At 53.4% G+C, this 57,671-nt stretch carries 47 protein-coding genes and 1 tRNA gene (2 of these 48 cut by a window edge); 23 read left to right on the forward strand and 25 right to left on the reverse strand.

The genetic code is table 11. From position 1 onward, the window contains the following. Positions 1-743: the 5' portion of a hypothetical protein gene (locus tag VGK23_12795; GenBank protein HEY3421422.1), read on the reverse strand. The gene continues 190 nt to the left of window position 1, outside the view; 743 of the gene's 933 nt are visible here — the first part of the coding sequence; its start codon is at positions 741-743; its stop codon lies beyond the left edge, outside the window. 604 nt (positions 744-1,347) lie between these two features. Here VGK23_12795 and VGK23_12800 point away from each other — a divergent pair. Genes VGK23_12800 through VGK23_12810 form a run of 3 tightly spaced genes read left to right on the forward strand, consistent with a single transcriptional unit; the run spans position 1,348 to position 3,774 of the window. Further along, complete coding sequence (locus tag VGK23_12800) at positions 1,348-1,842, forward strand: MarR family transcriptional regulator (protein HEY3421423.1); 495 nt, start codon at positions 1,348-1,350, stop codon at positions 1,840-1,842. Positions 1,843-1,846: 4 nt separating this feature from the next. After that, on the forward strand, positions 1,847-3,325 hold the full coding sequence (locus tag VGK23_12805) for an MFS transporter (GenBank protein ID HEY3421424.1): 1,479 nt from the start codon (positions 1,847-1,849) through the stop codon (positions 3,323-3,325). 11 nt (positions 3,326-3,336) lie between these two features. Next, positions 3,337-3,774, forward strand: coding sequence for a universal stress protein (locus VGK23_12810; GenBank protein ID HEY3421425.1), 438 nt, complete (start codon positions 3,337-3,339; stop codon positions 3,772-3,774). A 58-nt stretch (positions 3,775-3,832) separates the two neighbouring features. Here VGK23_12810 and VGK23_12815 read toward each other — a convergent pair whose 3' ends face one another. Then, entirely contained in the window at positions 3,833-4,477 is a 645-nt protein-coding gene (locus VGK23_12815) for a hypothetical protein (GenBank protein ID HEY3421426.1), read from the reverse strand. A 425-nt stretch (positions 4,478-4,902) separates the two neighbouring features. Between VGK23_12815 and VGK23_12820 the strand changes: the two genes are divergently transcribed. From VGK23_12820 to VGK23_12835, 4 genes are all read left to right on the forward strand, one after another. Continuing rightward, positions 4,903-6,027: a PQQ-binding-like beta-propeller repeat protein gene (locus VGK23_12820; protein ID HEY3421427.1), complete on the forward strand. Its 1,125-nt coding sequence runs from the start codon at positions 4,903-4,905 to the stop codon at positions 6,025-6,027. A 143-nt stretch (positions 6,028-6,170) separates the two neighbouring features. Next, positions 6,171-6,779 (forward strand): PadR family transcriptional regulator, encoded by a 609-nt coding sequence (locus VGK23_12825; GenBank protein ID HEY3421428.1) that lies wholly within the window; start codon positions 6,171-6,173, stop codon positions 6,777-6,779. 7 nt (positions 6,780-6,786) lie between these two features. Further along, a complete protein-coding gene (locus VGK23_12830) occupies positions 6,787-7,785 on the forward strand; it encodes an ATP-binding cassette domain-containing protein (GenBank protein ID HEY3421429.1) in 999 nt (332 codons plus the stop codon). Beyond that, complete coding sequence (locus tag VGK23_12835; protein HEY3421430.1) at positions 7,785-8,585, forward strand: ABC transporter permease; 801 nt, start codon at positions 7,785-7,787, stop codon at positions 8,583-8,585. The genes VGK23_12830 and VGK23_12835 overlap by 1 nt, the downstream gene beginning before the upstream one ends. 69 nt (positions 8,586-8,654) lie before the next feature. Here VGK23_12835 and VGK23_12840 read toward each other — a convergent pair whose 3' ends face one another. From VGK23_12840 to VGK23_12860, 5 genes are all read right to left on the reverse strand, one after another. Continuing rightward, on the reverse strand, positions 8,655-9,941 hold the full coding sequence (locus tag VGK23_12840; protein HEY3421431.1) for a Fic family protein: 1,287 nt from the start codon (positions 9,939-9,941) through the stop codon (positions 8,655-8,657). Positions 9,942-10,148: 207 nt separating this feature from the next. Continuing rightward, entirely contained in the window at positions 10,149-10,931 is a 783-nt protein-coding gene (locus tag VGK23_12845; GenBank protein HEY3421432.1) for an AAA family ATPase, read from the reverse strand. A 4-nt stretch (positions 10,932-10,935) separates the two neighbouring features. Then, positions 10,936-11,127, reverse strand: coding sequence for a CooT family nickel-binding protein (locus VGK23_12850; GenBank protein ID HEY3421433.1), 192 nt, complete (start codon positions 11,125-11,127; stop codon positions 10,936-10,938). 195 nt (positions 11,128-11,322) lie between these two features. Next, on the reverse strand, positions 11,323-11,778 hold the full coding sequence (locus VGK23_12855) for a hypothetical protein (GenBank protein ID HEY3421434.1): 456 nt from the start codon (positions 11,776-11,778) through the stop codon (positions 11,323-11,325). A 106-nt stretch (positions 11,779-11,884) separates the two neighbouring features. Further along, positions 11,885-12,754 carry a DMT family transporter gene (locus VGK23_12860; protein ID HEY3421435.1) on the reverse strand — a complete coding sequence of 290 codons (870 nt, stop codon included), beginning with the start codon at positions 12,752-12,754 and terminating at the stop codon, positions 11,885-11,887. A 211-nt stretch (positions 12,755-12,965) separates the two neighbouring features. Here VGK23_12860 and VGK23_12865 point away from each other — a divergent pair, with 211 nt between their 5' ends. After that, entirely contained in the window at positions 12,966-14,321 is a 1,356-nt protein-coding gene (locus tag VGK23_12865) for a cyclic 2,3-diphosphoglycerate synthase (GenBank protein ID HEY3421436.1), read from the forward strand. A 24-nt stretch (positions 14,322-14,345) separates the two neighbouring features. Here VGK23_12865 and VGK23_12870 read toward each other — a convergent pair whose 3' ends face one another. Beyond that, complete coding sequence (locus tag VGK23_12870; protein ID HEY3421437.1) at positions 14,346-14,588, reverse strand: hypothetical protein; 243 nt, start codon at positions 14,586-14,588, stop codon at positions 14,346-14,348. A 192-nt stretch (positions 14,589-14,780) separates the two neighbouring features. Between VGK23_12870 and VGK23_12875 the strand changes: the two genes are divergently transcribed. Together VGK23_12875 and VGK23_12880 are read left to right on the forward strand one after the other, a co-directional pair. Beyond that, a tRNA-Leu gene (locus VGK23_12875) sits at positions 14,781-14,864 on the forward strand. Between the two features lie 388 nt (positions 14,865-15,252). Next, complete coding sequence (locus VGK23_12880; protein ID HEY3421438.1) at positions 15,253-16,377, forward strand: hypothetical protein; 1,125 nt, start codon at positions 15,253-15,255, stop codon at positions 16,375-16,377. Positions 16,378-16,511: 134 nt separating this feature from the next. Here VGK23_12880 and VGK23_12885 read toward each other — a convergent pair whose 3' ends face one another. Both VGK23_12885 and VGK23_12890 read right to left on the reverse strand, forming a co-directional pair. Continuing rightward, positions 16,512-17,090 (reverse strand): toll/interleukin-1 receptor domain-containing protein, encoded by a 579-nt coding sequence (locus tag VGK23_12885; protein HEY3421439.1) that lies wholly within the window; start codon positions 17,088-17,090, stop codon positions 16,512-16,514. Positions 17,091-17,359: 269 nt separating this feature from the next. After that, a complete protein-coding gene (locus VGK23_12890; GenBank protein HEY3421440.1) occupies positions 17,360-22,894 on the reverse strand; it encodes a leucine-rich repeat protein in 5,535 nt (1,844 codons plus the stop codon). A 557-nt stretch (positions 22,895-23,451) separates the two neighbouring features. Here VGK23_12890 and VGK23_12895 point away from each other — a divergent pair. Together VGK23_12895 and VGK23_12900 are read left to right on the forward strand one after the other, a co-directional pair. Further along, positions 23,452-23,877, forward strand: coding sequence for a response regulator (locus VGK23_12895; GenBank protein ID HEY3421441.1), 426 nt, complete (start codon positions 23,452-23,454; stop codon positions 23,875-23,877). A gap of 198 nt (positions 23,878-24,075) precedes the next feature. Further along, on the forward strand, positions 24,076-25,074 hold the full coding sequence (locus tag VGK23_12900; GenBank protein HEY3421442.1) for an Ldh family oxidoreductase: 999 nt from the start codon (positions 24,076-24,078) through the stop codon (positions 25,072-25,074). Between the two features lie 335 nt (positions 25,075-25,409). On the opposite strand, the gene VGK23_12905 is transcribed toward VGK23_12900, so the two are convergent. The 3 genes from VGK23_12905 to VGK23_12915 form a co-directional block, all read right to left on the reverse strand. After that, positions 25,410-27,965, reverse strand: coding sequence for a hypothetical protein (locus VGK23_12905; GenBank protein ID HEY3421443.1), 2,556 nt, complete (start codon positions 27,963-27,965; stop codon positions 25,410-25,412). 451 nt (positions 27,966-28,416) lie between these two features. Then, positions 28,417-29,337, reverse strand: coding sequence for a DUF4352 domain-containing protein (locus VGK23_12910; GenBank protein ID HEY3421444.1), 921 nt, complete (start codon positions 29,335-29,337; stop codon positions 28,417-28,419). 378 nt (positions 29,338-29,715) lie between these two features. Then, a complete protein-coding gene (locus tag VGK23_12915; protein HEY3421445.1) occupies positions 29,716-31,143 on the reverse strand; it encodes a right-handed parallel beta-helix repeat-containing protein in 1,428 nt (475 codons plus the stop codon). A 51-nt stretch (positions 31,144-31,194) separates the two neighbouring features. On the opposite strand from VGK23_12915, the gene VGK23_12920 reads away from it, so the two are divergent. Then, positions 31,195-31,398: a hypothetical protein gene (locus VGK23_12920; GenBank protein ID HEY3421446.1), complete on the forward strand. Its 204-nt coding sequence runs from the start codon at positions 31,195-31,197 to the stop codon at positions 31,396-31,398. Positions 31,399-31,932: 534 nt separating this feature from the next. Beyond that, complete coding sequence (locus VGK23_12925; protein HEY3421447.1) at positions 31,933-32,796, forward strand: right-handed parallel beta-helix repeat-containing protein; 864 nt, start codon at positions 31,933-31,935, stop codon at positions 32,794-32,796. A gap of 150 nt (positions 32,797-32,946) precedes the next feature. On the opposite strand, the gene VGK23_12930 is transcribed toward VGK23_12925, so the two are convergent. The 4 genes from VGK23_12930 to VGK23_12945 form a co-directional block, all read right to left on the reverse strand. Continuing rightward, positions 32,947-33,654 carry a methyltransferase domain-containing protein gene (locus tag VGK23_12930; protein HEY3421448.1) on the reverse strand — a complete coding sequence of 236 codons (708 nt, stop codon included), beginning with the start codon at positions 33,652-33,654 and terminating at the stop codon, positions 32,947-32,949. A gap of 317 nt (positions 33,655-33,971) precedes the next feature. After that, entirely contained in the window at positions 33,972-34,811 is an 840-nt protein-coding gene (locus tag VGK23_12935) for a hypothetical protein (GenBank protein ID HEY3421449.1), read from the reverse strand. A gap of 203 nt (positions 34,812-35,014) precedes the next feature. Further along, positions 35,015-35,644 (reverse strand): hypothetical protein, encoded by a 630-nt coding sequence (locus tag VGK23_12940; GenBank protein HEY3421450.1) that lies wholly within the window; start codon positions 35,642-35,644, stop codon positions 35,015-35,017. Between the two features lie 110 nt (positions 35,645-35,754). Then, positions 35,755-36,687 (reverse strand): trypsin-like peptidase domain-containing protein, encoded by a 933-nt coding sequence (locus tag VGK23_12945; protein HEY3421451.1) that lies wholly within the window; start codon positions 36,685-36,687, stop codon positions 35,755-35,757. Positions 36,688-37,088: 401 nt separating this feature from the next. On the opposite strand from VGK23_12945, the gene VGK23_12950 reads away from it, so the two are divergent. Beyond that, positions 37,089-37,373, forward strand: a complete 285-nt coding sequence (locus VGK23_12950) for a hypothetical protein (protein ID HEY3421452.1) — start codon at positions 37,089-37,091, stop codon at positions 37,371-37,373. Positions 37,374-37,498: 125 nt separating this feature from the next. Here VGK23_12950 and VGK23_12955 read toward each other — a convergent pair whose 3' ends face one another. Continuing rightward, positions 37,499-37,897, reverse strand: coding sequence for a hypothetical protein (locus VGK23_12955; GenBank protein HEY3421453.1), 399 nt, complete (start codon positions 37,895-37,897; stop codon positions 37,499-37,501). 444 nt (positions 37,898-38,341) lie between these two features. Between VGK23_12955 and VGK23_12960 the strand changes: the two genes are divergently transcribed. Then, entirely contained in the window at positions 38,342-38,899 is a 558-nt protein-coding gene (locus VGK23_12960) for a hypothetical protein (GenBank protein ID HEY3421454.1), read from the forward strand. 124 nt (positions 38,900-39,023) lie between these two features. On the opposite strand, the gene VGK23_12965 is transcribed toward VGK23_12960, so the two are convergent. Next, positions 39,024-41,951, reverse strand: coding sequence for a NosD domain-containing protein (locus VGK23_12965; protein HEY3421455.1), 2,928 nt, complete (start codon positions 41,949-41,951; stop codon positions 39,024-39,026). Between the two features lie 1,155 nt (positions 41,952-43,106). On the opposite strand from VGK23_12965, the gene VGK23_12970 reads away from it, so the two are divergent. From VGK23_12970 to VGK23_12990, 5 genes are all read left to right on the forward strand, one after another. Further along, positions 43,107-44,774, forward strand: coding sequence for a leucine-rich repeat protein (locus VGK23_12970; GenBank protein ID HEY3421456.1), 1,668 nt, complete (start codon positions 43,107-43,109; stop codon positions 44,772-44,774). 556 nt (positions 44,775-45,330) lie between these two features. Beyond that, positions 45,331-45,543 carry a hypothetical protein gene (locus tag VGK23_12975; protein HEY3421457.1) on the forward strand — a complete coding sequence of 71 codons (213 nt, stop codon included), beginning with the start codon at positions 45,331-45,333 and terminating at the stop codon, positions 45,541-45,543. After that, positions 45,536-46,693 (forward strand): right-handed parallel beta-helix repeat-containing protein, encoded by a 1,158-nt coding sequence (locus VGK23_12980; GenBank protein HEY3421458.1) that lies wholly within the window; start codon positions 45,536-45,538, stop codon positions 46,691-46,693. The genes VGK23_12975 and VGK23_12980 overlap by 8 nt, the downstream gene beginning before the upstream one ends. A 617-nt stretch (positions 46,694-47,310) precedes the next feature. Beyond that, positions 47,311-47,520, forward strand: coding sequence for a hypothetical protein (locus tag VGK23_12985; GenBank protein HEY3421459.1), 210 nt, complete (start codon positions 47,311-47,313; stop codon positions 47,518-47,520). Beyond that, complete coding sequence (locus VGK23_12990; protein HEY3421460.1) at positions 47,520-48,665, forward strand: right-handed parallel beta-helix repeat-containing protein; 1,146 nt, start codon at positions 47,520-47,522, stop codon at positions 48,663-48,665. The genes VGK23_12985 and VGK23_12990 overlap by 1 nt, the downstream gene beginning before the upstream one ends. 129 nt (positions 48,666-48,794) lie before the next feature. On the opposite strand, the gene VGK23_12995 is transcribed toward VGK23_12990, so the two are convergent. Further along, positions 48,795-49,364 (reverse strand): hypothetical protein, encoded by a 570-nt coding sequence (locus VGK23_12995; protein HEY3421461.1) that lies wholly within the window; start codon positions 49,362-49,364, stop codon positions 48,795-48,797. A gap of 282 nt (positions 49,365-49,646) precedes the next feature. Here VGK23_12995 and VGK23_13000 point away from each other — a divergent pair, with 282 nt between their 5' ends. Together VGK23_13000 and VGK23_13005 are read left to right on the forward strand one after the other, a co-directional pair. Then, on the forward strand, positions 49,647-49,775 hold the full coding sequence (locus VGK23_13000; protein ID HEY3421462.1) for a hypothetical protein: 129 nt from the start codon (positions 49,647-49,649) through the stop codon (positions 49,773-49,775). Between the two features lie 274 nt (positions 49,776-50,049). Next, entirely contained in the window at positions 50,050-50,832 is a 783-nt protein-coding gene (locus VGK23_13005; GenBank protein HEY3421463.1) for a response regulator, read from the forward strand. 106 nt (positions 50,833-50,938) lie between these two features. Here VGK23_13005 and VGK23_13010 read toward each other — a convergent pair whose 3' ends face one another. The 5 genes from VGK23_13010 to VGK23_13030 all read right to left on the reverse strand — a co-directional run. Further along, a complete protein-coding gene (locus VGK23_13010; protein ID HEY3421464.1) occupies positions 50,939-52,081 on the reverse strand; it encodes a fibronectin type III domain-containing protein in 1,143 nt (380 codons plus the stop codon). A gap of 147 nt (positions 52,082-52,228) precedes the next feature. Continuing rightward, positions 52,229-53,512 carry an FAD-dependent oxidoreductase gene (locus VGK23_13015; protein ID HEY3421465.1) on the reverse strand — a complete coding sequence of 428 codons (1,284 nt, stop codon included), beginning with the start codon at positions 53,510-53,512 and terminating at the stop codon, positions 52,229-52,231. Then, positions 53,509-54,108: a hypothetical protein gene (locus VGK23_13020; GenBank protein ID HEY3421466.1), complete on the reverse strand. Its 600-nt coding sequence runs from the start codon at positions 54,106-54,108 to the stop codon at positions 53,509-53,511. Before VGK23_13020 ends, VGK23_13015 begins: the two co-directional genes overlap by 4 nt. Then, positions 54,105-56,834, reverse strand: a complete 2,730-nt coding sequence (locus VGK23_13025) for an AMP-binding protein (protein HEY3421467.1) — start codon at positions 56,832-56,834, stop codon at positions 54,105-54,107. Before VGK23_13025 ends, VGK23_13020 begins: the two co-directional genes overlap by 4 nt. After that, a protein-coding gene (locus VGK23_13030; protein HEY3421468.1) for a polysaccharide pyruvyl transferase family protein crosses the window boundary here: on the reverse strand, positions 56,831-57,671 show its 3' portion. It continues 386 nt past the right edge of the window; 841 of the gene's 1,227 nt are visible here — the last part of the coding sequence; its start codon lies beyond the right edge, outside the window; the stop codon is at positions 56,831-56,833. Before VGK23_13030 ends, VGK23_13025 begins: the two co-directional genes overlap by 4 nt.

Raw genomic sequence — 57,671 nt, forward strand, 5'->3', positions numbered from 1 at the left:
CCCGCCAGCTGTTTGGTCACCTCGAATATCGAGCCGGGCTTGTCCGGTATCTCGATGTCGATCTGGGCCAGCTTGATGCTCGGCCTCATGAACGTGAGGGAAAGGACCCAGGCGTCCGTATCTCCGACCATCATGACCGGGGCGCCGTCCTTGACCCCCTCGAGCATCTTCAGGTAGTCGGCGGGGATCTCGATCTCGCCGTTCTTGATCATCGAAGGGGCTTTGGACGCTTTCTTCAGCGCTTTGGCCTTGACCATCTGGCCTCGACCAGATGTGCCCTTGGTGTAGCGGTCACTGATGTGCGATTCCTTGATCTCCATGGCGTCTATGTTGGAGACGGCCGTGGACTTCTGCTTCTTCAGCATATCGAAGTCCTCCTGCAGCTGGGGCAATTCCCCGAAGTAGCTGAGGTCGACGAGCATCTTCCACACCATGGTGACATTGGAGATCATGCTGATCGAGACGGAGTTGAGAATGTCTATGTTCCTCTCGGAGAGGAACTTGGAGACCTGGGCGCATGAACCGGGAACGTCCAGCATATAGAACGTCGCCTCGCATATCTGACGATAGTTCTCCGGTCCAAAGGTGGAGAGCACGATCTCGTATCCGGTGTTGCCGTTGAAATCGTAGCGGAACATCGTGGAGTAGACCTGGCATCCGTCGACGAGACCCAGCGGACCGCCCAATTTCTCACCGATCTTGACCCTCGAATTGTTCATCCTTCCGAATTCCCATAGCCTCATTTTCGGACCCGGCACGCCAATGACATTTCGCTTGATAAACCTTGTCAATGGCGTTCAAATAGGGTAGCGTATGCTGGCTCGTACTTCTGAGATCACGGTCGTTCCCTTGTGGCCACTTGAGCGTTGGATGAACGCCCTGACCCTATATGGCTCGATCAGAGGCCGGTCTAGTTCGTCCTGCCGTTCCAAAGGGCGCCAAAATCCCGTCGGACAATATCATGAGGCGGCTTCCATCCTTAGGATCGAAAGGGTCATGATTCGAGATCGTGCAGGTGACCATGATCACATCGAGGGATCACATCCAGGACGTCCAGGTGACCACTTCGTGAATTAGTTTTGGGATTCTATTCATCAAGTGTAGGGTCTGACGGGTTTCTATTCTGACATTCGATCATGCTAGGAGGTGATTAACGGTTCGATCGAATCCCATTATGTTAATATTAATGATAGGTAAATAATAGTTGTCCAGCATGACGATCTGTTCTACAAGGACTAACACCGAGTCAACAATCTATATATACCATGTCCTACGTCGCCTCGAAAGTCCGAAATCTGTACTATCCGAAAGACGTACGGTTGTGCCCGGGCAGAGGATGATACACAGATGGATGCCATAAACAGATCGATCGAATCGATTGCCGAGGGCATGTTCCTTACCGCGACCATGTCGAACAAGCTGATCTTCGCGCAAAAGGCACGTGAAGGGATGCCCGGGCTGCCTGCATCAAGGATATTGGTCCTAACGATCCTGAACAAAAAGGGTCCCCAGACCATATCGAAAGTGGCGGACCACATATCCTATTCAAAGCAAAGCATGACCACGATAGTCGATCAGATGGAGAACGACGGAATGGTCGAAAGGGTACCGGACACAACGGACCGAAGGGTCACGCTGTTGAAGATCACCACGAAAGGCATCGAGGCTCTGAACCAGAACAGGGAATTGGCGAAGGAGAGGCTCAAGGAAGGGCTTTCTCAGCTCGAGGAAAAGGACATCGAGCGTCTGGAAGAGGCGTTCCAGACGGTCCTTCAGATACTGCCCTTCGCAAAGCTCACCGCTTCCATGCCGCAGAACAAAGATGAGAACACGGAGAATTGAAATCATGTCCAAGGAAAAGAAAGGTCTCGAGTACGGATGGGTCGTCCTTTCGGTGACCACGATCGGAATATTGATGGCGTCGATCCAGTCGTCGGCCCTGCTTATCTCTCTACCAGAAATGATGAGCAGTCTCCACATGGACTTCCTGACCGTCATGTGGGTGATCCTGGTCTACATGCTGGTGACCACCGTCGCGGTGCCGGTCTTCGGCCGGTTGGCGGACATGTTCGGGCGGAAGAGGCTATACGTTCTGGGCTTTGCCATCTTCTCCCTCGGCAGTCTGCTCTGTGCCCTCGCCAATGCACAGTACCAAGGCTACGACCTGGTCGGCTACCGCATCATCCAGGGCATAGGCGGCGCCTTGATGATGGCGAACGGTGCGGCCATGGTGGTGGACGCCTTCGACGCCCGGAAACTGGGCTTCGGCCTGGGCGTCAACATGGTCGCGGGCGGTGCCGGCATCGTGCTCGGTCCGCTGGTCGGCGGGGCCCTGTCGCCCCTGGGGTGGCAATGGATATTCCTTATCAACGTGCCCCTCGGCGTGATAGGGACCATATGGGCGTTCGTGAGGCTGCGCGAACCGATCAAGATGCCCAAGGGGCAAAGCTTCGACTGGGCTGGAAGCTCGATCTTCACGATCGGACTGACGGCATTCCTGCTGGCCTTGACCTTCATAGCCTTCCCCGGAATGATGGGGATGGAGATGATCTACCTCCTGTTCGCCGCTGGCGGGATCGGGATCATCGCCTTCCTCTACATCCAGACCCGGTCGAGGTACCCGATGATGGACCTGACGCTGTTCCACGACAGGGTGTTCGCCCTGGGCAACACCACCTTCTTCCTGAACAGCCTTTGCCGTGGGGCGGTCCTTTTCCTGCTCATATTCTTCCTGCAGGGGCCGTACGGCCAGGACCCGCTGACGGCGGGCATAAGCCTTATCCCGTTCGGCATAACCTTCATCATAGTCGGTCCGCTGTCCGGCAAGGGTTCGGACCGATACGGTCCCAGGCTGTTCACCATCGTCGGGCTGGTGCTCTCATCGGCGTCGTTGCTCGGCTTCGCCTTCGTGGACCACACCACACCGTTCTGGTTCCTGGTGGTGCTCATGGTCCTGATGGGCATAGGCGGCGGCCTGTTCAGCTCGCCGAACAGCAGCACGGTCATGAACACCGTGAGGCCGGAAAAGAGGGGCATTGCCTCCGGCACCCGGACGATGCTGGGGAACGTCGGGTCGATGTTCTCCTTGGCCCTGGCCTTCCCGCTGGTGCTCAGCAACATCTCCAGTTCCGAACTGGCCAAGCTGTTCATCGTGGGCGGGGGCATGGGCACCGAGGCATTGCACTCGTTCGAGAGCGGTCTCCACACGGCCTTCATCCTGTTCTTCGTCATGTCGGTAGTGGCGGTGATCATCTCCATGTACCGGCCAAAGAAGTGTCCGGAGAACTGCGATGCGCCGGTACCGGTCACGTCTGGAAAGGAGTGAGAAACTTGAGCATGTACCATAACATCCTGATACCCACCGATGGCAGCGAGTACAACCACGCAGCGATAAGCCACGGCCTGGCCCTGGCAAAGATGGCCGACGCCGAGGTCACGGCGATATTCGTGGTGGACGAGTCGGCCATCATGTCCTCGTCGAACGGGGCCTACTTGGCCAACGTCTATCCGATCCTCGAGGAGGAGGGGAAGAAGGCTGTGGAAGAGGTCCGGGAACAGGGTCAGAAAATGGGGGTCAAGGTCACGACACGCATCGACCGGGGATCTCCGGCCAAGGTCATCATCGACGAGTCCGTGGGCTTTGACCTGGTGGTCATGGGCTCCATGGGACGCTCCGGCGTCTCCAAGCTGATGCTGGGCAGCGTTGCCGAGAAATTGGTGAGGTTGTCCCAATGCCCCGTTCTCGTCGTGAAGAACCCCAAGTTCCACGGTTGATCCGCGATCAATGAATCCCGATGGGAAGGACGGCGGCACGAAAGCCAGCTGAAACGTGCTATAGCTGTCGCAGTTCGTATGCGCAGATGACCCGGTCGTTGAGCGGTTCGGTCTCCATCAGGCGCTTGCCTTTCTCGGTGACCCTGACGATGACCCCTTCCTCAACGTCGATGAGGGCGCGGGATGCCAGCTCGTCGATCGCCGTCCTTACCGCGGTTGCTAGAGTGCCCTCGGTGGCGTCCATGGAAAGCTCCTCGATGCACCTGCTTGGGGATTCCAGGCAGTATAGCTCCTTGCTGCCCTCATCATCCTCCATCATAAGAGGATTGTAGAAGCATATCTCCAGGCCATCGGACACGTCCGAGAACTGGGTCTCCCTTTCCCCTTCGGCCGGCCTTACCACCAGTGGACAATGGAGCAGCAGCTGGGTCATGGTGTGGGTCAGGGTCTCGGGAGTGATGTGCACGTCCCGGCAGATGATCCCGGTGTCTATGATCCCCACGTTCGTTCTCTCCAGGCGCGAGGCGAGAGCCACATCGCTCATGACCATCTTCGGCAGGTTCAGGGTATAGACCGCCGTCACCGCCACCTTGGCCTCTTCGATCACCTTCTCGTCCTCGATGACCGTGCAACGCAGGTCGTGAGGTGTGATGAACCACGACCAGTCTTCCCATAGGTCGTCCGGAATGTTTACTAGCTCCATCGATGAGGCGATTATCCCCCTCATTTAAATCTGTATCTTATCAGTCATTCTAGATAGGCAAGCAATCGACCCAGTTATGCGAATGTTATCTCGCCGATTTCAATGGTTCGACAATCGTTTCTCTGAAGAGTCCCATAGACTTTTCTATCTAGGCTAGGTGGGATAGGGCAGGGCCGTTTGCTTCTTGATGTCCGATCTGATTCTTGATCTTCTTAGGTTTCATTTGTTTAAAAATGCGTCTATGTATCTCGTCAATACTTCATTGAGAACGATACTAACGTAATAAATGATAGATTCCGATGATTAGCCGCCTAATCCATAAATAGTGAATCGTTCCCCTTCCTTTCGTTCCCGCAAACGGGAAATGGTTAATGGGGCGACTAAATGAAACAACCAAGATATAGCATTCCGAGGGAGGTCGTGAGATGACCCTTCCCGGCGAAAAAGGTGTAACGAAAAAGAGGAGCGTGAAACCGGTTTATGTTTTCTTGGCCAGCCTATTGGTCGTGGCATTCCTTTTGTCCATATCCTCGACAGCGGTCTCGGCCATTCCTGCCAACGGCAATCATAAGACCGTAGGATTCAACACACCGGGAAATGTCCTGGTAACGGATCAGTTCAACAACCGGGTTATCGAGATCAATCCGCTTAATGGCAATATTGTCTGGAGCTATGGATCCAATAATCCCAATGATATGACTCCGATCGCTGGGCACATAATTGCCCCTAACTGGGCGGAGAGGCTATCGGGCGGTCTGACGATAATGGCCGGTACCGGAACCTCTCTGGTGCCGGACAACCGGGTCATCGTGGTCAATCAATGGGGCGCTATCGTGTGGCAGTATGGCCAGGGCGGTGTGGCCGGCAACGGTCCGAACCAGCTTAACGTGCCTGTCTGTGCCATTCAGCTTCCCAACCATGACATCCTGATCACTGACCAGGCCAACAATCGGATCATCGAGGTCAATCTGTTCCATCAAGTCGTGTGGTCATACGGCCCCACCTCTGGTCCTGGCGCTCTCAACAGTCCGAACAGCGCTGAACTGCTCAAGAACGGTCATATCCTGATCGCGGATGAGGCTAACAACCGTGTCATTGAGATAGACCGTGCAGGTAACATTGTCTGGCAGTATAGCGGCACTATCAATGGCGCTGCGTTCGCCAGCAGGCTGTCCAACGGGGACACGCTGATCACTGATGCCGGCAATGCTCGGATATTGGAGGTCAACCACTGCAAGCAGATAGTATTCCAGTACTTCACGAACACGGACCCCCAAAGCAATCCTAATCCGGCGCCGACCAACGCCGTTAGGCTGAAAAACGGCAATATAATAATTGCCGACCAATTCAACGACCGAGTGTTCATAATCAATGCCTGCAAGCAGATAATATGGCAATATGGTAAGATCAACGTCGTCGGAAACACGACCGGCCTGTTGAACGCACCATACACAGCGTTCGTTATCGGGGACTATACTGGGCAGACAGTACCACCGCACAGTTTCTACCCATACTTTCACTGGGAGAAAGATAGAAGGTGGTGTCGATAAGTCATACCAACCTTTGAAGACGGCCTAAACCTCTTCATTTTCTTCATTATCTGATCATTCTATATAATGTTAATATAGTAGATATCTACTGCGTAGATGTCAACTCAGTAGGGATATACCTACTTTGATGTTCCAGGTGAACGATGATCGGACGACATTTCGTGTATAAAGGCAATCGCATCAGCCCTCCCCAGTTCTTGATGCTGGTGATTCTGAGAAAGGGGCCGATGTACGGTTACGAGGTGCTCAAGGTCCTGCGGGATGAGTTCCAAGGATTCTGGGTGCCGCAGACCGGGGCCATCTACCCGGCACTGAAGAGGCTGGAGGAGCAGAAGCTCATCCTCTCGGACGTGAAGGACGGAAAGGAGTACTATTCACTGACCCAGGAGGGAAAGGAATGGATGCTGGAGAACCTGAAGTCGATCTCCCAGGAGGCCCAGTTCATGGGCCGGTACTTCAGTTTCCTGGGCAGGGCGGCCAGCGAAACGGTTGGCCTCATCCCGGCGACACAGGAGCAGCTTGATGCATCGGTCCAGCTGCCCTTGCATCTAGCCTCCCTGCTCAGGGACGACCTGACGGTGAAGGAACGCCTGGAGATGCTGAAAGGTGCACAGAGGATGATGAACACACATCTTCGGGGCATCGAGAAGGCCATTGCCAAATATGAGCAGATGGACGATTCAGACACGAAGAAGATGCTTATCAAGGAGAGGATCGAAAGGGTCCTCCATGAGAAGGAGAAAAAGGAGTAGGACATAAATGGTAGCGATAATCGAAGTGAAGGACCTGGTCAAGGTCTACAACGGTTCCATCCGGGCGGTGGACGGGATATCGTTCGAGGTGGCCGAGGGCGAGGTCTTCGGATTCCTCGGCCCCAACGGGGCAGGAAAGACCACCACCATCAAGATGCTGACGACGCTCCTGCTGCCCACCAGCGGGGAGTGCAAGGTGTGCGGCTACGATGCGGTCAAGCAGCCGACGGAAGTGCGCCGCTCGATCGGACTGGTCCCACAGGAGCTAACCGTCGACGACGACCTTACCGGCCGGGAGAACATGCTGCTGCAGGCGACGTTGTACGGCGTCGAGCTGAAGGTGGCCAAGGAAAGGATCAACGACCTGCTGAAGCTGGTGAAGCTGGAGGAGGCCGCCGAACGCATGGTCAAAACCTATTCCGGCGGCATGCGGAAACGCCTGGAGCTGGCCGAGGGACTGATCCACCGGCCCAAGGTGCTTTTCCTGGACGAGCCGACGCTCGGCCTGGACATCCAGACCCGGACCACCATGTGGGAGCACATCCGGGAGCTGAAGAAGAGCTCCAACATGACGGTGTTCATGACCACCCACTACCTCGAGGAAGCGGACTCGCTCTGTGACCGCATCGGCATCATCGACAAGGGCAAGATCATGGCGATGGACACGCCGCACAAGCTGAAGGAATCGCTGGGCGGGGACGTGATCTCGCTCAAGGTATCGGGCGAAACGGACTTCACCGAGGCGATCAAGCAGGTCGAGGGCGTGTTCAGCGTCAAAAAGGAGGATGGGTCCTACCGGGTCAAAGTGCTGAACGGAGAGACCGTGACCGCACCGTTGCTGCAGGAGATATCCAAGAACGGCGGCAAGGTGACATACGTCACATTGGAAAGGCCGAACATGGACCAGGTGTTCCTGGAATACACCGGACGTTCGCTGCGCGACGCGGAACAGATGGGCAGCTTCGACAAAGTCGCTAACATGCGCCAGATGAGGAGGTCGAGCTGATGATACGGGAAACATGGGCCCTCACGGTGAGGGAACTAAAGCACTGGTACCGGGCAAAGATCCAGATCTTCATGATGCTGGTGCAGCCGATCGTGTGGCTGGGCCTGTTCGGGCAGGCGTTCGCCTTCCCGTTGGACCCGAGGCTGCTCAACGGCGCGCCGGACTACATGTCGTACATGTCCGTGGGTCAATTGGCCATCATAGCGCTGTTCACCTGCATGTTCGTCGGCATGTCGCTGGTCTGGGACCGCAGGTTTGGGTTCCTGAACAAGCTGCGCGCCTCGCCGATCCCGCGCGCCTCGATCCCCATATCGAGGGTGCTGGCCACGGTGGTCAGGGCGGTCGTCGCAGCGATGCTGGTGCTCATCATAGCGCTGCTGTTCGCACACATCCCGGGACTGAAAGGTCTGACGATCACGGCCAACTTCGGAGTGATGGAGTTCCTCGGAATACTGCTGATACTGGGTCTGCTGGCCACCGCGTTCGCGTCGATATTCGTCGCGATCGCCCTGAGCATCAAGCAGCAGGAGACGCTGTTCGCGGTGATCAATCTGGTCAACCTCCCGCTGATGTTCGCTTCGGCGGCGCTGTTCCCGGTGAGCAGCATGCCGGACTGGCTGCAGGCCGTGGCGAAGGTGAACCCATTGACGTTGGCGGTGGACGGGATGAGACAGCTGATGTTCTCCGGCTCGACCGGGATATACTCGTTGGGAGTGGATATCCTGGGTCTGCTGGTGTTCTCGGTGGTCTTCATCATCCTGGGAATAGTCGTCGCCATGCGCGCGCTGAAGGAGAAGTAAACGATTTAGGGGCGGAAGCCCCGGTTCAATTTATTTATTTCATTCCAGACTGATTCTGGTCACTGAGAATTATTTCATTGGATTATTTCTATACAAAAAGAACATCTTGCGCCCAGATTTCCTCATATCCAAGAACCCGAGTTTGGTCAGAAGGAGCAGGTCTGTCCTCGCTGTTTGATGGACGACATTGAATTTGGAGACAATCTCGGCCACTGTTACAGCCGTATCCTTACGCTTGAGAAAATCCTTGAGGATCTCAGCCTGTCTGAAGTTCAATTCTGGGTGCATCTCGACGATCGCTGTCGCCGTTCTGGCCTCCTCCTGTTTCCTTTTGATGTACGCCTTCGTATTCTCCAAGGCCTTCTCCATGCACTCAAGATTGAAATTTATGAAATATGTCACATCATTTTCATCCGTCTCGGTATAGAGGTAGGCAAGGTTGTACCGGCCCCGACTTTGTTTGATAACCTTCGAGACAGCCATATATTCGAAGAGCCAGTAGCCAGATCTCATGGCTTTCCAGTACATCAGCGCCCTTGCCAATCGACCATTGCCATCGACGAATGGATGGAGATATCCGATCATGAAATGGATCACGATCGCCTTTAATAGCGGGTGCAGATAGCCACCGGAATCGTCATCGTTCGCAAATGCGCATAGCTTCTCCATGTATTCCGGGATCTTGACATGGGATGGCGGTTGGTGGTATATCGTACCCTCCAGGGGGTCCATGACGACCGTCTCGTCATCCTGCCTGAACCGTCCTTCGAATTTTGGGTCATCAAGGGTATCATGCGTTATTAGCCGGTGGAGTTCCAGGATGGATGATTCCGTCAATGTCCGGTCAGCCATCTCCTTGATCCTTTGCATAGTGACATAATCATTGACGATCATCCTCTCGGAATGGGAGCGGGGTCTCCTTCCCTCTCTAAGCATGCGCTTCGCTTCCTTGGTGGTCGTAACAGCCCCTTCCAGTTGACTTGAGGCTATCGCTTCCTCCATCAGCGAACTCACTATGTACCGTTCCATCTCCGATTCATGAAGGGGCTCAGCAACCACGATCGATCCAGACGCTCCGATATCAAGGATGTGGAGGATACGATGGGCCTCCTTGGTGATGTTGTACTGGAGCTCTACATCTCCAAAATCGATGGGATAGGAATTGCCCATCCTCGACAATTTCACAAGGGCCCAGGTATATTCGGGGTCTTGGAGGTCTTTTCTTCTAAGCTCATCCCAATGGATGTAGTCCTCGTCGTAACGTTTTGCCAATTCCAAGGACTTCTTGAATAGACCTTCTTTGATAATTCTGTCCTGCAATTGACTGTAGGGTATTGGCTTCTCAGGCATCTTCATCTTAGCACTATTCGATAAGTAATATCGAACTGGACATAATAACCTATTGCTAATACAATACATTTTAGCAATAATTAGCATTTCCACAAACTACATGATTACTACTAATCTGACATTGATTAGCAGTAATCATCAATGCCGGTATAAGCGCATCCATCTTCACAAATGGCCAATATATGGTCTAAACGGACTCATTGCGATTGTCGGTCACGAATCGATACGGTCCTTGATGAACTGGATTATCGGCAGGAGCGGTTCGATCCCGGGCATGTCCATCGGCGAAACACCGAGCAGGTCCGCGCCCTTGACCACGTTCGAGTTCGGCAGCGTCGCGATGAGCAGCAGGTGCTCCTTCTTCAGCTCCTTGGCCACCAGCGCTTCCTCGTTCTCCGTAGAACACTTGTTCAAAACGACGAAAATGTTCCCGACCCCAATCTCCTTGGCCATCCGGGCGATGGTGATGGCGGTGTCCACCGACCTCATTCCCGGTTCCACCACTATCAGCATGACGTCGACGTTCCTGGCGGTGGAGCGGCCCAGATGCTCCAGTCCCGCCTCCATGTCCATGATGACGACCTCTTCTCCGGACAGGACGTGGGACATGAGCGCTTTCAGAAGCGAGGATTCCGGACAGAAGCATCCGCTTCCCGGCGTCTCGATCGTCCCGAGGACCAGCAACGTCACGCCATCCGGTGCCCGGAGGCCGTAATGGTCAACGATGTCGTCCACCTTCGGGTTCAGCTTGAACATGCCGCCGTAGCTCGACCCGGGCCGTGCCCCGGTCCGTTCCTCGATCAGGTCCAGCATCCCGGACAGCGGCGTGATCGATTCACGTTCGTTCCTATGCACGCCCAGTGCCGACGCCAAACTGGTGGCCGGGTCGGCGTCGATGGCTATCACCTTGCTGCCCTGGCGGGCATAGAGTCGGGCGAGCATCGCGGCGACGGTGGTCTTGCCCACCCCGCCCTTGCCCGCTACGGCGATCTTCATCGTGCTACTTCCTGATGAATACGATCCCATGGCTCATCAGGTTGGCCTCCTTCAGCGTGACCCCGGTCAATACCTTTCGCTGACCGAGGATGTCGATGAAGACCGTCTCGTCACCGTTGATGACGATCCTTGACACATCCTTCATGACCTCCTTCACTCCCCCGTCCTCCTCCATGAAGACCGTCGACTCGCACATGATGATGCCATTGCAGGAACGATACTTAAATTGGTCGGATATTTCCAGGAATGCATGAAATGAGAGGTGTGGCATCCAGTTTTGCATGGTGGGGAACCATAAGCTCAAAACGACTCAGGACGCCACAGAGGAAAAATTACGAAATCAGGGGTATATGATATCTTGCCTTGGTTTAATAATCCGATAATGCAAGGATCAGGCGAACTTCCACTGCGAGAATTTTCCGTTGGACTTCCGGCGCGGCGGTCTGGGGATCTCCTCGATCAATGCGTTGAAGATGTAACGCACCGGTACCCGCTTCATCTGTCCGGTCCAGTAGGGGCATTTGGTGCACCGGAACCCGAGGTCCACCTTCTCGTCGAAAAGGGTCTTGTTCCTTATCTGCACGGTCTCCGAACCGCACACCGGGCACTTGCCCTTGGTGGATGTCTCGGTAGTCTCGCGATAATGGATGTGGAGCTTGATGGGCGCCTTGAGCACGGCCGCCTTGCGGATGCGGATCTCGCTCGCGGTGAAGTCCGAATCCCTCTTCTTCAGCGCTTTGTGCACCAGCTCGGTGAGCATCCTCTGGGAGTCGACGGTCTGCTTCTCCCGGATAACCTCGGATATCGCCTCTACCAATATCTTAGACGGCGGTATGCGGTAGCTCATTCGGGCCCACAATAATCTGTGAGTACACATATTTTTCCGATGATGTGACACTTCGTTCGTGCACCGGTCTTCATCATCCGTTCCGGACCCGGCGTCTACGGAAGGCTCACCGTTCCCGCATGACCAGACGTTCCGATACGTAGATGCCGAGGATGATCAATGCCATGCCGGCGAAGGTGAACACGGTCACCGCCTCCCCGAGCACGAGGGCGGCCAGAAGAACGCCGGCCAACGGGTTCAGGTAGATGAACATGCCCACGGTGGAGGCGGGCAGCTTCTCCACTCCGTTGTTGTACATGAAGAACGCCGCCAGCGAACAGAATATGGTCAGGAAGGCCATCGCGATCCAGGTGTCGCCCACGAACGCCGTGGGCGGGGTCATCGGTGAGAGCAGCAGGAACGGTAGCATCTCCAGCGCCCCGAAGATGAACACGTAGTTCAGCACCGTCAGCGTCGTGTACCTCTGGTTGATCGGCTTGCCGATGACGGTGTAGACGGCCCAGACCACGCAGCTGAGCAATGCCACGCCGTCGCCGAGCAGGTTGGCGGATAACGCGAACCCTCCGGACATGACCACGAAGGCGACGCCGGCGAACGCCATCACGGTCCCGAGCAGCTTGTTCCGGGTGACCTTCTCCTTGGTCATCAGGGACGAACCGAAAATAATGAAGAAAGGGGCCAGGCAGAAGATGAGCGTGAAATTGGTGACGCTGGTGTTTTCCAGCGCAAGCACCTGCAGGAGGAACTCCAGCGGGATGCCCAGGAACGCCAGCACCGCGAGCAGCGGAAGGTCCCTCATCTTTACGGCCAGCGCCTTGCGCCCCTTCCACAGCGAGGTGATGGCGAACAGTATGATCGCCGCCACGGAGAACCGATAGGCCACGATCTCGAAGATGTCCAGCTGGGTGAGCGCTACTTTGACCGCCACCCCGGACGCGCCCCAGAAGATGTTGGTCAGGACCAGCCCGATGAACAACCAGAACGCCCAGCCATCGCTATGACGCCTGTCGGTTTCTTTGGGGACCTCATCAGAGCTAACGGTATCGCCAGGCCCTCGAACACGCTCCCCATATTTGATGCTTCCAAGATAACCGATTCGTCATAAGAATGGCTGAACTCCCCTGGCCACATGATATCCGCCTACTGAAAAAAGAAATAGCCAAGGCATCCATTGATTCCGGGATATCATGTCAAAGGCTAGGGTCATCATCATGGGAGCGGCAGGCCGGGACTTCCACAACTTCAACACCTACTTCCGGGACAACGAATCGTACGAAGTGGTGGGCTTCACCGCCGCTCAGATCCCGAACATCTCCGACCGGAAATACCCTGCGGAGCTGGCCGGTAAGCTTTACCCTGACGGGATCTTGATCCATCCGGAATCGGACCTGGTGTCGCTCATTCATAAGGAGAGGATCGAACAGGTGGTGTTCGCCTATTCCGACATCTCCCACATCGACCTGATGCACAAGGCGTCGCTGGTGCTGGCGAACGGCGCGGATTTCCGGCTGATGGGGAATCCGGCGATCACCCTCCAGTCATCCAAACCGGTGATCAGCGTCTGTGCCGTACGTACCGGGGCGGGCAAGAGCCAGACCACCCGGAAGATCTGCCGTTTCCTGAAGAAGAAGGACCTGAGGGTGACCGCGGTGAGGCATCCGATGCCCTATGGCGACCTGGTGAAGCAGGCGGTGCAGCGTTTCGCCACGTACGAAGATCTTGACAAGAACGATTGCACCATCGAGGAACGCGAGGAGTATGAGCCGCTCATCGACAACGGCATCGTGGTATACGCCGGGGTCGACTACGAGAAGATCCTTCGGGAAGCGGAGAAGGAGTCGGACGTGATCATCTGGGACGGGGGGAACAACGACACCTCGTTCTACAAGTCCAACATCCATATCGTGATCGCCGACCCGCATCGGCCGGGGCATGAGCTGACCTATCATCCGGGAGAGACGAACGTGCGCATGGCGGACGTGGTGGTCATCAACAAGGTGAACACCGCGGACCGGAAGGACATCCTGACGGTGAAGGAGAACGTGAGACTATTGAACCCTGGTGCCCAGATCATCGAGGCGGCCTCGCCGATAAAGGTGGACGACCCGTCGATGATCCGCGGCAAGCGTGTCCTGGTGGTGGAGGACGGTCCGACGGTGACGCACGGCGGAATGGCCTACGGGGCCGGCACGATCGCCGCCGAGGACAACGGGGCGAAGGAACTGGTCGATCCGCGGAAATATGCCGTCGGCTCGATAGCCGAGACCTTCCGGAAGTTCACCAACCTGGGGCCGATACTGCCGGCTATGGGCTATAGTGAGTTACAGGTCCATGAGCTTCAGGAGACCATCAACAACACCGAATGCGACGTGGTGGTGGCCGGCACCCCGATCGACCTGAACCGGGTGATAAAGGTGAACAAGCCGATAGTCCGCGTGCATTACGAGCTGGCGGAGATAGGCCATCCGACCCTGGAGGAGTACATCGACCAGAGCCTGGGGCCGCTGCTGGAGAAGTGCGACGACATGTGCAAGATACTGTGATGGTTCGGTCGACCGGACCCAGTTTCACTCAACGATGTCCGGCAGGACCCGCTCTTCGGGATCATCGTAATGTTCCACTTCGATGGTCACGTTAGGCTTGATTCCGGCCAGGGCAGGCAGGACGTGATTGAGGATCTGTTCGGCGGTCGCCTTGAATCTCCGCCCTCGCATGCTCACCTTGCACCAGCCGTCCTTATCCTTGTAATAGAACTCGGTGGAGTTCTTGCCCTTGATCTTGATGACATAGGTCTCGTTGGTCAGGTTCATGGTTCGCCTATGGCGAGTCCGAATCATCAAGATTTTGCCAACCTATTCACAGCTGGTGGAAGTTGGACTGGCGAAATGGTTGGATCCTTAGGAAATATAGAGGCAAGAATGATACCCATCATGAACTGCCAAGGTACTTTGTATTCTATCCAAAAAGAATGAAATAGTGTCTACCGCATCGACTGGATGCTTGCGGGGGTAGCCAAGCTCGGCCAACGGCGCAGGACTTAAGATTCTGTCCCTAGCGGTTCGCGGGTTCGAATCCCACCCCCCGCACTTTTAGCTCCGGGGTTATATCCATATTGAACAAATGTCCCATTTTATAATAATTCTAACAATATAATGAACAATTAATAGCCCCTTTATGTCGTCGCCTTCGGGGTCTATTCAGACGTCAGCAGTCGCTTCAAAATACCCCTGAATGTATAGTAATTATTGACATTTGTCAGCGGTGAATTTGCGAATGAATAACATTGTTCCTTCAATGTACGAAATCGACCTTAATGTTGACAATGGACGGTTGGTGGGAACGTCCCTCGGACAGAACCCGAAAACAACATGACTAAAGATCTAATTGGCGATCATTAAGGTCCGTAAGGCAGGATAATCTCTAAGTTAGGATAATGATATGATATTTTGATTATTAATTGAAAGGTCTCTATCTATGGCAGTAAGATTGGAGCAATTGGATTCAGGATTCGATTTCGAAGCCCATAAAAGGAAGGCCATGGAAGACTATGGTAAAATCCGCCTTTTGTATCTGCAATTTTCCAATGTGGTCAAACATATCATGGAAAAGGCCTTGGCTGAAAAAAAGGTTAAAGTCAGTTCGATAGAGACACGGGCAAAAAGCATTCAAAGTTTCGGAGAGAAGGCTGGGGAATCGTCAAAGAATAACCCAAACCAACCCAAATATGCCACACCGATGAAGGATATTAATGATATGGCAGGGATCAGAGTCATAATATTTTTCCCAAATGATATAAAAAGAGTGGACGATTGTATAAGGACTGAGTTCGGCGTCGAAAAATATGTGGAGCATTCCTCTTCGAAGTTTCAGGAGGAGCAAGGGCACTTTGGTTATCAAAGTAAGCATTTTATAATTCGTCTAAAGAGTCGACGAACCGTTCTTCCGGAATATCGACCATATAAGGACCTGAGAGCCGAGATCCAGGTTCGAACGGTCCTCCAACATGCATGGGCTGAGATAGAACATGATATCCAGTACAAGTCACCAACTAACATTCCTGAGGAACTGAAGGGGCGGTTTTCGGAATTGGCGAAAGTGCTAAATAACGCAGATGATGAATTTCAAGACATTCAAAAGACAGATGACATTTTACGGACAACGGCTCGGGCATCTGTAAAACTTGGTGATTACGATCAGGTCGAGATCACTCCGGATTCTCTTAGAACATATCTTAACAAGCGTTTTGGTTCAGAGAATACCAATATTGACATTTTTTATGACCAGGAAACAGATGTCTTACACTATCTCGGTTTCTCTAACTTGGGACAGGTAGAAGAATGCATAAAGGGTAACGATAACGACAAGATAAGCAGGTTATTGAATTCCGGAAGGTTAATAGATAATCAAAAGGTCCGATTTGAGGATGCGTTGATTGCTGCAATGGGGGAGTCATATCTGAAGGATCATCCTTTGGCATCAAAGACCTTTTTTCAAGGTGATGTCAAGAGGAAGATCAAGATCTTGAAAGAGAACAATATGGTCGTTGGTTCCTATCGCCCTAAGAACCTTGATTCCGAGCAAGATCACTTGGACCAATGAACATTGCTCTTCATGGCTCGTGCCGGGATTCCAGCAGCCATAGAGTGATAGGGTATGTCCCTGGACACCACCGACCTGGCCGCAAACCGAACCGTCGCCGGCATATACACCTTTATGATCGTCCATGAAATCATTCATAGCAATGGAGGGGGCAGTTCATTTTTCGATGAAGGATTGCTAACCCTGGGCTCTCCATTTCTTGTAAGGAAGTACAACGTCAACACTGCAACCAATCCAACCCCAGCCCCGATTATTAGGTGAAATATTGCCTGTGACGTAGTCTCATGTTCCACATAGCGAGTGAAGACGACAGATAGGGTATCGAACCCTTTCTTTGAATCCGGCTCGTCGAGCTTTATATATTCCATTCCCACCAAGAATCCTCCAGGGGTGCTCCTGCCCACTATCAATGTAATGATCTGCTTGTTGAGGGCATAAGCGAAAGCTACCTCTTGTTGTACTATTTGGGAGGATGCGCTTGATTCGGTGCAGAGGTAAACAAGGATATCGGAGGAACGGATAGCAAGATCAAGCTTTAGCGGCAGACGCTGTCCGGGTCTTGGGTCGTCCTCGGCCATATAGACGGATACCCCGAGCCCTTCGATCTTATCTTTAATTACTCTCGCAAGGGCCTCATCCAAATTGGAATGGCTTAGGAAGACCTTCATTGTTAATCCCCATGCATCAGCGCCCTCTTCCCGATTTAACTCCATCGGGCTGCGCATCACAAGGTGGTAATTATATCGGCCTTGGCCAAATTGCATGATGCCGTTCACTCGTCCCGGACACTTCGTCATGCCCTTCATAAGGTAATGACAATAGTCTGGGCAAACGGTGAAGACGATTCTGATAAGCCTAGTGGTTTCCTCGACGGTCCGGAAAAATAGGTTCATTAGCATTATCACCGAAGTGGATATGGTCTGGCACAGAAGAATGAAACAATACGGTTGTCAGTTGTATTGTTTGAAGGATTTGTCTGTTGCTACTTATTTCTCCTCCGTTTGTATATTAATACAACCGCTACCACCGATAGTGCAGCGATCGCCATCACTCCCAAAAAGACAGGGGTTGTATCGCTTGCATTGGCATCGCTGGTGCTGGCGATACTACCAGTCGCCTGCACGATTTTGTAATCGCCAGTAGTTGGATTGGTCGATCTAAAGATCTTGACTTGAAAGTCTCTAGGAAGAGATGAGAGCTTAATGTACAACGGGTCGCCATATAACTGGTTCACGTTCTGATCAATCGTGGCCTTCGAGCGATGAAGGATGGATTGCCCTGAAAATCCCGTTATGTCGATCTCCCAATAACTCATGGGGAACGTATCATAAATCTCGTGGGCCCTTCTGCCTGGCAGCCCGCCCTGAGCCTGCCATTCATATGGATCAATCACAACAAAAATCTCATTCCCGACCTGAAAGCGATAGATATCCATCCAAACCTGCCAGGTATTGTCTCCAAGCAACCCCATCCTGATTTCACCGACCATCAATTCCAGCTTATCGCTCTTCAAAATGGGAATTGCAGGAGGAGCCACTTGCCACTTCCGTATTGAAGGATCGAGCTTCATGATGAGCTTGTTGAACACATTAAATTGGGTGGAATCAATATTCCTTGCCAAGGCCAATCGCTCCCGACCATATTCTCTTAGTTTGGAAGCCATCTCGGATGGCGATTTCGACCCCTCGAATTGTGGAAGTTTCATAGCCGCTCCCCACATGTACGTTTCGTAACTCATCGCAGCGCAGAAATATGCCTGTGCCTCAATGTCGAGGACAAAGGCCGCGAAAGGATTGCAATAGAACGAAGGTATACCGGTCGCCTCCGCACATAATCTCGAGAGAGAAGAGAGCTTGTTCATCACCCAAGCGGACAACGTTTGGGCTTTGAGGAGCTGTTCCTTCACCTCCTCCAATGCCATCACCTTGCTTACTGCCTGGATGAACTTTATTGGTGCCGTTGCGGCATACATCACAGTACCAAATGCATATGTAACCATGCCATGCACAGCAAGGGTGGCTCCAAGCAATTGCTTCCCAACAAGTCCAAACAAGCCATCTCCAAGGAATACCCAATTGACTACTTTACTCACAATCAAATCTGCCAGGCCATTAACTCCAGCGTTGACTCCAGCATTCACTACAGCCGTGGTTAGTTCTTTAATAAACACAGAATGATCTTGTTGCTCGGTATCTCCATTAACTTTCAATTCTAGGCCGGATATTGTTTGACTGATAGCAAGGTTGAGACCGGCGTCTTTAAGTGTCGGCCCTGCAACCTCTAGGAAGACCCTCATCTTATTCAATGCACTTAGCCATACATACTGGGTCAATTCCTCGAGGCTAACCGAACCACTTAGAATATCCTTCCCATAATAGGCCATCGCCGAATCGATTTCGTTCATGAGGCGGTCCGAGTGCATCTTTTTCAGCTCAGTGTTATATGCCTTACCTACATCCAGAATGACTGATTCTCCAAAGCTGGATATTGTCTTCTGAATAAAATTATTATTAATTCGATCATATCTTAATTTGATAAATCCTCCCGATCCGTCGTTTAGCGGAATAAAAATATCAGTCCATTTACCATACTGATTGCCGGAGTTCTGATATTTGATTCCCGACATAAGTTCCTTGGATTTCGATGGCAGAGTATTTACGTCGAATGCGGGTGCGCCAGTGCCAATATCCGAGCACAAGGATGCCACTTCAACCAGGGCCATCGCACCACCGAGGACCAAATGCGTCTGATCCACCGTTGGTTCTTGCTCCATCAACGCCTGCATGAGCAGTTGTCCCAGAATAAAATAAGGATCAACGTCACTAGGAAAGCCGCGTTTCAATGAATCTAGGTATTCATCGTTGAGCGATATGCTGCCGAGCGTTTCCATCAACTGCGAGTCAATTATGAAGGTGTGCGTATCCTCTTGAACGACCTCGAGCAGTCCCCTGGGAACCATTCCCTGCTTAGAATTGGAGAACTTGATTGACATCTCATATAGAACGTTCCCTATCGTTAGACCTTCAAGAACTTCACGTCCAGAGGTCGAAACCTTAAGCGATCCTGGTAAAAGATAGGCAAGGAATGTCGGATCCTTCGCATTGTATTTATCGATAATTGCATTTGCATCATTGTGATTCTGGACCATGCAATTAATTTCATAATTTAGACCGTTTATGACTACTCGATCTAACGCAACGCCTATTGGCACATTGGCATCGACCTTTGCCAAGGTTTCCGAAGATTTTAACCCTTCTAGTTGAGAATTGTACGCGCTGACCTGATAATAATATGTCTGCCCAGATACAACATTTGAATCAGTGTACGAATTCACATTAAAAGTTGCATATGGTGTATTTCCTTCTCCACCGCTTGAAAATCCTCTGTATATCTTATATCCAAGAATAATGGAACTCCCGGAAGACGGAGTATCCCAAGTTAGGAATATTTGATTGTTTGAAACCGTTGCCCTGAGATTCTGTATAATAGAAGGTGCGACGTTATTAGGACCGCCGGCAGTAGCAGACACCTCTGATGAGTATGGTCCTTCGCCGAAAGAGTTGAACGCCTTGATCTTGTAATAATAGGTTGTCCCCGTAGTCAAAGAGTTATCATGATAGGTCAAACCTGCAGTGACAGTGTAATAGTAATCAGCGTTCTGATTGTTGCTGGTCGTAGACCAGTAAATATTGTACCCTTGAATTGACGAACTACCAGAAGCAATTGGTACGTCCCACGACAGGACGATCTCGGCTTGATTTGGAGTTGGGACGGCATTGAAGTTTATGGGTTCCGAAGGGCTGTTTGAAGGATCTATGGTTGTGCCCATCATCAGTCCATAGAAAATGTCTCCACTTGCAGGGAAATTCGAGTTAGAATATGCATGCCCCCTGATTGTGGTGGGAGTCCCCTGTATCCAGTTCTGATTGCCCACGGTCGGTGCTACCAGTCCTTGGAATGTTATCGAGGTAAGAGCGGTACAATAGGAGAAAGCGACTGACCCGATGTAAGTCACGCTGGCAGGGATGGTAATGGATGTCAACAAAGTGCATAGTTCAAAGGCCGTGTTTCCGATTGAGGTCACGCCAGTTACGATGGTAACGGAAGTCAATGATTCACATTGATAGAACGCCTGATCCCCTATGGAGAGGAGGCTTGATGGCATGATCACGGATGCGACCAGATGACCATGTACACTGTTGAAGGCATTGTCACCGATGGCAACCACCGGATAATTTCCTAATGTCGAGGGGATTGTGATCGCTCCGCCCGCTCCTGTGTATCCGGTAATTGTAGATCTTCCATCATTGACCGTGAAAGTATAATCCGATGGTGCATCAGTGTATTCACCCATCACCAGTCCGTAAAAATCGCTTCCAGGGGCAGGGAAATTCGAAGCAGCATAGGCATGGCCTCTGATTCCCAATCCTGTGCCTAGGATCCAATTCTCGCCGATGCTGGTCGGGGCAGCAAGTCCCAAGAATGTTATTGAAGCCAGGGAGGTACATACTTCGAACGCATAGTCACCTATTATCCTCACGTTGCTCAGGATGGTCAGGGAGGAAAGAGAACTGCAGAAAGCGAAGGCCAACTCTCCGATAGAGTTGACCCCAGTCCCAATAACCACCGATGTCAGATTGTTGCACTCATAGAATGCCTGGTTGCCGATGGTCTTTAAATTATCAGGAATCACAATCGATGTCAGTGAACTGCATCGGTAGAACGCTGACATCTCTATAGACGTTAAACTATCCGGCATCGAAATTGAGGTCAAGTAGATGCAATGGTAGAAAGAAGAATAGGCGATAGAAGTAACTCCGTCAGGAATGGTAATCGCGCCAACTTTCCCTTGCGGACACTGGATTAATGAAATCAATAATTTATTGTATAACACCCCGTCAACGCTTGCATAATTCTGGTTGTCCTTATTGACGTTGATTGCAGTCATGGATGTACATTCATAGAACGGAGTGGATCCTATTGAAGTAACATCGATGGGAATGATGATGGAGGATAAGGCGGTGCAATATGCGAACGAAAAGTCCCCGATAGTTTTCACGCTATCAGATAGGATTACAGATGTCAAAGAAGCACATTCATAAAACGAATCATTACCGATCGACATTATGGTATCTGGAATGGTCACAGAAATCAATGAGGTGTGGGACATGAATGCATTATTCCCGATGGCCACGACGGAATAACCCCCTAGAGTTTCAGGGATCTTGATCACCCCTTCTTTACCTATATATCCAGTGATCGTGGCCTTTCCATCGCTGACCGTAAAAATGTAATCTGACGATACATCTTTAGCAATAGGAAGATGGTCCATCGCTCCAGCCGCACCATCGATGTGATATGGAGAATCGACGATTCCATCGCCATTAATATCCGGAGCGGTCCAATCTCCCCAATAATTGCCGCCTGTTGTAGAATTCCAGTAATTCGCCCCGTCATCATATGCTTGAACAAATGAGGGAGGTGGGATCGAATTGGCCATATTATTGTCAATCAGAGTATTTCCCTCGATATTGTTGCTGTTGGTGGCCGAATCTAGCCAGATGCCGTACATCTCGTTACCAATGACACGATTGTCAGTGATTTCGTTGTTTGAGCCAGTGATTAGGTGGATCCCATAGACAATGTTGTCATGAATGTCATTATCCGAAATCGTGTTATGTGTCGAGTTATCCAGTATAACGCCTTTTTGACTGTTGTTTAATGAATTGGCTCTAATGATGTTATAATCACTCGAATCAAGCAAGGCGTCGTGATAAGCGCTGCCATTAAAATTGTTGTTTAATATAATATTATAGTCCGAGAAAAATAAACTGAGACCATCGCGTCCACTACATGAGTTGTTGGACAGCGTATTGAAGCTAGAGGATGAAAGAATAATGGCGTCAAATCTACCGGCTACAAAGTTGTTGGATAACGTATTGTGGTCAGAGGATTCAAAGGTGATACCATATTCAGTACTGACATTGTTGTTAGCTATTGTATTGTTGGCTGCATGGCTGAGATAGATACCTGTTCTTACAGAATAGAGACATGTGTTACTATCGATAATGCAGTTCTCACTATTGAGTAGCCATATTCCCCTACTACCTTGACTGATGGGGGATGTGTCATGCAACCAGCAGTTGCGAATGACGAGGTATGAGCTTACATTCCCGATATGGATGGCAGCCGTGCGACCTATTGCGTCAATTTCCAGGTTCTCGATAAGATAGGGATAGTCTTTCGACCCGTCACCTTTCCAACCATTTGCGGTCGCCGCTGCACCCAATTCCCCGTCATTGTTGATGACGATCGGTTCAGAGATAACCCTGTCCCCTGAAGGTGTCGCACTTTCAGTTATCTTTGCAGGCGTGGTCACTCCCAAAATCATACTATTGTCAATAATTTGATTAGTGGAATCGTCCACCAAAGGCAACCCAGTTATGGTGGAACTTGTTAGAACAAATATCGCGACAATAAATTCGAGAATACATTTGGTTTTCTTGCTGACAGCCATCCGAATCCCCCTATCTCATTTCCAATTGTCAAGGTTGATAATAGAGAATTGTGGAATGTATAAAGGTTGCTGTCGAAAGAAAGATCGAGCTCTTTCCTCTAAAGATATTGAGTTGTAACATCATCGCGGTGCATAGGTCGGGCACAAGAAATGTTAACATGGCTCGACCAGCCGGTTGGCTATATCTGACGATATGGATAATGCTCCGATCCAGGACACTTCTTCATGCCTGTCGTCAACCGGTGACCGCGCGCCTCGAACATTCCTGAATGAATGCTCGTTGAGGATACACATCGTTGGAGGCGGGCGTCGGAACCAACTAGTTTCCGTCCTTTCTTGAGATAGAGAGCGTCCCTTCCGTCCAGTATGAGGATTTGATTTGAATACTGATCGCTCACATAGTAACTGCATAGACTCGTACCGGACCATCCATTTGCATCCGACTTGCTTTCGTTAGCACCTTGCAAACGGAGATCTGAATAAAGTGGAATGCGTCGATGATGGAGTCCTCGAAGGAGATCGGGCCGATAACCTGATCCATAGAATAAGGCGAAACGATGACCGAACCGACCCTGGGCGTGCTCATAGTGGACGACAACCCCTTCGATGTGAGGCTGTTAAAGGAACTGATCGGGGAGACCAAGGTTCCGGTAACTATCAGGATCGCCAAGAATGGAGAGCAGGGGATGTCCGAGCTCTTGGAGATGATCAAGAAGCCCCCTCTCCCCGACCTGGTCTTTCTTGACCTGAACATGCCGGGAGAAAGCGGGCATTACGTACTCAATTTCATCAGAAGCAAGGAGGCCCTGGCGAAGGTCAAGGTCATCATCTATACGGGTTCGGTATACCAATCTGATGAATATCGGGCTTGGAAGAACAGGGCGGACGGCTACCTGGTCAAGCCCTCAGGCAGGGTCGAGATGGAGAAAATGACCGAGAAATTACGGCGCATCCTGGAGGCACTTCAGGCCTCCAAGGGCTGAACACCAACGGCCATGCCACGAATGGGGTTTCTGGTCGACGGGGAAGTCGAGCCGTACGGCTTTGGAATTTAGATCGAGGCCGTTGATATTGGCCCTCCCGCAAAATATGTAATACCACGGTATGATACAGGATAACACGGTATCTGCCGACTGGCGGCGGGACTTTTACGCCAAATCCAAATTCCGGAGGTAAGATCCATGATGATATCCATCGCTGAACTAAGGGACCTGACCACGAAGGCCATTGCCGGCTTCGGCTATAACGAAGAGGAGACCGCGGCGATACGCGAGATCCTTCTGTATGCCCAACTGCGCGGCAACAATCAGGGGGTGGTGAAATTGATCGGTAAGGGGATCCCCAGGGATCCTGCTGCCAGAGAGATCGTCATCGAAAAGGAAACGCCCCTCTCGGCGCGCATCAACGGCAACCGCAACCATGCTATGATCGTAGTGCGCAAGGCACTGGAGATAGTCACGGCAAAGGCGGAGAAGAACGGATTCGGTATCGCGGGATCATTCAACACCAACACATCCTCCGGCGCCATTGGCTACGTCGCCTCCGAACTGGCTCGAAGGGGGTTCATCGGTTTCGTGTTTGGCAGGTCGCCGGAACGCGTGGCCATGCAAGGCTCCTATGAACCGATCTTCGGCACCAACCCGTTGGCGATCGGAATCCCGACCGGGGATGAGCCGATCGTGCTGGACATGTCCACGGCGGCAACATCCTACTTCGGGCTGGTGGAGGCGGTGACCAAGGGGAGCGACATCCCCGGGGACATGGCGTACGATGCCAGCGGCCAGCCGACCACGAGCCCCGCGCAAGCGATCAAGGGGGCGATCCGTTCCTTCGACCGGGGGTACAAAGGTTCGGCCCTGGGCATGATCGGTGAGATCCTGGCCGGTCCGCTGGTCGGGGCGGCGTTCTGTGGCCTCGGCGACAGCAAAGGAAACTGGGGGCATCTGATCTTCGCCATCGACCCGGATCTCCTCGGTGACCGCGATGAATTCCAGGCCAATGTGAAGCAGGTCATCGGCCGGGTCAGATCAACCAAGCGTCTGCCGGGAGTGGACGAGATCCTGGTGCCGGGGGAACGCGGTTCCCGCACCGCACGGGAATGTCTGGAGAAAGGGGAGATCGATATCGAGGACAACCTGCTCGTGGAGCTGCGCAAGGTCGCCGGGCGGCAGCCTTCATAACAGTAGCGGCTCCACTCGGTAACGATGGTCAAGGATATGGTGACGGTCAGACAACCAACCATTATGATCATGGAATTAGGATATTCTTGGTCAAATATAATTTCCCGGATGATGAACAAGGCCTGGAAGAATCAATGACCCATTCATGAAGCGAGTAATTTCTAATATTATTTTTGTGGGCATTCCCGACTAGGAACGTTCCTTCGATTGGTGAACAAGATATGGTCTGGAAGAATACTTGTTAAGGTATCCTTCCAGCATCAAAGGGCCTGTGATGGCCGATCTCGTTCACTGTGAATGTGGACGCCGTATTGCCCGATCCTGGTGGCGTTGGCTCACCCTGTCATAAGCCTCACAGATGTCCCGTAGATGCTTTCATGAGCGCCGTCGTCCTGTTGCCATACCACCATGGCTTTGCAGTTGCCATCCATGGCGACCTGTGCATTCGAGGCATCGCCGGCTCCATGCTCCAGGACGACTGCCTCCCAAGTTCCACCAGCGTACAGGCTGGCTATGATGCTTTCCCAGACGCCGTCATATTGGCACACCACCATGGCGTTGCCGTTATCATCCATGGCGACCTGCGCTGAAGAAATTCCTCCAAACACGTTCGCCAGTTCGTTCATTGCACTCCAGACACCTGATTCATATCTTATGGCGTGCACTGCCCTGATATCCAGGCTGGCCCTCCATAACCAGACCACCGTCGCATCCCCATTGCCATCCATGGCGATCCGGGGGTCATAGAAGTAATTGTTCGCACTGTTGTTCTCAAGCAGTTGGGGTGTTCCCCAGGTTCCCGACGAGAAACGATCGGAATAGATGCCGCTGAGTTCTTGTCCGCCGTCGGTCGGCCACCAAGTTTGACTCCACACCACCATGGCGTTGCCGTTGCCATCCATGGCGACCTGAGCACAGGACGCATCTCCTGCTCCGGTCTTCAGTGGCATGACCTCTCCCCAGGTCTCGGAAGAGAAATACATGGCATAGACGCTCATGTGGGACAGGCTGTCCAGCTGGGACCATACCGCCATTGCGTTGCCGTTTCCATCCATGGCCACTTGCGGGCTCCAGGCGTTTCCGGTTCCATATTCCAGGAGTGCGACCGCCCCCCATGCTCCGGATGAGAAATACCTGGCATAGATGCTCAAATGCGAGGAGCAATCATACTGGGACCATACCACCATGGCGTTACCATTGTCATCCATTGCCACTTGCGGGCTCCAGGCATTTCCGGTTCCGTACTCCAGGAGCGTGACCTCTCCCCAGGTCCCGGACGAGAAATACCTGGCATAGAGGTTCAAGTGAGAGGAGTCATCGAACTGCTGCCAGACTACTACGGCATTGCCTTCACGGTCCATCGCCACCTGCGGGCTCCAGGCATTTCCGGTTCCGTACTCCAGGAGCACGACCGGCCCCCAGACCCCAGCAACATACATTCTGGCATAGATGCTGTCATGAGCGCCATCATATTGCTGCCAGACCACTACGGCATTACCATTAATGGCCGCAGCTACCTGGGGCTTGCTGGCATATCCTGACCCATATTCCAGGAGCTCTACCGTTCCTGATGCGCCTGGTATGAACCTCAGGGCGAAGATGCTACTTCCTCCCCAGACCGCGATAGCCTCGCCATTGACGTCCATGGCGATCTGTAATTCAGGGGCGACATTATCCATCAGTTTTATATTGGAACCCCAGACCCCAGCGTGATATCTGGCATAGTAGGTGTCTTCCACAGTCCGGATATCATTGTCGAAATCTGTGTAGCTTTCCGACCAAACCACCAAAATATTGTCATCATTGTCGATGACGACTTGCCAATCAAAGAGCATTACCTCACTCGCACCAGTGAGATCTACGACCGGACTCCATATGCCTGATGCAAATGTTGTGCCGCTCAAGATAACGGTGCTCATCCAGAACCCTTTTTCCCAGATCACCGCTGCATCGCCCTTGCTGTTCATGACTATCTCGGGGCTATTATAGCTGAAATCATTGTCGCTTTCTGAAATCTGCTTGGGCGTTCCCCAGGCTCCCGATGAGAAACGATCAGCATAGATGCCGTTGAGTTGCCAATCATCGATCGACCACCACGTTTGACTCCACACCACCATGGCATTGCCATTTCCATCCATAGCCACCTTGGGGCTCTGAACATCCCCGGCCGCGTTCGCAAGCAGCGTGACCTCTCCCCAGGCCCCGGAAGAGAAATGCCTGGCATAGACGCTCATGTGGGATAGGCTGTCCAGCTGGGACCACACCACCATGGCATTGCCGCAGCTGTCCATCGCCACCTGCGGGCTCCAGACATCCCCGGTTCCGCACTCCAAGAGCTTCGGCGTCATCCATACTCCTCCCGAGAAACCAGCGGCATAGGCGCTAGGATGGGAATCGCTGTCATTTTGGACCCACACCACCATGGCGTTGCCATTGCTGGACATGGCGATCTGAGGCGATTTGGCCTCACCTGCTTCCGTCTCGATCGTATGGGCTGTTCCCCACACACCGGCGGACAGACGGTTAGAATAGATGCTCTGGTGACCAGAGCAGTCCACCTGTTGCCAGACGGCGATGGCGTTACCGTTATTGTCCATAACGACCTGTGGTGAGCTGGCGTCTCCGGTCCCGATATCGATCATCTTGGCCGTTCCCCAGACACCGGCGGACAGACAATTGGCAAAGATTCTGGTGTGGGCACCATCGAGTTGTTGCCAAACCACAACTGCGTTACCGTTATTGTCCGTGGCGATCTGAGGGTTATTGGCCGCTCCTGAACCGGTCCCCAGCGAACTTGTTGAACTGACCCAACTCTCCGGTGCAGCACCGGCGTTTGAAGGTATCGAGATCATCGTCATGAAGAACGATCCGACTATTACGAACGCGATCATTCTTCTTACATTCCCATTGATTCTAGTGGCCTTCAGAATGATATCCCCCAATTATTATTTACTGCGATTGTATTTTATAGTTTGTAATGTAGAATAATAAAATGTCTATAGAATTATTACATTCTGAAGAAATTTCATAGCATCAATTAAGATAGAATTTATTTGGTCTGGATATTTATTTCCAAATCAAAAGCAGAACTATTAGGAGGCATTTAATATGAACATTTTATTAATCAAATCCAAATATTTTTTGTGGCCACATATGACGAATTTGACGTGATTGGAATCACCATGAAGGAGGGCACATTCGAATGCCTCGCACACAACGAAGATGACCTTGTTGGGGATCCGGGCACAAAAATATCAATTTAAGCAACTTGAGTGATGCTGGTGGATGTTCTGGACCATATTATTGCCGAGCTTAGAACGAAAAAAAGGAACAGGAAAGAGTTTAGAAAGAGGCCGTAGCGATCGTGTCCGCATTGTTGAACGTCAGTATGGTCGGCTCCGAAGTCTGCGATATCTCAAAGGCGACGTTCAACACAAGCGATGCCCCCGCCTGCAACCCGGATGGAACAGCCGGGGTGTTCGGAAGATAGGTCGAACTGTGGACCAGCCCGTCGGCGGTGTTGACCTCGAAGTAGTACGAACTGAGAGTCAGGGTCGTGGTCTCAAGGTTGGTCACCTTTACCGTCACGTTGATGAACCGGTTACCTGCATCTGGCGTTATGTAGGGATTGCCACTGGCAGTCACCTGATAGCTCAGTCCCGTGAGGAGGACCTTTGCCGGCTCCGTTATCGCGGTCGAGCTCCAGACGCTGGTCAACGACGCAGAGCAGGTATGTGTGGAAAACAGGTCAGAATAATCGATTGAGGACGCTGTCACACCCACAGGGACCAGGAAGTAGATCGTCACGGGCTCCTTTCCACCTGCAGCCACCGCCGAAGCCATGTTATAATCGATCAGCCACGAATACGTGTAAGAGATGCCGTCCGAACCGGTGAGCTTGAAGTAAATGGGATTCAGCGGTATTTCGCTTATCAGTCCATTTGATATGTTCAGCGACACCATCACATATCTCATCCCGTTCGCCGGCTGCCATAGCGCATCGTTTGTGACGTAGGGCCTTGCCGAGCTCGCCGTCATGCTCACCTTTCCAAAGATAGAACCGCCATTGTTTCCGTTGTTCGAGGCCGAGCTCATCACGACAGCGGCTGCGATCGCAGCGATAACGACCAGCAGGATCACGACCACCGCCACGATCATCAGGGTCTTTTTCTTCTTCGCCGGCGCCACAGGCGGGGCGCCATAGATCATATGAGGCGCGGGACTGTACTGTTGTCCGCCAGGTGGCTGAGCGTTCAAGGGCAATGCGCAATTAATGCAGAATCCGTTGGCATCTTCATTTAAGGTGCCACACCTGGGACAGATCAATTATTTACCTCGGCGGTAAATAAATTAACTCAATATTTAATTAAGACCGAGCCATTCCGAAAAATGTAATCTGTTTTATGATCAAGGAATCTTCGATCTTGGATTATCCAACAGAGAAAGAAGGCTATGCTTTCGAGCTTGTTACCGCACCCGGGGCATCAATCATCCCTCTCTCCTACAGCATCCGTAATTCAGTCATTTGCTGGCATAGACTCGGATAAGACATCTTAGAAACCGAAGCAGTCTTGGATGATGATCATTTCTGGGGCCAAAGGTGTTACCTCGTACACGGTTGATCAAGAGGTCACCATGGTTTCAAACACCTTTCCATTTTCTCCTCACCACAACGATAAATGCGATCATCGCAGCAGCCAGGAGCGCCACGACTCCGATGAGGAGGGCTGGGACGTCGTTCATCGGGGACGCCCTCGCTCCATTGTAGACGTTCCCGTACATCTGGGATGAGCCGGTCACCAGGGTTCCCACTGTACAGTTGTGGAAGACGTTGTTGGTTATGGTGGTATCCTGGCTTCCCTGGTTGGCCGTGATCCCGTATGCCCAGCCGATGACTGTGTTGCCCTCTATGATGTTGTGCGTGGATGTGCCTCCAGATGCGGAGACGATTATGCCGTAGTTCGATCTCGATCCTGTCATGTCCGCAACCGTGTTGTTGCTGATGTTGAACAAATTGCAATTGACCCCGGCGAAGGCCGTCTGCGAGAGCGTTCCGATGTTGTTCTCGGTTATCTGGCATGAAGTGGTGTCGGTACAGTAGATGGCGGCCCCGTAGCTGGCGGTGTATCTCAGCCAATTCTGACTTATGATGGAGTTGCTGCTTTCGGACAGGTAGACGAACTCACCGAACGCCCCTTCCATGGTGTTGTGCGTTATGACGATGCCCTCATTGGGGGCATAGCCTGAGATAGGGTAGGAGGTGATCACCGGGTTGGGGACGTTCTGCCAGGTCCTGGCCTCGGTGAAACGGCAGTTCGATATGGTCACGTGATTGGCCGGTTCCAGGTCGATCGATGACATGGAACAGGCGGCGATCGAGCAGTTGTCGATGAGGATGTCCGAGGACGCCGTCGTGCGCTGCTCGCCGAAGGCAATGCCGCTGCCGTAGTTGCCCAGCTTGCCCGAGCCCCGGTTGTCACCGATGTCACGGATCCACGAATCCCTGACCGTGCAGTGCTGGCTGTTGGCCATATAGACTCCCTGGCCGCTGATGATGTCATGGATGTAGACGTTCTCCACCACGCAATCGACCGCATCCAGGAACGATATTCCCCGGATGGTGTCCCCGTATGACTGGTTGGTCCGGTTGCCGTCGATCTGCAGGTCGCTGATGGTGATGCCGCTGGGCCGGGCACCATCCGGATCGGTCGATATCATGATGACCGCCTCGTTCAGTCCGCGATGTGCTATCAGATTGGAGCTGTTGCCCATCCCCCTGATCGAGGCGCCGGACGTGTGGATGGTGCTCTGAACGTCGTAATTGCCGGCCTCGATCCAGATGGTGCCATTGTTGCTGGAGTCGATCGCCTGCTGGATGACCTCTCCGGCGATCGTGCCGCTGATCTCGATCTGGGAGGTGTCCATGTTCACCGCCACGGTCTCCCCGGTCGACAACCGATAGATGGTGTAGTCATGAGAATTGATGTCGGAAGGCTTGGCCACACCTAACAACAGGATGCCGGCGCAGACGACCGCGAACACCAGGACGATTGTCACTAATCTTCGCAAGTTTAACACCTTCGGGCCCCCATTGCGATAACGGACGAAAGGCCCGCTCTGGTGCCCAATGGTCCCGTCATCGGTATCGTGACCTTGAATTCGGTCCTGCCGATGGTTATGGGGGCGATCTCCTCGCCTCTGCCGTTCCCATTGGGATTGGATCCAATTGAAAGCGGATCGGTAAAATCGCTTCCTGAATGGCTGGCCAGGCTCGGATTGCGGGCCGTGGTAAGGTTAGTGCTTCTGCTGGATGCCGGGGAGTAGGCGCTGCCGTTTCTCCCATTATTGCCTGGGCTGATGGTAAAGGTCTGTCCCCAATACGTGCCCACCGCAACATTACTTGATTGGTTATGGATCGTATTACCCAACACGGAAAATAACTTAATAAAGAAATGGTAGACCACGTCAAACCGCGGTGGTCCTATTTTGCGCATATTGAATGTTGCTGCACATCGCTTTGTCATCTCTTTCATCAACTCATCCTCATCTCTCTCGGAAACAGGCAGGCACTCAGTTCACACTCCCTAATGATTCAAAGGCCCCAGAACGAAGAAACAATCGATCGGTCTGGATAGAACACCGATGGTGTCAAATCCTGATCAAGGATCGTTCGTTTTAAAAATCAGAATTATCGGACAAAGTAGAAATCGAAGTTATATGATTTCCCACCAGCGGTTGAGAAATTAGGGCACCATTTGAATTGGTGTTTTTGGAATGGGCGACCGTGAATCTTCGAAGAATCTGGCAACTATCATGAGATCCAAACTATTGATCGGCATATTATCTGCTCTTTTGTTTTTGAACTCCACTGTTGTACTGATCCCTTCTACTGCGGGCGCTACGCTCGCGCTTTCTGATCCGATTTACATATACAGCAACAATGACCTTGTGGCCCAAGCTGATCTGAACGGCTGGCCAGGAAACGGGACTATTACTAACCCCTTTGTCATCGCTGACATGAGGTTCGAGGACAGTTCCTACACCGCCATCATAATATCCAGGGTCGACATGAACGTCATTATTCGCAATTGTACCTTCATCAATACCACTGTCGCTATTGAGATGGACCTGTCGAACAACATCACCATTACCGATAATATTATAACCGGCGGATATGAAGGGATTGTAATATGGAATGGATCTGGCCTTATCATTCACAACAATACCATCAAGGGCGTGAGCTATGGCCTCTATTTCACTGAGACGGACGGCAACATAGTCAGCAACAATACCATAAGCAACATTGAGGATGTCGGCATCCTCCTGGAGTCGAGTGACTTTAACACCATTACCGACAATGATTTCTACGATTCCGCATGGAGTGGCATCAGCCTAGCGGCCTCCAATAACAATACCATCTCTGGAAACTACATGATCAATGTGGATATGGGCATCTATCTGGAGTACAAGGGCTACGACAACGTCATCATAAACAATTCTGTCCTCAGGTGCCCTTCTGAGTATGATGGAATAACGATAGCCGATACGCCCAGCTACAACACTGTCACCAACAACACCATCACCTTCGTGGACGACAGGTCAGGATTAAACAACGAACTGCTGATCGGGTCTTTGGTTGTAGTGATCGTCATTTTGCTCATCCTGCTGCTCATAGTCTACAGCAGAATGAAGAAGGGCATAGAGCCGACCGAGAAACCTTAACACCGAGGCACTCATCCTCACTTTCCTTCCATGTTGAAGGGGTCCTTCGCTAGTGAGGATTCCTCGACACCTATTTTTCGATTTCCCGACTCCCTTACGATGTTGATTTCAGCGTCGAAAACATAGGTTGAAGCGCATCAAGATACACGGCTAAGTCTTCGTGGCCCAAACCAGGCCAGCGGTCTCGAAGCTGAGCCGCCTGCTATGGATCTCATCGTAATCGTATTTCCTGAGTGTTTCCACGAAGGCATCGACCCAATGCGTTCTGCGGACCAATCCGAATCCTTCACTGAATGCGGTATGCCACTCGGGGAACAGAACGGGACCGATATGGTTCATCGCCCAGGTATATGCAAGCCATGAGGCTAGATACAGATGGTTTGACGGCAGGATGAAGTCGTGAGCGATGAAGACCCCGCCACTCTTCAGATGGGGCGTGACGTTTCTGACGAGCACATCCGGATCAACGTATTTTGCGAGGTACGAGGAGGCGACCACATCGAACTCGCAATCCAGTGCAACCGTCTCGGCGTTTGCAAGGATCGAACGGGCCCGTATCCAGGGCTTTCTTCTCTGGCGTTCGTTATAGGCTGCGAGATAGTCAGGGGTAAGATCGACCCCCACAATCTCTGCATTGGGGTTTTTCATCGCCAGGTATTCCGTGAGGATGCCGGTGCCGCAGCCCAGGTCCAATATCCTTTTCGAATCGGGCACCAGCTTCACAATCTCCGCCTTCCAGTAGTTATCCAGTCCAAGGGTGAATAGATTGGCGACCTTGTCGTAGCTCCTGCCGTTCCCGGAGAAGAAGGAGCTGACCAGACTCTCTCTGGCGGTAGGCATATCCTCAATGTCGATCATCCATTACCGCCTCGTTAGGAAAGGTTCTCTCGTTCATGGATCAGATCCTGATATCCCGCACCAGCATCACAACCTTCATCTTCGTTTCCTCATTCGTCCATAATCCTTCAGCTTGCCAGACAGTCAATGGATTCTACACATCCGGTTGTATTTGAAGTGTCTTGATGAGTCATGGATCGACCTAGAACGGTGTCATTAGATCAGCCCAAATAAGAACGACAAGCTCGAGATAGCTTATTGGAATAAAAAAAGGGTCGGGGGATCCTTCGTTCGAAGGATTCCTTTCAACATGGAAGGAAAAAGGAAAGGAGTAGAGTTCACTCCATCTGTTTGTACATCTTCTTGGTCAGGGCATATGCTATCGGCAATAACATGATTGCCAGAGCGATGGCGAAAGCCCAGGAGATGTTGGCGATGATGGTCGTGACCCCGGGGAAGGTGGCAAATACCGCCCCCGTACCGATTATCAGGAAGATGGAGTAGAGCACGAACTTCGCATAGCCTGCCACGTCCTTGAACTCAGCATGATCCGCTATGATCGACTTCATCAGGATGTCGGTCAGGGATATTCCCATGCCGATGACCACGAAGCCGAGTATTAGGGGGTAGATCAAGCCGCTGGATAGGCTCATCGTATCGAGGGCCATCAAGAGCACGAGCGCGATGAAGCCTATGAACAGCATGTTCCTGAGCGCGTCCGCCACCTCACCCTTCTCCGGCGAGAATGATGGCCTTACTATTTTCCCGATGAACGATGCCAGGAAATCCGCAAATATCACGCCTAGGATGATGATCAAGATCCCTGCGAGCAATCTGGGCAGATAGCTCGCTATCCCGCTCAGGCTGGAGCCGAATGCCCCTCCAATGTTCAGTAGGTCTATGGCGTATACTATGGACAGGACTATGATGAGGACCTTGGCGATCGAACCCATCAGGTTCGTCGGATCCATACCGGCGGATCTCAGCGATCTTCCGACACTGGTCTGGTCAGCTACTTTCTCAAATCCCATTTTCTTGACGATCATGTTGACCAGTTTACCGATCAGCGTTCCTACGATTATGCCCAATACGATCACGATGATCGCGGCAAGGATCGAGGGAATTGCGGCGATGATGTTATTCCACATGTTGTTCAGCAAAGCACCTAAGTCAGCCATAGGAATGTCTCCGCTTGAAAACCTGGCTGTAATTATAAAATGCTACTCTGGATATTTATCCATTAAATATCAAATAAAATAAATAATAAATATATTATAAAATTGGTGCACATCAAATCATAGGGGGCATGTCCTTCGTATAAGCGGGGGTCATACGAAGGGATGTAAAAGAACATCCCTGCCGTCAGGAACGAGCCGTGGCGTTATCCGGCGGCGCGATGATAACTTGACCATGCCAGCAAGTTCGTGCCTTGCATGTGTTCCCGACTGTCCTGCCAGGGTTCGGTCAGGTAGCCGAAGACCTTCTGAGCCCCTATGAGCGCTTCGATCTGGCGGTCCCGGTCGACCGCGTCCGTCTCCACTCTCACCTGTCCCCAGGTAAGATGGAGCACGACCTCCACTCCCGTGCTCTCGGTCACCCATCGCAGGGCGATCCGATCACCGTCATCCTTGATCCCCTGCCACCTCAGGTTATGGAACCATCGTCCCTCGAGATGTCGGGCCATGGTGGCTGGGCTCATATCACCGGGGAGAAAGGATTGCAGGATGGTGTTGTAGGCCTTGGGCGGTTCGATCAGCCATTGCTGTGCCAGGCAGGACCCTTTCTGGGTCAGTACATACCCCTTCTGCGTATGCTGGACGTAACCATCCTCTTTCAGCCTCTGGAGCGCACGGGACAGTGTTTCCTGGTGTATGTTCATCCTTCGGCGGATCCCCTGGAACGCCATGGTCCCCCCGTCGGCCTCCAGCGCTCTGATGATGCCCTGATCGGGCTCCTGTATCGCCTGCGTCTTACATTCCGTCGTCATCTGTGTGGTCATCATCAATTCCATCCCGTGTGAAAAAGGTTTGCCTTTTTGATGCCCCCTATCGAGGCATTCCAGGGAGGCCCGGGCTCCGCCGAGGGGGCGGGAGCGGGGAAGGGGCCCAGGGGTCCCTCGGTCTAATAGGGGCGGGTCCCGAGGGTGACACGGACGGCCTCCGTCCTTCCGTTTCGTCTTACTTTCACGTCGATCTCCTGGCCGGATTTCATGCCAGTAAGGGCCGTCAACAGGTCCGATACGTTTCCCACGTGCTTGTCGTCTAGGCTTAGAACGACATCGCCCATGTGCAGGCCCGCGGTCTCCGCCGGCCCTTCCGGTGCCGTCTCGGCCACGAACGCTCCGTCCGTGTCGGGAAGCTGGAACTGATAGGCAAGGGCGGTTGTGACGTCATAGGCGGTCACTCCGAGCCATGCCCTCTGAACCTTGCCGTGCTCGATGATCTGCGCCGCGATGCTCTTGGCCATATTGACCGGAATCGCCTGGCCCATCCCTTCTGCGTAGGGGGCTCGAACCGCGTTGACGGCAATTACATTGCCATCCAAATCGACCAGTGCGCCGCCTCTGTTCCCCGGGTTGATCGTGGCATCGGTCCATAGGGCTATCATGCCCTCATGGCCGCTCAGTCCGCGAGGCAGGTAGCTTACAACGCCAGATGTGACCACAGGTCCATGTGGAAGACCAAAGGAATTGCCCATGGCCAATATCGGCTGCCCGAGTTTCAGATCGTCGGAATCTGCCAGAACGGCGGGAACGAGCTCATCCGATTCGATCTTGACAACCGCGATGTCCGTGCGCTGGTCTCCGCCTACGACCTTCCCGGTGAACACGTGGCCGTTGCCCATGATCACGGTGACCGAGTCCATATCGCATACCACATGATGGTTCGTGAGGATGTGGCCCTTGTCATCCAGGACCAGCCCCGACCCTGAACCCATCCTATGGAACGGTCCGCAGCATGCACCTCCATGGGATGTCCCGGAACGAACGTTCACGATACTTGCACCGGCCTTCTCAACGGCTTGGACATGTCTTTCTTCGAATTCTGCGGTCATTACTCTCAGGAGTGCATGACCTCGGGCGGATTTGTTGACCAGGTCGGCACACCCCCGGTCACAACATTTCCCTTCTTCCCGAAATATCCTCACTAGGATCCGACGGCACCTATGTTCCTAGGATGCGGTCGCGATGGATCGGCACGAGAAGAGAGCGAGGAGCAGGATTCTCGTGAGCCGGGTATGGCGGTCCAACATCAGAGCGGTAATGTGGACATCCTAACCATCATGGAAACCAAGTCATATTGTTCCTTGGTCGCAATTATCGATGAAATCTCGACCTTCCATGGTGTGCGCTTGAAATATTGCTTGTTGTCAACCTGAATTCACTTGCGTTTTGGACCGATCATCGGGTCATCGATCCAGTGAACGGTCATTAAGCGCTAGAAAGGAGTGGTTCGATGATACATGCAATAGTAAGGCAGAATGTGAAGGATTTCGATGCGTGGAAGAAGGTATTCGATGAGGATGCGGGCAACAGGAAGACGGGAAGTTCAAAGGGCGGGCATCTCTTTCGCGCTCTGGACGATCCCAACAATGTTTTCCTGCTTCTGGAATATGAAGATCTGGATAAAGCGAAGAAGTTCATGAATTCAGATGAGCTGAAAGAGGCAATGAAGAAGGCCGGAGTGGTTGGAAAACCAGACATATATCTGTTGGACGAAGGCATCAGGATCAAAGTGTAGCCACCGTTCCGGTGGCGATTCTTTTTGCCAGGAAACGTCATTGAAGGATCGTCACGGTTATCCATCCATACTCTTCGGCCAACTGGCGTCTGCTTTTCTATACGCGGCGATCTATCTCAGTTTGGTCAATTTTTGTCGTAGATCCTGGTCCCGTACAGCATATAACCGATCCCCACCAGGACGAGGATGAGCTCACCGGCGGTGACGGCCGGCGGGGGAGCGACGGTGAAGAAGAACATCGCCTGGTCAGCAGGAGCGGTGAGGAACATGAATGCAGCATCGACCATCACCAGAACAGCCGCGATCTTTGGCTTTCGGAACAGAAGGATCAGCCCGGCTATCGGGAGCAGCAATCCCACGACTATGAAGAACCCTGCGAACGCCACTGTCCGCAGCTCATTCATCCGGGTCTCGAATCCCAACGGGGTCAACAGGAAGCCCAGGACGATCCCAAACACTAACAGGGCTGCCAATATCCGCTCTGCCTTTCCGAGAGACATCTTTGATGTCGATGTAACTGTCATACGTTTATCTCCTCATATTGAAATTCAACGTCATTGGAACACCATCATCGAAGTCATTAACCGCTATCCACTAGAGCGAACCAATTCACACATCCGATAGCATAAATGCTTGTCGGCTCCGACCTGCCTTCGCCTCCAAAGCCAGGAGGCGAAGCTCTTTGATATCCCTTAACAGCCGTTTTTAAATTAAGAACGAACTAGCATCAGAATGACCGGAAGCTCATTCACTGGTATGTCATGTCGAGCGCTAGCAAATCAAACCAATGTCGCAAGGGCCTCCTTTCAAATCATAAAACTCTGGAAATCCGTGGCCCAGCTTTCGAAGTCGGTCGTCCGTCGTTTCGAAATGATAACTTGAATAATTGAAATGCGGTTGAGAGGCCGAGGAGAAGGTAGTTGGATAACGCACATCAAAATGATCCCGTTGATCGCCAGGGGTCGAAATTGCTCGGGATCGCGAAGGCTTTCGTATTCGCCACCGGGATGTATGGCCTGCTGTTCACCATCTATGTAGTATTCAGGCTGACATTCAATCCAGATATTGTGCATCTGGACGATCTTTTCATCGACTACATTCCATATTTTACGTTCTATATAACCGGATTATTGATGTTTGCGGTGTTTCTCGTCTCCATCTGCTTATACGCAGTGATCGGGCATTTCTCGAGGTCCAAGCAAGGACCGAAAGGAATTGTCAGGTTCCAAGGGTTCTGGAAGTGGATATCCAAGAGGCCGGATGGGACAAAAAGCAGAAGTGTTCTGATCGGTCAACTGGTGTCAGAACGGCTCGGCATCATCGGGCTGTTGGCTCTGATCATCTGGTTGATCAGCACGTCAGTATGGGCCTATAATTGTTACTTGGTGGTGTCCAATCCCATCGGTTACTTCACCATGCCTCACGCTCTGACCGCCCTGCGCTGGCCTACTGCAATAACCATGTTCGTGATCAGTTTCTTCTCAATGATGGTATTGCACTACAGGGTCTCTCAACAACATAAATAGTCTTCATTTCTAGACTGATGAATAGAAGATCGGGCCTTCATCACGACCGAGAAGTGAAGTGGGTGGTTTTCAGCACGATGAGGCCACACCGTGCTGCCCCAAATTGGGGATGACGCCGGTTCACTCACGCATTGGCGCCATAGGTGTTCCCATAGATGCTCAGATGCGACCCATCGTTCTGCTGCCATACGGCCAAGGCATTGCCCGAACCATCCATGGCGACCTGGGGGACGAATGCATCCTTGGCGCCGGTCTCGATTAGCTTTGCCGTTCCCCATGCTCCCGCCGAATACCGGTTGGCATAGATGCTGCCGCCCTGTGCCCATATGGCCACCGCGTTGCCATTGTTGTCCATGGCCACCTGGGGGGTCATGGCCCAGCCTGCGGACGTGTTCAGTAGCTTTGCCGTTCCCCACGCTCCCGCCGAATACCGGTTGGCATAGATGCTGCCGCCCTGTGCCCATATGGCCACCGCGTTGCCATTGTTGTCCATGGCCACCTGGGGGCTCGATCCCCAGACAGTGGAGGTCTTGATTGGCTGTGCCGTTCCCCACGCTCCCGCCGAATACCGGTCGGCATAGATCATACCGGCCTGTACCCATACCACGATCGCGTTGCCATTGTTGTCCATGGCCACCTGGGGGCTGCCAGCATCCACATTGGAGGTCTCCAGCAGTTGCGTCGTTCCCCAGCCGATGGCATTGGTATACTTGGAGGCATAGATGCTAAGGCGCCAGACGTTGTCCAGCTGTACCCATACCACGATCGCGTTGCCATTGTTGTCCATGGCTACCTGCGGTATCTGGGCATCGCCCTTGGCCGTCTCTATCAGCTTGGCGGCTCCCCAGGCACCAGCAGTGTATCTGTTGGCATACGTGCTGTAATAGGCACCGTCATACTGCCCCCATACCGCCACGGCGTTGCCATTGTTGTCCATGGCGACCTGCGGTGTCTTAGCGTCTCCCGTGGCTGTCTCCAGTAGCTGGGCGGTTCCCCAGGCCCCCGCGGCATACGTGTTGGCGTATATGCTGTAATAGGCACCGTCATACTGCCGCCATACCGCCACCGCATTGCCGTTGTTATCCATGGCGATCTGCGGTGAGTCAGCTGAACCGCTAATGGTTTCGATCAGGGTGACCGTTCCCCAGGCTCCAGACGAATAGCTACTGGCGTAGATGTTGTAATAGGTGCCGTCATACTGCTGCCAGACGACCATGGCATTGCCGTCGGTGCCCACAGCCACCTGGGGGGTCGAGGCATCTCCAGAACCTGTCTCCAGTAGCTTGGCGGTCCCCCAACCCAATGTGATGCTCGGGACGTTCACCGGCGTCGAACTTACGGTCGATGTCTGAGCTCCGGTCCCGGCAGCGTTGTGCGCCGTGACCTTGAATGAATAGGACTGCCCGCCTGTGAGGCCAGCCACCGTGTATGACGTACTCGAGGCATGCTTAACATCGGCGCCGTCCTGATAGATCACGTAATAGTCGATCGCTGTCCCGCCGTTGGAGGAGGGGGCGGTCCAGTTCAATGACACCCGACCAGTTCCCGCAATGGCCTTGAGACCGGTCGGGACACCAGGCACCGTAAACGGTATTGAAACGACCGGTGATGACTGAGTACCGATACCTGCGGAACCATGTGCAGAGACGGCGAACGAGTAGCTCTGACCGTTCACAAGACCGGTGATCGTGGTCGATGTGGAAGCGACATGGGCGACATCGATCCCGCCCTGGTACACGATGTAATGGTCGATCGCTGTTCCACCATTGAAGGAAGGAGCCGTCCAGTTCAATGCCACCTGCCCGTTTCCTGCGATGGCGGTCAGACCGGTGGGAACATTGGGCACGCTTATCGGTGTTGAACTGACAGACGATGTCTGGGCCCCGGTCCCAGCGGGGTTGTGGGCCGCGACCGTGAACGAATAGCTATGGCCGTTCGCAAGACCGGCCACAGTGTAGGTCGTACCCGAGATGTGCTTTACATCAGCGCCTCCCTGGTAGACGATGTAGTAGTCGATCGCCGCCCCACCGTTGCTGCTCGGCGCGCTCCATACAAGACCTACCTGTCCATTGCCGGCGGTGGCGATCAGACCGGTCGGGACGCCTGGAATGGTCGGACCGGGGACATTTATGCTTGCCAGGGGGTAGTAGTCCTTGCTGCTGCCCTCTCCGATCGGATAGGGTCTATCGATTATCCCATCTGCGTTGGCATCCGGCGTCGTCCAGTCGCTCCAGTAATTGCCGTATGAACCGGTGTTCCAATGGTTACCCACTCCGGTATCGGCGCATTGCTGGTGCAACGCATTATAGACGGACGTCGACTTGTTGTTCACGATCAATACGTTGCCGTATAGGTTGTTGAAGTCGGAGTCTGCAAGATGGATGCCGTGCCCCTTGTTGTTCTTCAAGGTGTTGTTCGATATGGTATTGCGGTCAGAATGCAGCACATAGATGCCATTGTCACCGCTTGAGTAGCAGGTGTTGTTGGAAATAACGTTCCTGTTGGAGTCTTTGTCCAGCATTACTGCGCATGCCCTGGTCGCCCGGCAGGTGTTATTGTTTATGATGTTGTCATACGCGGCAGACGTGTAGATGCCGTGAGCGGCGTCTATGCAGACATTGTTTGTTACGGTGTCGTTTCCCGTGCTGCGCAGCCAGATGCCATATGGATCATTTCCGCTGCAGTTGTTGTTGGTCACGGTGACATAGTTGGATCTTATCACTTCGATGCCATAATTGTTACCATGCAGGTAGCTGTTGCTGATGACCAGCCGGACAGTTATATTCGCAACATAAATGCATGCGCCGCCCGTGCCAGATATATCGTACCCGTTGATGACATAAGGGTCGTTCGCGGTCCCCGATCCGGTGCAACCGCCTGCTGCTCTCAGGCTCAGCAGATCATTGTTATTGTCAATGTGGATGGTCGAATGTGGAATATAAGTCGGCCCGCTCGCCTGTACGACACCGATCGTTCCCACCGAAGAGAAGATCGACACGACCAACGAGAATGTTACTAGAATCAGAAGTCCCTTGCTGCCTGCTATCTTCATGTCCCCCGCCCCCTTACCTCAATGAGGATCGGGTCTTTGTGGGAATTTCAATACTTAATGGTAACGCATAGCTATTAAAATCCGGTAGAAGCGAAGAATCAGTAAATCGGCTTCGCATCCCAGCGAATCTCCTTCTTATTGCTGCTGACCGCCAAGATCGAATATAGAATATCATATCTTAGCTGATCCTCCGATATGTGGTAATCTATAACTATAGAATATCCTCATTGACGCTAATGGGGGTCGAGTGTGTCAGACGTAATTGGACTTCTTGGGGTCGTGGTGTCCATGATATCGGTCCTGGCAACTCTTTACGGCACTTATTATACCAAGTGGCTGGAACGCGGACGATTGAATAAATGGATATCGGGCATCATCATCATCGTCCTCCTGGCATTCATGTCGATCATGATCTATCCTTTGCTGACACAAGCGCAGACGCCAGCCCAAAATGAGCCTCCCCTGTCCACTCCCTCAACGCTCAATTCAACAACCCCCGTGGTCTCGATCACCAGCGTGAATTGTCAAATAACGTATACGAAGCCATGGTATCTTCCTACCTCAGATAGTTACTTTGACACCAGAACGACAGGGAATATAACCACCGCACCCGGAGGCAATTTTTCCATCCCTATCGTGTTTACCAGTCATGCCTCTACGCTGAATCACACAGTAGATTCAGTATCAATCAGTCCATTAGAGTTTTCTCTTCTTTCTGTTTCGCTAGAATTGCCGTCAACGAAAATAGCTCCTGGATCAAGTCTAACAATAACATTGAAGATACAGGCACCGTCATCTGCCTATTCCGGACCATTGATCATCAATGTATCCGCTTCCTAATTCCAGAAGCCATTTAATCGATCTGGCTAACTTGGGTTCATTCACTTCAGTAACTGTCCCTTTTCAGGACCTTCATGAAAGACCCAATAAGTTATTCGAACGATCCATCTTCCTTTGCTATCTATTGCTTACTCGTGAAAAATGTCCTGGAACATGTCGATCTCGGCTTGGCAATCTCCCGGTTTTCCTGATCCTGGACATTCACGATCGGCTTCCCAAGTTCATTATCAAATATCACATTCTGATGCTAATTTTCTTTATTAGGAATCACGTGTGAGCTTACCTGGGGCATCCTCTAGGGAAGATTGGGATATCATGAATCATAAGAAGCTCACCGCCTTGCTGGCAACGCTCATGCTCTTATCACCGATTGTCACGTTGACAGTTGGATCGATGGTCGGCACGGTGTCCGCTGAGGTAAGCGGCAGTTTCGAATATTCACTCAACAGCGATGGAACGGCGGTTGAGATCACTAGATATAACGGCACAGGTACAAGCGCGGTCATTCCCAGCGTGATCGCCGGCAAGCCAGTCACCTCCATCGGGGAGCGGGCTTTTAGCAATTGTACTGCCTTGACGGCCGTGACCATCCCCAACAGCGTCCTGACCATCGGAGCGGGCGCTTTCCAGAACTGCTATTCCTTGACAGCCCTGACAATACCGAACAGCGTCTCAAGCATCGGGGAGGGGGCGTTCTACGATGTCGGCCTTCGTTCGGTCGTCATCCCGAACAGCATGAAGGTCATCGAGGACAACCTGTTCTTCGACTGCTATTCCCTGACCTCGGTGACGATTCCAGTCAGCATAACCAGCATCGGGGACTATTCGTTCGGCAACTGCTACCAGCTGAGCAGCATCATTATTCCCAAGAGCGTCACCAACATAGGCGCCGGTGCATTCTCTAACTGCGGCCTGAAGACGGCGGTCATACCGGAGAGCGTCAGCGCGATCAAGGATCGCTGCTTTCAGGGCTGTTATGCCCTGACCTCGGTGACCATACCCGTCAGCGTCACAAGCCTTGGCAATTATTCTTTCAACAATTGCTATGCACTGTCTTCCATCACGATCCCCAGCAACGTAACGAGCCTGGGGGATTACCTTTTCAGTAACTGTTACAAACTGAAATCGGCGGCCATTATGGGAAGTGTCTCGAACATAGGGGCTGGCGCTTTCTCAAACTGTTACGAGCTGGCCGCGATCACCTTCTATGACAACGCACCCTCCATGGGGGTTGGCTGGAAGACCGGATGCGGGGGAAATTTGACGGTCTCTTACTACCAAGGAGCGACCGGATTCACCGACCTGTCATGGAGCGGAGTGATACTCCATCAAATGACGTCGCCCAACGCCCCCCGGAACCTTACCGCAGTGACTGGAGACAGCAGAGTGACCTTATCATGGAAGGTCCCGAGCGGCCCCCTTGGCATTTCCACCGCGAGCTATCTTGTCTATCAGAACGATATCTGTGTCGAGCGGGTGGTCGGTACCTCGGAGAAGATCAGCGGCCTGACGAATGGATTGTCCTACAACTTCACCGTCGTCCTCACCAACACAAAGGGAAATCTGCTTAATTCCACCTCCATCGTGGTCAGGGTGCCCATCATAGGGGTCGCGGTCGATGGGACGGCCAACGATATCGACGGAAACCCGATTGCGAACGCCACCGTTACTCTAAGCAACGGCACGGTCGTGATGACGAACGAATACGGGCAATTCATGATCCTTGGGGTCAAGGCAGGCAATTATAGTCTCACCATTGCCAAGGACGGTTACTCGACCATCACGCAGAACGTGACGGTCACATCCGAAAAGAATGCCGATCTCGATTCCGTCGTCCTTCAGGCTATCGATCCTCCCGCCAGCAATGGGTCGGGTTCAGGTGACCTGACCCTGATCATCGCCGCCGTGGCCATAGCGGCCGTCATCGCCGTATACTTCCTTTTCTTCCGTAAGCCAAAGGCTAGCGGCCGGCGCAAGAAGTAGGTCTGCAGTCTTTCATGTTGGATAGATATGTCAAATTATCTTGACGCTATTGTCTCTCGATCCAGATCATGCCCCGGCCAATGTCATTTCGACGTTCAACGATCTGGAACAGCAGTTTCCCTTCTCTAAAGTCGTCGATCGTTCGAGCGGGAGGCATATTATAAGAAAATGGCGATTTCATATGTTAAATTATTATCAATATTATGCATATTTTCAGGAACAAAACGCTATTCAGCGATTATTATCATGATTATTTTGTATATAATTTTGTTTATATCGTATTACCCAATTCCCTTCCTTAAGAGTAGTTCAAAACGGAAGAGCCCTCACCGAGGGAATGAACTCTCTGCTGCCAGAAAAGTGACTCTGACGGATCAGTTGCAATCAACATCTCGGGATCGATTTTTTTGATCCAGATGTTCAGGCTGCATGCCCATTGAGCGATTCCTTCCGATCGCGTTTAAACACGAGCCAGCCCCGATGCGGATAAACGTATCGTCCGGGTAACTGGCTCCGTTCAGTCTGCCCAGTGAAACCTAACAAGGAGCTGATAAGCATGAGAATGGGATCTTCATCGAAGAAGGACATTCGCGGGACGGGCATCATGATGGCCGTCCTTGTTGCGGCTGGACGTGCTGCGACCGTCGATCTGTCCGTTTTGAACAGCGTATCGAACAAATCGAAGGACCGGTCCTGGAAGATCGGCGATCAGGCGATGAAAAAGACCGGAAATACCCCTGCCATGACCAGAGGCTGTTTGCATGAGTAAATTCCAGTTCAAAAGTAGGTCCTTGACGTTCCTATCCTTCTTGTTTGTGGGAGCGTTGATCGGTATGTCTTTCATGGGTGCTGTGCCCGTCCAAGCGCTTTCGGCTCCGGTGGGCGATGGAACGTCGGTCTCCGTGGCCTACACCATCTACAAGGATGGCAGCGGTTACACCTGCGCAAAGAACAGCGCGACCGGGGCCATCGATTATAGGAACACCAACTCGAAATGGGTGATCCAGAAGGCCATCGACAAGCTTTCGGGCGGTTATATCCTGATCAAAGCCGGAAAATATGACATAACCCAGACCATCTACACCAACAAGGTGTCGATCATCGGCGAGGGGAACGCGACGGTGTTGGACGCCACCACCGCCTGCACTGGTGCGGTCATTAGGGTGTGCAATAACTACTGGACACTAGATTACAGATACATGTCCGCACGCCCCAACGGGATAACCATCGGCAACATGCAGATCGACGGCAACCGTGCGGTCCGGACCAATGGATTGCTGGAAGGGGTCGGCTTCATAAACTGCCTCAATAGCCACATGGTCAGGATCTATGCGCATGACATCATCGGCGGGCAGGGACTGTACATGTCCAACTCTCAGTACTGTACCATCGTCGATTGTCAGATCTACAACGTCGGAGACAACACCGCGGCCCATTACGGATCGGGCATAGCGTTCGGCGAGGCATCTGAGATCAAGGTCCCGTGCTCGTACATCACGATCGACAACTGTCTGATATCCAGGGCCTCGATGTCATCGATCGACCTGGAGCCGGCCAACAACGTGGTCATAAAGAACTGCGTTTTCCGTGAGGCTACCACCTGGAAGGGATATCCCACCCCGGTGATCACGGAATACGCGGTATATGGATACGCTCCAGCGAACGACTACATCACCGTGACCGGATGCAACGTCAACGGTGCGTTCAGTGAGTTCGTCGTTCTGACCCCGAGCAGCCACTCGGTGATCAAGAACAACGTCGTCACTCAGACCGCGGGCACGACCACGGCGATATACTCGACCAACTCGCACTCGAACACGATCACCGGTAACGTGATCAAGACCGCCTCGCCCAGGCCGATCCAACTCGTGGGCTGCACTTCGTGCACGGTCTCGGGCAACACGATCCTGGCCAGATGAGCGTCGTTGTGCCGTTGGACAGGACCTCGCGGGTCGCAGGAGGTCCGCCCGTCCTAAAACCATTTTTCCCTCTCTCTTGATCCAGCTCTTTTTTCAAGACCTCGTCCTCATTCCATAGCTCATTCATCGGATCAAGGCAACGGCCGCCGGGATCACGAAGAAGGTCAAAACCCGGATCAGTGCCGAGACCATCGAGTAGGCGAAATAGTCGGAGCATACTATAAGAAATTGGCGATTTCATATGTTAAATTATTATCAATATTATGGATATTTTCAGGAACAAAACGCCACTCAGTGATTATTATGATGATATTTTTCTATATAATTTTGTTTATATCGCATAACTCCAATTCCCTTATTCACGAGAGTTCAAAACGGAAGAGCCCTCATCGAGGGCAACGGACTCTCGGCCGTTAGAGCAGAACTCTCACGGATCAATTGCAATCAACATCTCGGGATCCATTTTTGATCCAGATGTTCAGGCTGTATGCCCCATTGAGCGATTTCTTCCGATCGCGTGTAAATACGAGGCAGGCCCCGGGACGATCACTGAATCGTCCGGGTACCTGCCTCCGTTCAGTCTGTCCAGTGCAACGTAATGAAAGGAGCTGATAAGCATGAGAATGGTATCTTCATCGAAGGACATGCGCGGGATGGGCGTCACGACGGCCATCCTGGTCGCGGCAGGACGTGCTGCGACGGTCGACCTGTCCGTTTTGAACAGTGTTGCGAACAAAGCAAAGGACCGCGCCTGGAAGCTCGGCGATCAGGCGATGAGAAAGTGCATCGGCGGAGATGCCTCCGCCATCAACAGAGGCTGTATCTAATGACATTTTTCAGGTTCAAGGGCAGGTCCCTGACGTTCCTGACCATCATGTTCGTGGGAGTTTTGATCGGAACATCGGTCTTGGGTGCGATGCCGGCCCAAGCGGCGACGATCGCCCCGGTGGGGAATGGAACATCGGTCTCAGTGGCGTACACTATCTACAAGGACAGCAGCGGTTACACCTGTGCGAAGAACTGCGCCAACGGTGCCATCGATTTCCGTAACACGAACTCGAGATGGGTAATTCAAAAGACCATCGACAAGCTGTCGGGCGGTTACATATTGATCAAGGCCGGAACCTATGCGATTACCCAGACGATCTACACCAACAAGGTGTCGATCATCGGTGAGGGTAACGCAACCATCCTGAAGGCCAGCGGCAATGTGGGAGGCGGTATGATCAAGGTGACCGATGGCTACTGGACACTGGACTACAGGTTGATGTCGAGTCGCCCGAATGGAATAACCATCGGCAATCTGCAGATCAATGGCCTGGGCGGTGGATCGATGAAAGGGGTCGCCTTCATTGATTGCCTCAACAGCAAGATGGTCCGCATCTATGTCCATGACATATTGGCCTGTCAGGGGCTCTACATGTCCAACTCGCAATATTGTAGCATCTCCCGTTGCCAGATCTACAACGTCGGGGACAACACAGCAGCCCATTACGGATCGGGAATAGCTTTCGGTGAGGCGTCATCGACGAAGGTCGCTTCCTCCTATATCACCATCGATAACTGCCTGATAAGCAAGACATCGATGTCCTCGATAGACCTGGAGCCGGCCAACCACGTGACCATCACCAACTGCGTGTTCCGCGAGGCCGCCATGTGGAAGAACTACTACAACCCGGTGATAACGGAGTATCGGGTGTCAGGGTATGCAGCAAATGACTACATCACAGTGAGCGGATGCAACGCCAACGGCGGATTCAATGAATTCATCGTTCTGACGCCAAGCAGCCATTCCGTGGTCAAGAACAACGTCATTACGCAAACCCGCGGTTCGTGCACCCCTATCTACGTGACCTACTCGCAATACGACACGATCACCGGAAACAAGATCACGACCGCTTCGAGCCAGCCGATCCACCTTGTGGGTTGCAGTTCATGCACTGTCTCGGGCAACACGATCATCAAGCGGTGATCGGGTCGAGCGGTTCAGAAGACCGCTGACCGCGTGGATAACGGTCGGACGATATCAAGATGGGCCGGACTTCCGGAAGTTACGGAACGGCCCATCCAAACCGTTTCATTTTTTTCTATTCATGACCCTTCATGATTTTGTCTTCATCCCGTAACGCATCCATAGGACCAAGGCGATGGCCGCAGGGATCCCGAAGATGATCAATACCCATATCAGCGCCGAGATCATCGAGTAGGCGAAATAGTCAAACGACCAGGTAGAGATCGCGGCGTTCCAGTTGCCATCGACGTATATCTTGATGCAGAAGGCTATGAAGACCAGGAATGAGAACGCGTTTCCCCCGCTGGATGACTTGGAGCGGGGGCCGAACATGTGATACTCCTGCTTCCGCTCGTCCAGCAGTCTCTTCCACCATTGCCATACCGCAATTACTGCCACGATGATCGGGATCCCGATCAGAAGGATCTCCCAGAAGGCCAGATTTATCAAGAAGTTCACGATGTTCCCCATGGTCCAGAGACCAAGGGTCAATGGTATCATCCCGGTCGACTGAGCGTTTCCGATGAACCACAGGAAGACAAGGACTGCCCCCACAAACGCCAGAACGACTCCGACCACGAATAGCATGAACAGCCTCCAGTGATCCTTGATGAATCTTCTCCAATCCTCAGAACCCTTTCCCGACCTAGTCTCAAACATTAATTTCCTCCTACGGATTTGACCATTTCTGCTATAATATTCGGTTGGATTTATTGGTTGGCTAAAAATATAATATTTCACTGATTTTGTCAATTCGTTCAATAGGTCGCAATTAGAGAAGATTTTGGGGGTGGACTTTCACATCTATGATATCCGACCCATTGTGTCGGGGGAATTCAGGTTCAGGCGTTTTCAACGTCGCAGTTCTACTGATGGCCATGATGATCCTAGAATTTGCCACATAACTATTCATCCTTGTATCCGCATGTATCGATGATTAATATGGCAAAACTCAAAAAGAAAAAGGATGCAGATGTACCGCCAGTGAACAAGAACAGGTCGGATTCCAAGAACACAAAGACCTCGTCCATTGTCACCCCCCCGGAAAAGGCAACCAAGAAAAAGAAGTAACCGGAACGCGGGAATCCAGTGACTTTATCTAACATCGGATCTTACACTGGACCATCATTTTTCAAATCCTCCAGAAGGATTCTTGGCCGGCGATCTGAGCGCCCGACCCTTTCTTCGATCAGATCCTAAAGGGAACCAGATGCCTGGGAATTGTCGCTAGGTCGCTAGAAAATCTAGCCCTCACAGGCTCGATAATTGATCGCCTCATTGTAGTAATTGATAACCGTGGACCTGTCCATAAATATCGAAACGTTCGTCTCAGAACCGTTCTGAAATGACCTCCAAAGAGATACATGTCCTTGTCGTCGATGATGAACAGGAATTATGCGAACTGACAAAGGCATATCTGGATCTTCAAGGGGAAATGGTGGTGGACACCGCCTTCTCAGCGCAGGGAGCCAGAGATATCCTTACATACAAACGCTATGACATCGTTCTATCCGACTACATGTTGCCGGGGGAGAACGGCATCCAATTCCTGACCTCCCTGAGAACGGCAGGCAACAGGATCCCGTTCATCCTATTCACCTGCAAGGAACGGGAAGAGATCATCATCGATGCCCTGAACAGCGGTGCGAACGGCTACATGCAGAAGGGCGGCAGCGCGGTAACTCAGTACAAGGAACTTGAGAACCTGATCCGCACGCTGGTCCAGCAAAACCGGACCGAGGAGGCCTTGAAAGATAGCGAGGCACGCTATCGGGACATGGTGGAGCTGATACCGGCGGCCATCTTCGAGATGGACCTGAGCGGCAATTTCACTTTCCTGAACCATTTCGCCCTCGAGCTGTTCGGCTACACCAGCAAAGAATTCGGTGAAGGTATCGAGGCCATGGACGTCCTGGTGCCAGAGGATAGTACCCGGGTCTTTGAGAACCTGCAGAGGATCCTCCAGAAGAACGGGACAAGCTCTGAGGAATACACTGCGCTAAAGAAGGACGGAACGAAGTTACCCATATCTATGACCTCCTCGATCATTCTCCATCATGGACACCCGGTCGGTCTGAGAGGGGTCGTCAACGCGATCCGGTCCACAGGACCAGTTGTGATGAGTTAAGCAACGATAGGGCGAGTTGGCTGGTCTCCTCATTTGCCAGTTGGTCTGCCCTTCTCTTTCCGGCAATGCGATCACCGAGGTCGGCCGGAAAATAGTCACGAATGTCTCAGGCGCTTTCCTTCCTCCTTCCCACGAAGCACATTACCGCGCCCATGGCCGTCAAGGCAGCCACAAGGGAGGTCGCCACAATGATGCTCTCCGAACTGCCGACGGCGCCAGGCGTTTCATTGATCGGTGAGGTCTTCTCCACCATCAACTGTTTTCCAGGAGTGACAAAAACTTCTGTGGAATTGGGTCCATCACCAAGCGAATTGTGCGCCGATACCGTGAACATGTAGGTCTGGTTGTTCCCCAGGCCGGTGATATTGGCTGCATTGGCGATCGTCGTGGCGACAGCGATTCCGTTCTGGTATGCTGTGTATCGGTCGATCGGAGAACCGCCATCGTCGGGCACGTTCCATGTGAGCACCGCATACTGGTCCCTGTGGCTTGATATCATCAGGTCGGGGGCGGCCGGCGCTCTCAACAGACAAACGGTGGCCGCGCCGTTCCAGCTGGGAGCGAACCCGGTCGCTCCGTGATAGTAGTTGACGATGAGCCCAGGTGTTCCCGGGATCACGTTGCGTTGATAGGTCCAATCGGCGCCGACCGACGGCGCGTTGCCATTGAACGTTACCGTGTTCAGGCCGAAACAGTAGGCGAACGCCATCTCTCCGATGCTGGTGACGTTCTGCGGTACGGTCAACGATGACAGAACGTAGCAATACCCGAATGCCCTCATTCCGATGGTGTCCGTCGCATCTCCCAACCTGACGGTGGAAAGGGAGAAGCAACCTTCGAAGGCCTCATCCTGAATGGCGGCGACACCGTTGCCGATCGTGACGGATGTTAGAGAGCCGCAGAACCCGAACGCCCTGATGCCAATGGCGGTCACGCTATCTGGAATGGTGACCGAGGTCAGAGTGCCGCAGAAATAGAACGCGTCCTGACCAATGCTGGTAACGGGAACGCCGTCGATTGAGTCTGGAATGACGACATCGCCGCCCGGTCCATGGTATTCGGTTATCTCTACCCCTGTCTCCGCTTCGACAGGCTCCCAATCCAGGTATCCGATTATCTCGGATCTCGTCTCATAGCTGAAATCGCCGCTGGTCTGGGCGGACGCTGTGCTGGAGGAGATGATCAAGACGGTGGAAGAGAATGAAAACAGCATCAAAACGGCCAATAGTATGGAAGTTGACTTGTGCACGATCGTCCCAACGTGCTCGTATCGATAGGTCCGGACCTATATGTTATGTCGATATTCTCAACGATGATAATCGATCCAGATGGCGAATTCCAGGGTGATCTGGTCCAGAGGCGTCCCTAAGGATTTCTCACTTCCTTTGCCCCCCGATCACATCGGTATCCGATGGGATACCCTCATGGCCAACGCCGCCGTGGTCAGCATGGTGGGCAGACCTTGGGATCGGGGAAGCAGGGAGAGGTCAGCCACCCAAAGCCCCTCCGGCAGGATGGAGGGGTGCATGCTGTCGACATCTCCCCTATGCAGCGGCACGGTGCCACCAAGGTGTCCTCCGTGCAGTAAACCATTCACATAGGGAGCCTGGACATCTGCCATCTCCATCATCTCCCGGACCTCCTGGCAGGCCTTCTCCAGCCTCACACTATCCCACTCTGTCAAGGGCTTTTCCACCGTTCCGTCGGCCAGGACCTTTCCGTTGGCCGACTCGGCCATCTTCACCATGACCCCTACCCGGTCCTTGAGCCCCACCTTTCTCCAGGGGCGATGGAACCAATGGGAGAGCACATCGAAATAGGGCGAGATGATGTATCCGTCCCTTTGGCAATACCAGGCCATGGGCGGTTCCTCCAGCTGCCGGGCGCCCTTGAATTTGCCGCCGACCGTGAGGACCAGATCGGCCCAGAGCGTATCACTGGGGTCGATGCCCGATGCCCTTAGTATCTGGGCTGTGCCGATGCCGCCAGCGGCCAGCACGACCACGTCCGCTTTGATAGCCTCCGAACGTCCTTCCCTCTCCGCCAGCACTCCGACGGCCTTGCCCGCTTCGAGGACGACCCTTTTCACGGCCGTCCCTTGGCTCGTCGTGCAGCCCATCTTCACCGCCTCTGCCAGGAACAGCCGCGAGTCCCATCTGGCACCGGTGGAGCATCCGACCTCGCACAACCCGCAGGAGATGCACCGTTCCATGTTCACCGCCTTCGGCGTGGGCCGGGGGTCAAGCCCCATTTCCTTGGCCGATTCGAACATCCCTGCGGTGATCGGACGCCATCTCTCCCTCGGGACCGTGCTCACCCTTATCTGCCCCTCGAGCTCCTCGTACTCGGCGGTCAGGTCGAGCCCGATCTCACGGAGACCGGCGCCTGCCCTTACCAGGTTCCCGCAGGAGACCACGGTGCAGCCTCCCGCGGCCACGGAACGGACCAGAGCAAGCTCTTCGCCGGAGCGGGTGGTGCGATAGGCCTTGATGAATCGGGAAACGTTCCGTTCGCTTCCGAGCAACCCGGCCCGGCGGATCGGTTCCGTCCATCCCACCCTACGGGTGAACGGTTTGAACCTGGTTCCCGCCTCCAGGACAACGACCTCCATCCCCCTCTTGACCAGCTCCCGGGCGGCGGTCGCTCCGCCCGCTCCCGACCCCACCACTATCGCTCTCATAGCCCCTCACCGATCTCGATCATTGCCAAGCACCTCGGTGACCCATCAGTGATACGTTCACGGAATCGCATGCGTACGCCCGGGTTGAGGCCGCTGACCGCCCCTTCGTCGACGGCGCTCAGTATGATACACGCCTCCGGTGAATAGTGCCGGGACAGAACGCATCGGGTCACTTCCATCATTTCCCCGGCAGGTCCTCCCATCACCGTGAACTCGATGCCCAGTATCCGGTACAGGACCCCTGCCGCCCGGTACAGGTCCTCCCTGGAGTCATTGACCCCCAGCCGCCGCTTGGCATCCCTACCCAGGTCCAGGCCGGTCCGGAACAGCGTCTCCCTCCCCGATCTGACCGCCTCGTCCCGGCCCACGGCCTCGATCAGCGCCCTGACCCTTCTGTTATGGCCCAGGGCCATGGCCTCCCTCTGCTCCTCCAGCCGACCACTCGGTCGGACCTTCTCTTCCTTGCGGAACGTCGGGGCATGCTCGGATATAAGCGAATCGAGCGCGTCGTCCGTGACCGACCGGATCCTCTCGATCTCCTTGGCCATCATGAACCCGGGCATCCACAGGGAGGCCACCCGCAGCCGGGCGCTCATGGTCCCCTCTCCGCCCTGCCGATGTGGATCGCCTCACCGGGGACCGTTGATCCAGAGTAAATGGCCTCGATGACCGGGGCAAAGCGCTCCATGACCCGTGACCTTCTGAGTTTCATGTTGGCCGTCAGCTCGCCCCCTTCGACGGAAAGGTCGTTCGAGAGCACCGCCCAGGCCTTCACCTGCTCCGGATGTGACAGGTCCGTGTTCATGCCCCCGACCAGGGCGTCTATTTCAAGGGTCACACCTTTCTCAGGCCAGACCAGTGCGGAACAGTACGGCCGTCCTTCCCCCACTATCATGGCCTCGAACACCCCGGGAAGGTCTCGCAACCTTGTCTCCGCGTTCAGCGGGTTCACGAACTTGCCGTACGAGGTCTTGATGAGCTCCTTCTTGCGGCCTTCGAGGACCAGGCCGCCTTCGGGTGTAAGGTGGCCGATATCCCCGGTCAGCAGGTGACCGTCCCGGAACGGTTGTTCGACATCTCCCAGATAGCCGCAGGTCACCTGCGGTCCCTTGACCAGGACCTCGCCGTCGGCGGCTATTTTCACTTCGGTCGACGGAAGCGGCTCGCCCACCGTGCCGAACCGGTTGCGGCCCGGGTAGTTGATGGTGACCAGGGGCGCTTCGGTCAGCCCGTAGGCGTTGTGCACCTCGATGTCCAGCTTGTGAAGGCCGGTCAGGATGTCCGTGCTCATGCGGCCGGAACCGGAGATGAGGTAGGCGCACCGGTCCAGACCCGCGGAGCGCAACGCCCTGCGCCTGATTATGGGTGCCATTATCAGCCCGCTGATTCCGCCCGCACCCTCCAGGTACCTCTTGGCCCGGGGGTTGGCGAGCAGGGTGTCCCACATCTTCTCATAGAAACGGGGGACCGAGAAGAACACGGTGGGCCTCACCTTCAGCAATGCCGCCTTAAGTCCGCCGAAGTCCTTCAGGAAATAGAGGTTGATAGGGGCGGGCGCGTAGAAGGGGGAATAGGTGGCCAATATCCCTTCGACCACGTGGTTCATGGGCAGGAAGGAAAGGTAGAACACCTCTGAGTTGCGGGCCTCCCAGGGAGGCAGCGACGCGGTGGACTCGGCCATATATCGCAGGTGCTCGTGCTTGAACAGAACCCCTTTGGCCTTCCCGGTGGTGCTGGACGTGTACCGTAACGTGGCCAGGTCACCGAACCCCGCTGGCGACCGATCGGCCGCCTCTCCGCCCAGTTCCAGGAAGTCCTCCCATTTCATCACCCTGTCCGCCAGTTCCTCGGGCACGGAGCCGCAGAACGAGACCGCTGGCACGGCGACGCTCATCTCTCCGAACCTCTTCAGGACCGCCTCCGAGCCGATCAGCACGATCTTCGCCCGGCTGGACCCGACGAGCTCGCTCAGCTCCTTGGGCGGGCTGGTATAGTACAGCGGCACGCTCACTCCTCCGACCAGACCGATGGCCACGTCCAGGACCAGGTACCGGATGCTGTTCGAGCCGACGATCGCCACTCGGTCTCCCGGGACGATCCCCAATGACCGGAGCGCTGCGCTCGCCATGAGCATCTCCCCCCTTACTTCCTCGGCCGGTCTGGACACAACCGAACCGTCCACGATATCGAACAGCCGGACCGGCCTCCTCTTGCTCTTGAGACGGAACAGGACCTGTTCATGCACTGTTCGTTCCGACCTGTGCAGGAAACCGTTGTAGGTCCCGAACTCCAGCAGCCGGGGAAGGAGATGGTGCCAGTCTATACTGTAGACACCCATCAGTTCGTCGACGTTGTCCCGCCGGAACGCCCGGCGCTCCTGCAGGTAGGGAGCGATGACCTTGAGGTCTTCCGACGCACGGCCCATCAGGCCAGCCATGGGAACGAACACCGGCCTGGGAAGCTCGACGCCCAATCTCTCCTTGGCCCAGGTCCTTGTGAAAATGATCGCCTCCTTCACCGTCGGTAGCGCATCCAAAACACCCACCAGATGGAACGTTCGGCCTTCCGCCCGACGGTCCAGGGTAAGGCGTCCGATCGCCTCTGCTATATAGTCGACCGGAACCAGGTTGACCTTCTGCGATGCGGAGAGGGGAACGACCTTCAGTTTGCCGGTGAGGTACAGGCGGAGAGGATAGTACAAGGTGTTGAAGGTGCGGACATGACCATCCTCGGAGCTGCCGACCACCATGCCAGGACGGAAGATCGAGACCGGCAGATGCTTGGCCGCTCTCACCAGCCTCTCGCCTTCGAACTTGCTGATCTCATAGTTGCTGAGGAAGCCGTAGCGGTCGGTCAGGTCCTCCTCCGGGATGACACCTTTACGCGCTCCGGCCACGTATGCTGTGGAGATGTGTGAGAAACGCTCCAGCCCGTGGTGTCCCTGAACATCGTCCGCTAGCCTGAGGACGTTCCTCACCCCTTCCACATTGGTCCTTCTCAGATCCTCCAAGGGTGCATTGAGCCTGATGTCGGCTGCGGCATGGATGATCGTGCCGACCTCGGCGATCACACGCTCATAACTGTCAGCGGCCAGGCCCAGGCCTTCGACGGTCACGTCACCGGCAATGACCCGGACCCTGTCGTCCAATGCCTGGATCAGTTCCTGGCGGTCCCACCACGCCCTCGACAGACGGTTCTTTGCCTCCTCATCGTTCTCCGCCCTCACCAGGACGATGATGGGACGTTCGGTGTTCATGATCAGCCAGCGCGCCACATAGGTGCCGATGAACCCGGTCCCTCCGGTGAGCAGGACGGCGTTCATGTCCGCACATCCCATCCTCGGGCTCTTAGGAACCCGCCCACCAGCAGGCGTGCGCGCAAGGCCCGGTCCTTCTGCTCGCGATGAGCTGCCGCCAGCTTTTCCCTGACCTCAACCGGATCGTCGAGGAGCCTTCCGGCACGATCCCTTACCGATGGGAAAAGGTTCGGCGCGTCTCGTGGGAAGAAGTAATCCTGTTTCATCCCGATCTCGTCGTAGAGGTCTTCCAGTCGTACATCGTGGGCGATCGCCACCTGCGGAATGTGGCCTTCCAGGGACAACGCTCCCGCATGATATCGGGAGGTTATGAGCAGGTCCAATCCCCTCAGCACCGTGGTCATCTGGGAGGCGTTGTATCGACTGGACGAGAAGATGCGAGCGCGGTCCTTGTGCCTCATCCGGCTGCGGATGTCTGCGGCGATGGCATCGTCCAAAGATTCCATGCATAGGAGTGCGACGCTCCTGCCATGTTCTTCGACCATCCAGTCCGCCAGTTCCGCAAAGTCCTGGGCCAGCCGGGCCGCTGCCGCCCTCCTTTCCTTCGTCCAGGAGAAATAGAACGGCCATTTGTAGCATCGTGCCCGGCGACCCCACAGGCGGGGAACGACCGGAAAGAGGTTGAAATCCACGGCGGCAATGCCCACCACCCCTGATGAGGGGAACTCCTGAACTAGGACGTCCCTGTCGGAAGGATCGGGCTTGAACAGGAAGGCCGTGTCGGCGGCCACCTCAATGGGCGCGGTCACCTCCCAATTCCTCAGCCGCTCGGCACTGGCATATGTGCGGGTGATGATCAGATCGGTCTTGCTCGCCTCAACCCTGATCTTTTCCTGGCTGGCC

This window comes from Methanomassiliicoccales archaeon (assembly GCA_036504055.1).
GTDB lineage: Archaea > Thermoplasmatota > Thermoplasmata > Methanomassiliicoccales > UBA472 > DASXVU01.

What these genes read in the sequence shown, in the direction of transcription:
- VGK23_12855 (HEY3421434.1), bottom strand. Translation starts at nt 11,778, where the DNA reads ATGAGCTACCGCATACCGCCGTCTAAGATATTGGTAGAGGCGATATCC.
- VGK23_13015 (HEY3421465.1), bottom strand. Translation starts at nt 53,512, where the DNA reads ATGAGAGCGATAGTGGTGGGGTCGGGAGCGGGCGGAGCGACCGCCGCC.
- VGK23_13020 (HEY3421466.1), bottom strand. Translation starts at nt 54,108, where the DNA reads ATGAGCGCCCGGCTGCGGGTGGCCTCCCTGTGGATGCCCGGGTTCATG.
- VGK23_12905 (HEY3421443.1), bottom strand. Translation starts at nt 27,965, where the DNA reads ATGATCGCGTTCGTAATAGTCGGATCGTTCTTCATGACGATGATCTCG.
- VGK23_12995 (HEY3421461.1), bottom strand. Translation starts at nt 49,364, where the DNA reads ATGTTTGAGACTAGGTCGGGAAAGGGTTCTGAGGATTGGAGAAGATTC.
- VGK23_12940 (HEY3421450.1), bottom strand. Translation starts at nt 35,644, where the DNA reads ATGGAATTGATGATGACCACACAGATGACGACGGAATGTAAGACGCAG.
- VGK23_12945 (HEY3421451.1), bottom strand. Translation starts at nt 36,687, where the DNA reads ATGACCGCAGAATTCGAAGAAAGACATGTCCAAGCCGTTGAGAAGGCC.
- VGK23_12865 (HEY3421436.1), top strand. Translation starts at nt 12,966, where the DNA reads ATGTCAAAGGCTAGGGTCATCATCATGGGAGCGGCAGGCCGGGACTTC.
- VGK23_13025 (HEY3421467.1), bottom strand. Translation starts at nt 56,834, where the DNA reads ATGAACGCCGTCCTGCTCACCGGAGGGACCGGGTTCATCGGCACCTAT.
- VGK23_12835 (HEY3421430.1), top strand. Translation starts at nt 7,785, where the DNA reads ATGATACGGGAAACATGGGCCCTCACGGTGAGGGAACTAAAGCACTGG.
- VGK23_12990 (HEY3421460.1), top strand. Translation starts at nt 47,520, where the DNA reads ATGACATTTTTCAGGTTCAAGGGCAGGTCCCTGACGTTCCTGACCATC.
- VGK23_12955 (HEY3421453.1), bottom strand. Translation starts at nt 37,897, where the DNA reads ATGACAGTTACATCGACATCAAAGATGTCTCTCGGAAAGGCAGAGCGG.
- VGK23_12900 (HEY3421442.1), top strand. Translation starts at nt 24,076, where the DNA reads ATGATGATATCCATCGCTGAACTAAGGGACCTGACCACGAAGGCCATT.
- VGK23_12870 (HEY3421437.1), bottom strand. Translation starts at nt 14,588, where the DNA reads ATGAACCTGACCAACGAGACCTATGTCATCAAGATCAAGGGCAAGAAC.
- VGK23_12850 (HEY3421433.1), bottom strand. Translation starts at nt 11,127, where the DNA reads ATGTGCGAGTCGACGGTCTTCATGGAGGAGGACGGGGGAGTGAAGGAG.
- VGK23_12810 (HEY3421425.1), top strand. Translation starts at nt 3,337, where the DNA reads ATGTACCATAACATCCTGATACCCACCGATGGCAGCGAGTACAACCAC.
- VGK23_12820 (HEY3421427.1), top strand. Translation starts at nt 4,903, where the DNA reads ATGACCCTTCCCGGCGAAAAAGGTGTAACGAAAAAGAGGAGCGTGAAA.
- VGK23_12890 (HEY3421440.1), bottom strand. Translation starts at nt 22,894, where the DNA reads ATGGCTGTCAGCAAGAAAACCAAATGTATTCTCGAATTTATTGTCGCG.
- VGK23_12800 (HEY3421423.1), top strand. Translation starts at nt 1,348, where the DNA reads ATGGATGCCATAAACAGATCGATCGAATCGATTGCCGAGGGCATGTTC.
- VGK23_12930 (HEY3421448.1), bottom strand. Translation starts at nt 33,654, where the DNA reads ATGATCGACATTGAGGATATGCCTACCGCCAGAGAGAGTCTGGTCAGC.
- VGK23_12980 (HEY3421458.1), top strand. Translation starts at nt 45,536, where the DNA reads ATGAGTAAATTCCAGTTCAAAAGTAGGTCCTTGACGTTCCTATCCTTC.
- VGK23_12885 (HEY3421439.1), bottom strand. Translation starts at nt 17,090, where the DNA reads ATGGAGTTAAATCGGGAAGAGGGCGCTGATGCATGGGGATTAACAATG.
- VGK23_12840 (HEY3421431.1), bottom strand. Translation starts at nt 9,941, where the DNA reads ATGAAGATGCCTGAGAAGCCAATACCCTACAGTCAATTGCAGGACAGA.
- VGK23_12965 (HEY3421455.1), bottom strand. Translation starts at nt 41,951, where the DNA reads ATGAAGATAGCAGGCAGCAAGGGACTTCTGATTCTAGTAACATTCTCG.
- VGK23_12845 (HEY3421432.1), bottom strand. Translation starts at nt 10,931, where the DNA reads ATGAAGATCGCCGTAGCGGGCAAGGGCGGGGTGGGCAAGACCACCGTC.
- VGK23_12815 (HEY3421426.1), bottom strand. Translation starts at nt 4,477, where the DNA reads ATGGAGCTAGTAAACATTCCGGACGACCTATGGGAAGACTGGTCGTGG.
- VGK23_12825 (HEY3421428.1), top strand. Translation starts at nt 6,171, where the DNA reads ATGATCGGACGACATTTCGTGTATAAAGGCAATCGCATCAGCCCTCCC.
- VGK23_12895 (HEY3421441.1), top strand. Translation starts at nt 23,452, where the DNA reads ATGACCGAACCGACCCTGGGCGTGCTCATAGTGGACGACAACCCCTTC.
- VGK23_13000 (HEY3421462.1), top strand. Translation starts at nt 49,647, where the DNA reads ATGGCAAAACTCAAAAAGAAAAAGGATGCAGATGTACCGCCAGTGAAC.
- VGK23_12950 (HEY3421452.1), top strand. Translation starts at nt 37,089, where the DNA reads ATGATACATGCAATAGTAAGGCAGAATGTGAAGGATTTCGATGCGTGG.
- VGK23_12935 (HEY3421449.1), bottom strand. Translation starts at nt 34,811, where the DNA reads ATGGCTGACTTAGGTGCTTTGCTGAACAACATGTGGAATAACATCATC.
- VGK23_13005 (HEY3421463.1), top strand. Translation starts at nt 50,050, where the DNA reads ATGACCTCCAAAGAGATACATGTCCTTGTCGTCGATGATGAACAGGAA.
- VGK23_12985 (HEY3421459.1), top strand. Translation starts at nt 47,311, where the DNA reads ATGAGAATGGTATCTTCATCGAAGGACATGCGCGGGATGGGCGTCACG.
- VGK23_12975 (HEY3421457.1), top strand. Translation starts at nt 45,331, where the DNA reads ATGAGAATGGGATCTTCATCGAAGAAGGACATTCGCGGGACGGGCATC.
- VGK23_12830 (HEY3421429.1), top strand. Translation starts at nt 6,787, where the DNA reads ATGGTAGCGATAATCGAAGTGAAGGACCTGGTCAAGGTCTACAACGGT.
- VGK23_12805 (HEY3421424.1), top strand. Translation starts at nt 1,847, where the DNA reads ATGTCCAAGGAAAAGAAAGGTCTCGAGTACGGATGGGTCGTCCTTTCG.
- VGK23_12880 (HEY3421438.1), top strand. Translation starts at nt 15,253, where the DNA reads ATGGCAGTAAGATTGGAGCAATTGGATTCAGGATTCGATTTCGAAGCC.
- VGK23_12970 (HEY3421456.1), top strand. Translation starts at nt 43,107, where the DNA reads ATGAATCATAAGAAGCTCACCGCCTTGCTGGCAACGCTCATGCTCTTA.